The sequence below is a fragment of the uncultured Tenacibaculum sp. genome (assembly GCF_947499065.1).
Lineage (GTDB): Bacteria > Bacteroidota > Bacteroidia > Flavobacteriales > Flavobacteriaceae > Polaribacter.
Window position 1 is genome coordinate 1 of the sequence record NZ_CANMMT010000015.1, and the last position, 57,671, is coordinate 57,671.

Below are 57,671 nucleotides of genomic sequence, written 5' to 3' on the forward strand. Positions count from 1 at the left end.
TGAGCGAGAGACCGGGTTCGAACCGGCGACATTCAGCTTGGAAGGCTGACGCTCTACCAACTGAGCTACTCTCGCATAGGTAAAGACTTTTAACAATTTCTTGTTGTTCTTTAACTTTTAATAACAATTAAATTACTCGTTGTTAAAAGCGGTTGCAAATATAGTATAGTTTCTATTATTTACAATGAAAAAAAAGAAAAAATTAATAGAATTTTTGATCGTCTCTCATAACTTTCAGAAAATGAAAGCCATAGATTTCAAAACCTTCGTTATAGTAAAATTTATGAGACTTTCTATTACCAGTGTAGGTATTTAATTCCATAACTTCACAACCTTTAGATTTTGTATATTCATAAATCCAGTTAAAAAATTGTTTGCCAATATTTTTTCCTCGGTAGGTTTCATCAATAATTACATGATCAGGTTCAACACTTTTACCAGAGTAATGTCTTAAACTGTACCAAAGTCCAGAAATCCCAATCAATTTATCTTCATCAAAAACACCAACACATTCATAGGTGTCGTATTTTATCATTTCTGAAACACGTTTTTCTAAAATATCATGTGGAGTAGTTGTATTTACCTTTTTTAGAAGTGGAAGAATAGATAAAATGTTTTTTTTATCTATAGCTTTAAAGCTTAAATTCATATGTAGTTAATTTTTGTAAATATAAAAAAAGGCTTGCATAAAAGGTGTTAAAAAAAGAAAAGAGGTTATCACCTCCAGACACCTCTTTTCTAAGATAACATTAAATTCTTGATAAAGTAATTTGTTATAACATTATTAATTTCATTGTATTAAACAGGTAAGTTTTAATTAACCCTAAAAAAAATATGTAAACAGCTTTTTTGGGTAAATTAATAAAAGAATTAAAAGAAAACCGTGGCTAATTTTAGTTTTTTTAGTCAAGTTTTGGAAATCAAATCCTTCTTAAGTCTAGGACTGAATTAGTTATAATACAGTTTTTAATTGGTTTGAAGGTTTGCTGTGTTATACAAGAAATTACAAAAAAATATGAATGAAAAGGAAACTGACTAGTTGTTTTATAAAATAATTTATAGAAATAAGTCTTTTTGTAGTGCATATATACTTAAAATGTAGCTAGAAATTAATTGCTACATGCACTAGGATAATAAGAAAGATAGTTCTTGTTATTTATTTAATAAAAAGTTTAGGATAATAAGGGTGAATCCAAAAGTAAACTTAAGTAAGTATAAGAATAATTTAATGATAAAAACCATAGCGTAAAATATTTACAGCAAAGTTAACTATAAAGTTATTGAGATAAAAATTTATAAACACTATTATGATATAATTATGAATTAAATGATTTTATAATCTTTAGAATTTTTTATAAGGCTATCATAGTATTCTTTATTTACTGTAATAGGAACTTCCAAATGAGAAAGTTTAATCTTAAAAAAGTATCCATCTGTTTTTAATAATTCTACGGTTATTGGTGCAGTTTTTTTCATGATATTTATTGTTTATATCATCAAATGTACTTGTGAAAAAGAGTAATTAACCTTGATTTTAGATTAGTAGAAAAAAGGATAAGATGAACGGCAAAAAATAAACGATAAAGCAAAACTATGTTCGTTGAATTGTAATTATAAATAAAAGGAGTGGATTTATCTATTGGTAAATAACTATTATTAAAAAATAAAATAGTAACTTACTGGTAGCAATTATAAAGGGAATATAATAATAAGTATATGGGGAAAATAAAACGAAAACTACGAAGAGTGGTATTGTCCTACTTGCTGTTTTTTTTGTGTTTTAATCTTTTAGGACAACGTAAAGAGGTTGAAATAACAGCTAAAAAAATAACGGACAATATTTATATGCTACAAGGGCAAGGTGGCAATATTGGTTTGTTTGTAGGTAATAAGAGTGTTTTTATGATTGATGATCAATTTGCACCATTAACCAATAAAATTTTAGCCAAGATTAAAGAAATATCCGATAAACCAATTAAATATTTGGTCAATACGCATTGGCATGGCGATCATACTGGTGGAAATGAAAACATGAGAAAACTTGATGTTTTAATTTTTTCACAAGAGAATGTTCGAAAAAGAATGAGTACTGATCAAAAGGTAAGAGGAAGACTAAAAAAGGCTTCACCTAAAGAGGCTTTGCCAGTAATAACTTATACTAACGATATGAATTTTCATATGGATGGTGAAGATGTGCTAGTTTCGCATGTACATAATGCTCACACAGATGGCGATTCTCATGTTTACTTTTTAAATAGTAATGTTATCCATATGGGGGATACGTATTTTCAAGGAAAATTTCCCTTTATAGATTTAGATAGTGGAGGAAGTATAAATGGATATATAGCTTCTATAGATAAAGTATTATTAATGTCTAATGACAAAACGGTTATTATACCAGGACATCGAAGTTTGTCAACTAAAGGAGAGCTTAAGGTGTATAAAGAAATGCTTGTGACTTTAAGAGATAGAGTTCAGAAGAGTATAGATAAAGGGAAAACATTAACTGAGGTTTCTAAAGATGAAGATATAACTAAGGAGTATAAGGAAGAATATGGAGGATGGTTTATATCAGCTAAAGAAATGAGAGAAACTATTTATAAGAGTTTGAAACAATGATTGAAGTAAAAAAAATAATAGCAGGAGAAACTTCGAAAATAAGATTAGAGGTTTTACGTAAAGGAATAGATTTACCATATAAATTTAAGGAAGATTTAGAAGAGGATACATTCCATTTAGGAGTTTTTTATAGAGAGAAGTTGGTAACTATAGCAACGTTTATAAGAAATAATTTAAAAGGTTTAGAAGGGGAACATTATCAATTAAGAGGAATGGCAACTTTGCCTGAGGTTAGAGGAAAAGGCTTTGGAAAAATAATTATAGAAGCAGCAGTGAAAGTTTTAAAAACTAGGGGTATAAAATATTTGTGGTGTAATGCTCGTAAAGAAGTAACAATGTTTTATGAAAAATTAAAATTTGTGAAGATAGGAGATGAGTTTATGGTAGAAAAAGTAGGGCCGCATTTTAAGATGTATACTAAAGTATAAAAAACAAAAAAACTCAAACCTTTTGAGTTTAAGTACAAAAGGTTTGAATGTTTTAAAATAAAGCTTGAAAGTTGGCTTTTTGATAAACTGATTATCCTAAAAAGTTGTAATTTTTATTTTACATGTATTGTTTTGCTTTTGGTAAAATAAAGAGATGTTTAACAGGTTATTTTGATTATTGTTGTCAATATTTTGAACAAATATGTTTTTTGAAATAGAAAAAAATAATTAAATGATTTTTCTTCACAATTTTTTTAATTCTCTATATGTTTTTTCTTTTTTTATTTGAGGAGTTCATAGAGAGGGGTGAAGTACCTCTCCTTTTAAGTAAGTTGTAAACTAGAGGAAATTATCCAATACCTCGAATGGATGTCTTAATATATTAAAATTTGTAGATTTTTTTGTTTTTTAAAAATAATTTTTAAATTAGCTGAGTATTAAGGAATTGCTATCTGAAAATTTCGCCCTGGAATTGCTGTCTGAAAATACTTCCACTCTCTATTTTACAAAATGAATTAAAAAAATCAAGAATATTTGTTGAATAACAAATAGGAGGAAGCTGAAAAGCCTCAAATAGAGTAAGTTGTTTTTAATATACAAAATTTTATGAAAAAACTATTTTGCATTGCATTATTTAGTATTGCAATAATGACAAATGCTACAGGGAAAAAAGAGATAATAACCAATCCTATAATTGGAAATGAAATCGTAAGAAATAGTTCCGAGAACATCATTATCAACAGTTTTAAAGAAATTGAAACTGAAAGTAATAAACGTACTAAAGAAACCTCTATAGATGATATGTTTTTTGGTTGTGGTAGTGAAGGAAATTCTTTATACAATATGTGGAGAAATGATGGAATGAGTCATAGAGATGCTAGGGCTTACAGAAGAGTTTTTGTAAGAAAATGTAGAGGAAATGGGCCTAATGGATGGCTAGGTATTACATTTCAATTACTACCTTCAGGAGTAACTTTGTAATTTTGATAAGGTTAAGTTGTAGAATGTTAATAAAGAGGTGTTTATGTTAATAAGAAGGGGGTGTGTAATTTCATCCTCTTTTATAATTTTAAAAAAAAATGCAAAAAAAAAGAATTTATTTACTTTTCCTGCTATCGTTTATAAATATTAGTTTTTATTCGCAAAAGAAGAAACAGTATGCGAAAGCTAAAGTTAGTTATATAGTTAAGACCAAATTAGATAAAAATAAAAAGAGTTATAAATTTTTATCACAAAGGATGCCGGATTTGGTGAAAAAAAGAGAAACCATTGCTTCAGAGTTAGATTTTTCTTTAATATTTAACGATTCGATTTCTATGTTCTATTTAGAAAAAAAGTTGTTTTCTGATAACGATGCAATTGTATTTGCAATTTTAGATGCGGGCTATTTTGGGAGAATTATGCAACGAGATAATGATTATATAACAGAAAATTTACAGGAAGATTTTGGTAGATTTTTGGTGTTACGTCCCTATCAAAAATGGGAGTTACATGAAGAAACTAAACAGATAGGAGATTATTTATGTTTTAAAGCTACAACATTTCATACTACCACTAACCCCAAAGGTAAGGTGTTTAAACATAATTTTACCGCATGGTACACGCCACAACTTCCTTATAAGTTTGGTCCTTTAGGTTATGGTAGTTTACCTGGTTTAATTATTGAACTACAAGGGGATAGATTTATATATGGTGTAAAAAGAATAGAATTTTACAAAGGCGGTGAAAAAAGCAAAAGAAATAAAATACCCAGATTAAAAAAAATAAAATTAATTACAGAAGAAAAGTTTGAAAAATTGGCGGCTAAAGATGAAGAGCGTTGGAGAAATAAGAGCTGATAATACTCCTTTCTATATTATAGCAAATGTATTTTAAAAAACTATTTTGCATTGCATTATTTAGTATTGTAATTATGACAAATGCTACAGGAAAAAAAGAGATAATAACCAATCTTACAAATGGAAATGAAATCGTAACAAATAGTTCCGAGAACATTATTATCAACAGTTTTAAAAAAATTGAAACTGAAAGTAATAAACGTATTAAAGAAACCTCTAAAGATGATTTATTTTTTGGTTGTGGTAGTCAAGGAAATTCTTACTACAATGAATTGATGGCAACTGGAAATTATACTCATAGAGATGCTAGAGCTTACCGAAGAGTTTTTGTAAGAGGTTGTAGAGGAAATGGACCTAATGGATGGCTAGGTATTACATTTCAATTACTATCTTCAGGAGTAACTTTGTAATATTGATAAGGTTAAATTGTAAAATGCTGATAAAAATATAGATATAATAAAGAGAGGGAGGGGTACTTAATTTAATTCTCTTTTATAATTTAAAGAAAATGCAAAAAAAAAGAATTTATTTACTTTTCCTACTATCATTCATAAATATTAATTTTTATTCGCAAAACAAAAAACAGTATGCGAAAGCTAAGGTTAGTTATGGCGTAAAATTACATGTTGATAAAAATCAAGAAATTTATAAGATTCATGAGAAGTACTTTCCAGGTATGGTGACTAAGGGAGAAGCTGTAAGTTCGGAAATTGATTTTTCTTTAGTTTTTAATGATTCTACTTCCGTATTTTATTTAGAAAAAAAGTTATTTTCAGATAATAGCGCTGTTAGTTTTGCAATTATTAGTATAGGTTATTTTGGGCGTGTTAAACAGTTGCCTAATAATTATATAACAGAGAATTTACAGGAGGATTTTGGTAGGTTTTTGGTGCTACGTCCCTATCAAAAATGGGAACTACATGAAGAAACTAAACAGATAGGAAATTATATATGTTTTAAAGCTACAACATTTCATACTACCACTAACCCTAAAGGTAAGGTGTTTAAGAATAATTTTACCGCATGGTATACTCCACAACTTCCTTATAAATTTGGTCCTTTAGGTTATGGTAGTTTGCCAGGCTTAATTGTTGAGCTACAAGGAGAGAGTGCTACATATGGTATAAAAAAAATAGAGTTTTACAAAGATGGAGAAAAAAGTAAGAAAAACAGAATGCCTAGATTAAGAAAGAAAAAGCTTATTACAGAAAAAGAGTTTGAAAAGCTAGCTACTAAAGATGAAAAGCGTTGGAGAAATAAGAACTGATAATACTCCTCTCTATATATAGCAAATGTATTTAAAAAAACTATTTCTTTACTGTTTTATATTGTTTTACGCTACAATTTTTGCACAGAATAATATAGTAAGTATATCTGGTGTAGTTACAGATAGCTTAAAAAACTCCATAGTAAATGCAACAATAATTGCTAAATCAAAAAAAGAGAATACTAAAATAAAATATGCTATATCCAATAGCAGTGGTTATTATAAACTTCAATTAATAAGGGGAGTAGCCTATGAGTTAAGTATTTCTCATTTAAGTTATAATCCAATAAAAAAGCAAGTTCTTTTTTTAGAAGATAATTCTAATTATCGTGTCAGATTAAATCTTAAAAATAAAAATCTTGATGAAGTAATTATCAATTACAAATACCAACCCATTAAAAAAAACAAGGATACTATTACTTATAGCTTAAACTCTTTTACCAATGGCAATGAGTTTAAAATGAAAGATGTTCTTAATAAGTTGCCAGGGATAAAAACAGTTGAAAACACCATTAAAGTACAAGGTAAAACAGTAACTAAATTACTGATAGAAGGCAAGCCGTTTTTTGACGGCAGTACCAAGTTAGCTATTGAAAATATTCCTGCTGATGTAATGGATAAAATTGAAATTATTTCTAACTATAAGGAATCCGAATTATTAAGAAACTTAGCAGATAACGAAGATTTGGCATTAAATGTAGTTTTAAAGGAGGATAAAAAAGATTTTGTATTTGGAGATATAGAAGCAGGTACTGGATTTGATAGATTTTATAGTTTTCATACAGCCTTATTTAAGTATAGTCTTAAATCTAATATTAACTTTATAGGAGATATTAATAATTTCAACAACAGTAGTATTAATTTTAGCGATTTATCTCGATTAGTGGGAGGTTCAAGTAATCTATTTGATAGGAGTAATTTTTCTAGCAATCTATTGAGTTTTGCATCTAATAATAAAAACAGATTTAAATCCCTTACACGCTTTTCTGCATTAAATTTTCAACATGAATTTAATGAAAACGTCAATATTACTGGTTATGTTATTTATTCAAATAATGATATTGTAAATAAATCATTATCTGCTAGGGAATACCTGATTGATGATGAACATATATTAGAAAAAAGAAACGACATTAGAGATACAAATAATAATTCAGGAATAGTTAATCTGAAGTTAGATTACAATCCTAGTGCTGGTCAAAAATGGATTTATAATTTCAATTATTTATTTAATAATTCAGGAGTTAATCAGGAATCTTTATCAACTCTAGAAAATACCAATCAATTTTTTACTGATGCAAATGGCCATAATAATAGTTTTTCACAGAACTTAGAAGGATATTTAAAGCTTAATGATAAACATACAATGGGTGTTGCTTTTCGTCATAGTGTTACAAACTCGAAATCAACAAATAATTGGTCCAGTAATAACTCTTTTTTAGAAGGTTTTTTACCTGTAATTCAAACAACAGATTATCATATACAGCAAAAAAATGATATTCAAGCTCAGAGATTAAATCTGATTGTTAAAGATTATTGGCTAACAAGTAGATATTATCACCTTTTTTATAGTGTTGGTTTGAATTATAAAAAAGCTAGAATAAAGAGTGATTTATATCAGCTTATACCAGATGATACTGTTATAAGCTTCTCCGAATTTAGTAATAATACCTCTTTAACACTCTCTGATTTGAATTTTGGATTAGGATTAAAATCTCAGCTAGGAAAAATTGAGTTAATATTTGAAGCTAAACCACATTATTTTAGCTTTAATAGAGGGCAAATTAATGACACAAATTTATTTATTGAACCAAAATTCAGACTTAATTATCAGATTGATGATGATATAGATTTAGATTTTGATTATAGTTTTAGGAATAGATATTTGAATGATTTAAGTTACCTTGAAAATATAAGAATTACAGGGTTTAACTCTGCTATACAAGGAAATCCAAACCTTTTAGATGAGCGATTTCATAACTGGGGTCTTTATTATAGTAATTATAAAAATATTGATAAATACTCCTTAGATGTGTCTTTAGATTACAGTATTAATAATCCTGTGAAAAATAATAGTATAAAACAAAATGGAATCAATCAATTAAATATACCTGTTATATTGAATTTACCTGAAGAAAGCTTAGGTTTTAATACAGATTTTGGTCTCATATTTAATAAATCTAGTTTGGATTTTCAAGTAACTTTAGATTGGCTTAAAACCAATCAAGTTATTAATGAAGAGGTAAATGTTACAAACTCTTTTGAGTATGATTTAAGTAGTAAGTGGTTGTTAAAATTGAATAAAAGAACTCAATTGAGTTTGAGATATAACCATTCGGGTTATCGAGTAAAATTTGATGAAGAATCTGTTTCGACGGAAGATAAAATATCTTTAAACTTTGATGCTAGGTTTTTAAAGAACTTTATTTTTAAAACTAATCTTTCTACCCACTTTGTTAATGATTTTAGTGATAATACTCAGAATTACACCTTACAGAATTTATCTTTAGGGTACTATAAGCCAAATAGTAAGTTTTCTTATGGTATCGAATTTAAAAATATTTTCAACAATGGTGTTGTTGTTAGAAATTCATTCAATAATAATTTATTGATGTCTAGACAGGTTTTTACTCTTCCTCGAATCTTTTTATTTGAACTGAAGTACAAATTTTAGTTTTACTATACTTTTTAAATAATGAAATTAGACTAGAATTTAGAGGTTTAGATTTACAGAGTAATGTTAGGTGCTAATTTTTTTATGGGGGCATAAATAGGAGGGATGAAAAAATGTAAATGTAGTATTTAGATTGTATTTATAATAGAAAAAAGACTTTCAGTTTTCTGACAGCCTTTTATTAAAAGCGTAGCGAAGAGCAGATTTGAAATTCTTGGATTTGATTTTCAGAAACAGTAGAACAACTAAAACAAATTGATGAAATGTTTAAGAGTTGTTTTTTTCAAATTAAATGAAGCTAAAATATCCCCTTTCAAAATTATAGACAAACAGTGATTAATCGGAGTGACTAAAATATCTGATAAAGTTCTTTGTCAATATTGTGGTTAGTAAAAAAGATGTAATTTTGAATTATTAAACACATTGTACTTCATTTCATGATAACTTTGTTTCAATTCTATTCATAACAATCTTTTGAAATAATTTAGGAAAAATAAAATATGGAAAATTTAATTACTTACAGCTTATCTGTATTTATGGGTTTTTTTGCTATTATGAACCCAATCGCCAACACACCTATTTTCTTAGGTCTCGTTGATGGTGAGGATAAAGAAAGAAAAAAGAAAATTGCTAAAACAGCTTCAATCACAGCATTTATAATAGTTGTTGCTTTTATTATTGCAGGAAAATATATTTTCGAATTATTTGGAATTACAATCCCTGCATTTAAGATAACAGGAGGAATTCTGATATTTTATGTCGGTTTTGAAATGCTAATGTCTAAGAAATCCAAAGTACATAACAATGCAAACACAGAAGATAAAAGTAATCTTGCAGTATCTCCTTTGGCTATTCCTATTCTTGCAGGACCAGGTACTATTGTAACAGCAATGAACTTTGTTACTGATGCGACTTACGTTCATATTGGAATTGTAATTTTTATTTTTGCCGTAATGATATTTTTAACTTATCTAGCTTTTTCTTTAAGTGATTTGATAGTGGAAAAAGTGGGAGCAAATTTAATCGCTGTAGTTGGAAAGCTAATGGGGTTAATCTTAGCGATAATTGGAACAGGAATGATTACAGAGGGAATTAAATTGACATTTAAATAGAAAAAGAAACAATACTGTGTGAAATTCATTACTAGTATAAACTTGCTTATAAAAATCCTCGTAGATTTTCTATTAGCTAATTTAGTAGTTAAAACACTCAACAAAATTATATACGAATAAGTTTAAAAAAAATAATATTTACCGCAAATCAACACTTGATAAGTGTTGATTTTTTTATGTCAAAAATTAAAGAAAAGGAGCTTTTATAGCTGAATAAATTTGTTGAAATTATTTTCTGAAAACGTAACTAATTTTATATCATTTCTTCGAAGCGTCCACAAATAATATAAAATGGTTAATTTACATTTGAGAAAATTATAATAAATGGATGTTCACATTGCCGATGATTCTCAAATAATTATTGAGGGTTTTAAATCTTTGTTACTTCAGTATAATATTAATATTGTGGGTACTTCTAATAATGGATTAGAGGTTATCGAATGGTTAAAAAATAATACTGCTGATGTTGTTATTCTTGATATTTCAATGCCACTAAAAAATGGAATTGAAGTAGTTGAATATTTGAATGAAAATAAAATAGATCAGAAAGTAATCATTGTTTCTGGTTTCCTTCAATTCGACTTTATTAGAAATACAGTTGGTAAAGGAGCTCAAGGTTTTGTATCAAAACAGTTTGCATCACTAAACATTATAGATGCTTTAAATGTAGTATATAACGGAGGAACTTATTTTTCTATTGATGTACAAGAATTATTAATAAAAGAATGTTTAAATTTTGATCAGAATTCTAATTCAGAGTTTGCTAGTTATATGCTAGGAAAGAGTTTATCTAAGCAAGAGATGAATATCTTATTACTACATGCTAAAAATTACAATTCTAGCGAAATTTCAGAGGAACTGAATATAAAAAAAAGCACAATTAGAACTTATACTGCAAGAATAAGAGATAAACTAAATTTAGACTCAAAAATTGGCTGGCAACAACGCTTAAAGCAGTTTAAAAATTTGATGATTTAATTTATAACAATAGTTTAAAAACAGTACATGAGAATGTGAAAAAAAGAGCGGATAATTTTTACTTAAATTTAACGGAAATTAAAACCGTAAAATTTAATAATTATGAAAAAACTATTGATGTTTTTGGTATTAGCTGCTTTTGTTTCTTTTACTTCGTGTACAGACTCAACAGATGAAGACTTACTTAGACAAGAAAAACAAGCAACTCAAAAAGACGATTCCTCAACATCAGACGGAGACGGAGGAGAGGATCCAGACGATACAGAAGGGTAAAAAGTTTTTACCATACATATTGGCCTTGTTTTTTGGTTTATTGTTTACTTCTCATAAATTTTTTGATACCTATAGTCAAGAATTTAAAGAAGCTAAAACAGCATATCAAAAGGATATAGATGAAGTAACTGCTGCTCTTAATGTTGTTAAAAAAGAAGCGGAAGGTACTCTTGCGTATCAAAATTACCTAAAAGCAAGAGATGTAAAAGAGGTTTCTAAGGAGGAATATTTTGCAATAAAAAAGGAAGAAAAAGTTTATGGATTTAAATCTTTTCATTTTTGGGTTGAACGATTTTCTATGTTTTTAGGATTCTTTATTTATGCTTTAATAAACTTGTTTAGAAGTTATTATTTTGAAAGGAATAATGTTGGAATGAAGTTTTTACATGGTTCTATTATAGCTGTTTGTATATTTTATTTCTTTTGGATATTTCAAAAGTATCAGGACTATTCTAATGTAACCTATTATTTAATTACAGTATTGTTTGCTGGAGGTATAGTACTTGCCGTTTCTCTTATAACAAAATACCAGAAACATTATATAAACACATTAAAGTTTAAGTATTTAAACCTGGTTAAGTTTACATTTATAAATACCAAACCAGAAAAAAAACAAGAAATGCTGGATTTATTGGAACAGAACGAGGTGAACTAATTTAATAGAAGTAGAAAAATACTTAAAACTAGTAGATTAAAGAGAAGAAAACAAAAAAGAAAAAGCTGAGTCTAAAAAGAAACCAAGCTTTAAAATATTGTATGGTATTAATTAAAATAAATTTTATTCAGAAGTTTAACTCGAATCTTAGCAGTTTCATCTTTAATTATTTCATTTCCAAAATCATTAAATAAATTAATAGAAGAATTAATCATGTTATTGCTTTTAGTTATACTGTCTAGTTTATTTATAAGTTGAATATTAGTTTAATTAGATAGGAAGATGTATAGGTTGTTTTCTTATTATGAAAAATAACTAATAGTAGATTAAGATTCTGTGTTTAAAACAAAAAAAACTCAAACTTATTAAGTTTGAGTTTTTGTAGCGAAGAGCAGATTTGAACTGCCGACCTCAGGGTTATGAATCCTGCGCTCTAACCAACTGAGCTACCTCGCCGTTTGCGGGTGCAAATATAGTACTTCTTTTTAATTGAACAATGAAAAAACGTGATTTTTTTTTAAAAAAATAAATATCTATATTGCCTACTTTAAGAAAAGACAAATGAGTAAAGTAAAATTCGAATTAGAGTTTCCTGTACATGCTTCTCCAAGTATGTTATATCAATGCTTAGCAACTCCTTCAGGATTAGAAGAATGGTTTGCTGATAGGGTGAATTCTCGAGGTAAAATAATGACTTTTATTTGGGATGGAGCTGAAGAAGAAGCCAAAATAGTAACCAAAAAAAATAATGAGTTAATAAAATTTAAGTGGACAGAAAGCGAAGGTGATGAAAGTTACTTCGAATTTAGAATACAAGTTGATGCTTTAACGAAAGACGTTGCGATTATTATTACCGATTTCGCAGACGATGAAGATGATGCTGAAGAAGCAAAATTGTTATGGGAAAATCAAATAGAAAATTTAAAGCATAACATTGGTGCTTAATATTTATATAGAACAATAAAAAAACTCGACATTTTGTCGAGTTTTTTTATGTGTAATAATTACCTAAGTCGTAATTTTGCAGTCAAATTTTTGAAGAATGATAAATTTTAACGGAGAAATAATTTCTGAAAACGAATTACAACTTTCAAGTGAGAATAGAGCATTTAAATATGGTGACGCTATTTTTGAAACGATAAAAGTATCAAAAGGAAAAGTAGTTTTCTTTGAAGATCATTATTTTAGGTTAATGGCTTCTATGAGGATGTTAAGAATGAAAATTCCGATGAAATTTACTTTAGAGTTTTTACAAGATGAAATCATAAAAACTATTGAAAACCTTGAAAGAATTAAAACCTATAGAGTTAGACTAACAGTATATAGGAAAGATGGAGGTTTATATACACCTAAGTCTAATGAGGTGGATTATTTAATAGAGGTAAAAGAGTTTGAGTATAAAGAAAAACCAGTTTATAAAGTTGACTTATTTAAAGACTTTTATAACTATTCTGGGTTACTTTCTACAGTAAAGACTACCAATAGAATGTTGAATACATTATCTGCTGTTTTTGCAGAGGAAAACGATTTGGATAATTGTATTCTATTAAATGAAAGAAAAGGGGTAGTAGAAGCAACTAATGGAAATATTTTTATTGTAAAAAATAAAGTAATTAAAACTCCTGCTTTAACAGAAGGATGTATAAAAGGTGTTCTTAGAAAAAAAATAATTGAGATTGTTGAAAAACATCCTGAATATACCATTGAAGAAACAACTATTTCTCCATTTGAAATTCAAAAGGCAGATGAAGTTTTTATAACCAACGCAATTATAGGAATTCAATCGGTAACTAATTACAGAAAAAAACAATTTGTTTCTGAGATAACAAATAAATTAAAAAGTAATCTTAATGTGTTAATGCTTACAGCGAGTTAGTTCATTTGAACATCGCTAGGAGCATTAGCCCAAATTTTATATTTACCGCCTTTTTGAAGTAATTGATCCTTCCAAAAGGTTTCGTTGTCAGTGGAAAGAATATTTCTATAATCATTTTCTGATACAAACCAAGAGTTTGAAAAAAGCTCGTCTTCTAATTGATTTACTCCCCAACCAGAATATCCTAAAAAGAAACGAATATCTGTTGGTTCTAAAAGATTGTTGTTAAGTAACTCTTTTAAAAGTTCAAAGTTCCCTCCCCAGAAGATACCATTTGCAACTTCAATACTATTTGGTATTAAATGTGGTACTTTATGTATAAAGTATAAATTATCCTGTTCTACAGGACCTCCTTGATACACTGTAAAATTACAATCTATTTCAGGTACTAAGTCGTTTAAAGAGTAGCTTAAAGGTCTATTCAATATAAATCCAACCGAACTGCTTTCAGTGTGTTCGGTAAGCAAAATAATAGCTCTCTTAAAAGAACTATCATTTAAAATAGCGGGTTCTGCAATTAATAATCTGCCCCTTTCAGGTTTTAGTGCAACCATATCTCATTCTAGTTTGTTTTACTAAAATAAATAAATTTTAATAAAAATTTAACAAAAAGATTAAAATACGTGTAATTTAAGGTAAATTCCTTTTAAGGATTGTTGTTTTTTGCTTCTTTTTATTGAAGATTAAATCCTTTCCAAAACTGCAATAACTTCGTTTTTTTTTCTAACAGAAACGGGAACCGTAGTTTTATTTTTTAAAACTAAATATCCTCCATCAGATTTTATAAATTCTTTAATGTATTGTAAATTAACTAAATGACTTTGGTGAACACGTAAGAAACCTAAATCTTTGAGCATGTCGGCATAATATTTTAATGTTTTGCCAACAAGTATTTTTTGACCATCACTCATAAAAAATTCAGTGTAATTATTGTCGGCTTTACATCTAATAATATCTATTAAATTAACAACAACAATTTTATCTGAAGTGTTTAAAGAAATCTTTTTTGGGTGTAAATTGGGTTGTTTTATGGATTGTTGTAGTACTGTTAATTGCTCCTTATCGGGTTTAATTTGATTTTTAGCTTTATTTATAGCGTTAGATAAATCTTCATTTGAATAAGGCTTTAGAACATAATCGATAGCAGCAAATTTAAAAGCTTTAATAGCATATTCGTCACTAGCGGTAACGAAGATTATTTTTGAAGATAAATCTGGATGAATTTCAAGAACATCAAAACCAGTTCCATCTCCTAACATTATATCTAAAAAAAGAATATCTGGTTGTTGTTTACGTAATAATTTAGAAGCTTCTACAACACTTTTTGCTGTTCCGATTATTTCTATTTCAGCATGTTGGTTATTAATGTCGTTTTGTAATAGTTCTAATGCAGAAGGCATATCGTCAACAATTATTGCAGTCAATTTTTCCATATTAAAAGTCAGTTTTTAAAGGTATTTTAAAAAATACTTTAGTTCCTCTAACTAAATTATTTTCAACAATTTCTTCAATGCTAAATTTACTTTTTTTCGACAAAGCTTTAATACGTTCTTCAGTTACTTTTATAGCGATTGAATTATGATTGGTATTTTTCTTGCTTTTTTTCGATTGATTAATTCCTATTCCATTGTCAATAATAGCACAAAGTAAAAAGTCTTTTTGAGTAGAAAAATTAATAGTAATAAGACCGTTTACTATGCTTTTAATTCCATGTTTAATACTGTTTTCTATAAATGGTTGAATAAGCATTGGCGGAATTAATATTTCTTCTGAATCAAATTCGAAATTTGTATTTATCTCATATTCAAAAGAGTTTGTGCTCATTTGTTGTTCTAACTCTATGTAGTTTTTTAGTATGGCAATTTCTTCTTTTAAATTAACTTCTTCTTGTCTTGAATTGTGTAATACACCACGCAAGAGAGTGGCAAATTTACTTATGGTTACATTGAGTTCAGTAGATTTTCCAGAATTTCCTAAAGCTTTTATTCCGTTTAAAACATTGAAAATAAAATGAGGATTCATTTGTAGTTGTAATGCTTTCTGTTCTAATGATAATAAATGATTTTTCAACTCTAGCTTTTCAACTTTAGCTTTATTTTTTCTCTTTATTTTTCTAATATAATTAATAACAATACTCGTTAGCACTATTAAAATTATAGCTGCACTAAGCTGTTGGAACCAGCTTTTTTGATAAAGAGGTTTATCAATATAAAAATGAAATTTTACAGGGTCACTTTCTAAGCCATTAACTTTTGACTGTATTGAAAAATTATAATCTCCAGAATTTAAATTAGCTAAGTTTATAGAAGAATTAAATGTCCATGGGCTAAATTTATCATTTAACTTATAGCGATACTTTACTTTTTTTGGAGCATTAATGTTTGCTGTTTTATAAGTAAAAGATATATGGTTCTGATTGGGTTTTAGCTGTAATGTTTTAGTGTAGTTGTTTATGTCAATAGAGTCAATGGGCTGGTAAACAACTTCGATATTTTGAAAAGCTATTTTGGGTTTTATTGGCAAACTATTATTGCTTGTAAATTTATAAATACCATCATTGTTGGTTGCAATCCAAATATTTTTTTGAATGTCTTGAAAAACAGTATTTATTTGATTTGTTTTTAAAGTGTTGTATTTATTTATACGTTTTATAAAAGAGTAATTTTCATCAAGAATTTCTATTCCTTCATCTTTAGAAACGACCCATAGTTCATTGTTTATTTTTACAATGTCATTTATTTTTTTAGGAGAGTTGCTAAGCGATTCAATTTTGTCGTTTTTTACAATTTTAAGACCATTTTTGTATGTGGAAACTATTATGTTTTTGTTATCTATAATTATAGATGTATAATTACCTAAGTCTATTCTTTTTAAAAGAGTAGGGTTAATTATTTTATCTAGTTTCCATAAACCTTTATTGGTAGCAATCCAGAAAAAAGTTCCATCAAATTTAAAATCATTAATACGATTCAAGTCTATTTGAAAGTTTGTTCGAATAGGAGATAAGAAGTCTTCACGTACTCTTAAAATTCCTTCATTAGTTCCTAAAAAAATATGTTCAGGTGTTTTTAAAATACAATTGATTTTTTGCCCTTCAAAGTTTATAAATTTGTTATAGTTTTTAATACTTAAGCCTTTGTTGGTGCCAATTAAAAGCGTATTGTTTTTTTTAGAAATAGTTTGTGTCTTGTTGGAGATTAAGTTGTCTTTAGTAGTGAAGTTTGTAAAATCGTTTCCGTCAAAACGAATAAGACCTTTATTTGAAGCAAACCACAAATAGCCAGTATTATCTTGTGTAATATCGTTAATTTTTAAACTAGGTAATCCGTCGTTTAAAGTATAATTTTTTAAAGTATTTAATTGAGCAACTACATTAGTTACTAGTAGGGAAAAAAGAATGAAAAGTGTTAATTTATAAAACTTCATAGAAACAAACTTACAGTAAAAAAGTAACTGCTCAAATTAAACAGTTACTTTTTAAGAATTATTAAACATTATTCAATTATTTCATAGCATATAAACGCTTATTATTGGTGTCAGGCTTTATGTGTTCTAAGTCACCATAAGGTTTGGTTAAAGGTTTTAATACACATAAAACTGAGGTTTTTCCTTTTATAATTAGCTTGTTATTTTTAACAGTATAAGTCCATCTAAATTTTTCAACAGGAATGTTTAATTTTTTTACATCTGTCATTAAATCTACATCACCAGCTATAAAATCCATTAATTCTTCTTGCATTACAAATGTTGGAACATCATCATCAGAATTTTCATAGTCTAATTCCCACATAATTGGAATACTAAACTGTTTTGTATATGGCTCGCCTATATAACGTTCTCTTTCGTTTGTTAAAGCACTAAACCAATCAATTTCTTTTTCATTAGGGTATTTTCTTGCAATTTCTTTTGATAAATCTACTTTTCCTGGTGAGTGTGCCGTAGGGTAAAATACATAGTATGGTTTTGCTAAAAAATGATTTGTGAATTCACCCCCAAAAACATTAAAGTAAGGAGAAGCTAATATTTGTGGCATCTCATCAGATTTAAATGATAACTTTAAAGTATTTAAAAGTTCTTCGTTGTTACCAATTCCATTTGAGTGAAACACAATTTTACTATTTGCATTTATCCCGTTTTTAATTTTAGGTAGCTTATTTTGATTGATGGCTCTTTGTAAAGCATCTGTTGTAACCTTTTCTCCATTAATAGTCGTTTCTAAACTTAGTCCTTTTAACGGATTGTTATAGTTTACAATATGAATTTCACCATAAGGACTTTCAGAGCCATTGGAATTCATCCAGCTTATAATTTCTTCTAAAGAATACATATCGTTTACAATTTGATACTTCTTTTCTTTAAAGTAGCTGCGAGCATTTTCGTAAAACTTATTTTGAAACTTGTCGTAACCTGTAATAAATACAATTGGATTTCTAGGTTTCTTATAAGTTTTTTTAATTGTTTCTTCTTTTTTTGCAATGTTTCCCAACTCTTGTTTTGTATTTGTTTTTTTCTTTTCACAACTAGTGAAAAATCCTGTAAGTAGTAGTAATCCTATTACTGTTCCTACTTTAAAAATGTTTTGTTTCATAGGTTCTTGTTTTTTAGGTTAATATGTTATTGCTGTAATATGATGGTTACATTTTTTTCTAAATTAAAATCGTTTGATAGTTTGTTTAAAATGTTAGGTAAGTTTCGATCGTTAATCCATCTACCGTTTTCTTGCTTTTCTATTGAAGCAATAAGTCCATCGTTGTTTACCTGTAATTTTAAACTGTTGTATTTATTTAAATACATTTTTAAGATTGATGAATAGCTACTGTTTGACCACATAATTTTTATTTTATATGAACAAATTTAGAAGAGAAAGAGGTGGTGATTTGAGGTTAATTAGAATTCGTTTGGAATAAATTAGAATTCGTAATTGTATTTTATTTTAAGCTTTAAAAGCATTGTAAAAACTAGGTTAGTATTGAAAATATATGAATTTTATATTATTTTTTTCCTAGTGGTTAAGTAGGGTATTTCTCTCTTTAGTTTTTATATTAATGTTAATTTTAAATAATTTGATATGAAATACGTTTTAAGAATGCTATCGTTTTTCGCCTTTGTTTTTGTGTTACAGTCTTGTAGTGAAGACGTAGGAATTGTTCTTAATAATGGTTTTGATTCGATATCCAAAGAGTGGAAGAAGTTAGATATTGGAACAACCGAAACCTTAAATAAAATTCATTTTATAAATAAGTCTGAAGGTTTTATTATTGGAAATAAAGGGAAGTTATTTAAAACAGAAAATGGAGGAATAGATTGGAAAGAAATTTCATCAGGTGTTACTCACGATTTGGTTTCTATTAGCTTTAATGGAAAAAATAAAGGAGTAATTAATGGTTTATCAACCATCGATGGTGGAAAGAATTGGAAAGTAGTCAATACTACTTCAAGTTACTATTGTTATTATGCTAGTGAAGATGTAATGATAGGAGGGAGTAACTCGTCTTTTGCAGGAACTGTTTATCGTTCAACTGATGATGGAGTAACATGGACAGACGTTTATAAGAACCCTCATACTGGATTTTATACATCAGCAGGATTTATGGGGGATACTGGTTATTTATCTTCTTGGTATTCTGGTAGAATTTTAAAAACAACCGATAAAGGTAAAACTTGGACTGTAGCTGTAGAAGGTACAGCTAAACCTACTGGAGGAAAAAATACATTTGATGACTTTTTTAATCTTACTGTGGTAAATGCAAAAACTTTATATGCAGTTTCTAATAGTTATTTGTCTAAAAGTAATGATGGAGGTGCTACTTTTAAAATAGTTTATGAAAAACCATCACCAACATCTGGATCCTTAAGAGGGTTATATGTAAACAATGAACAAATTGTATTAACAGATCTTACAGGAAATATTTTTGTGAGTAAAAATGGTGGAAAAGATTGGGGTATAAAACAGCCAAAAAAATCAGTAACCTTTAACGATGTTTATGTAGCCAATGGGATTGCTTATGCGGTAGGAACGAAAGGTGAATTATGGAGGAAAAATATTAAATAATATAAGTGAATAAAAAAAAGAAGTGTCCGCCATCGAAAAGACACTTCTTTGTAACTAACTAACCAAATAACTTATAATGAATTTCTAAATTATATGGTAAAGATAGTATGGAAAATCCTTGTAGAATTTAAAATTAGATAACTGGAAATAAAGTAAAGACGAACTGCTTTTTTTGTAAAATGAATTGAAATTGAGTAGAAAAGGAAAGTGATGAATTAAAAAAAGCAATGAGGAAGATAATTATTTATCTTACTTAAGGCGAACTCCTTTTCTTATTTCCCTTAAACAATAAGAAATTTATTTACCTATAAATATTTATATGAAGCTTAATTAAATCAATTCTTTGATTTCGATGGCAAAAATTAGATATAATAAAAACTTCAATACGTTATTTCAATCAGGGGACCGAATACTAATAATTTCGACCTCATTGCTTTATAAAAGTAAAGAAAAAAAAATAATTTTACAAAGTTTTTTTATTTGAAAATAAATTAGGCTTGGTTTTAAGTGTTTGTTATGTAGTGTTTTAGTAATTTGGCGTTTTTGAAAATTGACGTATTAATCTTTAGAGAATGCAAGAAATGAAGTATACTATAAAAAAAGGGTCAGGTAAGATGAGAATACTCATTTTGACAGGTTTTTTTCTTGTTATAGCCTTTAGTTATCAGTTATTAATCTTTTTACAAGTTCATGATTTTGTTTATCAGTTTCCTGGTGATTGGGATAAACCAATGGGAATTATAGTTGGACTGTTTTTGATATTTCGTTCCTTAAAATTTACGAAAGAGTCTAAAGATTTATTTATAGAAATAGATGAAGAATATTTAGTATATAGAACTAATGAATTAGAGGCTAAACATAAGATACCATTGATGAATATTGAAAGGATTTATAAAGAAAAAGGGAAAATATGTCTCGTTACTAAAGATTTAATTACTATGAATGTGGTTGATTTAGATGAGGTTAGGTTAGTAGATGAGACAAAAAATTTGATAAAGAAATCTTTGATGGACTTGAATACAAAATAATAATTATCAATGAGGAAAAAGATTATTTTTATATTTAAATGAAGTTAAAATTATTTTGGAAAAGTTAATAGATTATCTTGAGGTAATGATTAAGAAGTACTCTTCAGCAGCCCGATGGATTTATTTAATGATGCTTGTAGGTGGTATTGGAATTTACTTTCTTATGTACTTTGCTAGTGGTCATGAGTTTAACCCGCCAGTAGAAGATTATGTTTCGTTATTAGTTATGTTTTTAGCATTTGTGTCCATGGTGGCATACACAGATTTAAAATTTAAAAAAAGTAAAATATATTTTTTATTAAAAAGTTTTGTGTCTATAACATTATTGGTAACCAATTTTTTTGCTATAAAAATATTGATATTCCTTATAGGGTTTAAATTTGGAGAGGATGTAAGTGTTTTTGAAAGAGTATTAACTTTTTTATTGCCTATAGTTTTTATAATTGTTAGTATTATAAATGTTTTATCTCTTTTTGAAAAATATATCAAAATAAAAAAGCGAACCTAAGTTCGCTTTTAATTTTTTAATGACCTCCGCTCCAATCGCAAAGACAAGTATAAGGTAAATACTTTGGGCAGTAATTTGGACAATGAATTTCACTGTCTGGACCACCGCCTCCTTTAATAGATTTTTGTGATGATTTGTTAAGTACACTTCCTAAGTTAGAAATTGTTTTAAGCATGTTGATTAGTTTTAAGTTTCTCAAACATACTTAAAAAGATATTTATAAAGATTTGTAAAACCGTAATTAAAGTAAGGTTTTACCGTAAAAATAATTATTAATAACAATCGGTTTTTATCTGATGATTCTTTTGAAATTTTTCAATAGGAGTGTTCAATTCAGTTAAAGTTAGGTTTTTCAATACTTTTAATACAGCATTCATCATAGCAATAGAACCGCAAATCATAATAGTACCTTTATTTTTTAAAACAGAAATAATTAGTTCACTCTCTATAGAAATTAAATCTTGTACATAGTGTTTTTTACCTTCTTGAGAGTAAGCTGTGTACACATTTGTGTTTTGTAAGTATGGTTTATACATGGTTAAAGACTCAGAAGTTCTTCCTCCCCAAAATAAATGCGTTCTAGTATTATTGTTTAACATCCCAAGAAAAGGAGCAATACCAGTTCCATTAGCTATAAGTACAACTTCTTTATTCTTTTTAGGAAAATGAAAAGATTTATTTTGTTGAATAGAGGCCAAAATAGCTTCATTTTTATTTAAATTTAAAAGTAAATTAGAGCACACACCTAAATCATGTTTTTTAATACTTAATAAAACATCATTTTCAACTTTTCCTATGGAATATAATCTTTCAACATTATCTACACTAGGAGTTATAGAAAGCAAATCACCAGAAACAAAATTCAATTTTTTACTAGGTTTTAACCTTATAAGAAAAGAATTGTCTTTATTGAGTTCTGTTTTATCAACAGTTGTAAAGTCTAGTTGTTTTTTTAGCTTTTTTGCTTCTTGTTTTAAATTAAGATTTACTTTTGTACTAGCACTCCACTGTAGTCCCCAAGTTTTAAAATCTGAAAAATTCTGATTGTTTATTTTATATAAAGGGGTAATAGCTTTAAAATTAGGAAGCTCTTTTAGTGTACTTTCAATATCAATTGCAAACTGACAATAATTAGGGTAGGCTAAAGAACCAAAACCAACAATAGCATAATCAATTAAATTTTTCTGCTTAACTTTTTGTACCAACTTTAAAAAGGAACTTGCATTGATAGGCGGAGTACCTTCTCCATAAGTAGAGGTTAAAATAATTAATTTTTTGGCGTTTTTATAAGTAGTATAGTTATTCAAGTAATCTACAAAAACAGTTTTTTCACTTGCTAGTAAAGCTTTATATATAGAAGTAGCAAAACTATAAGTGTTTCCTGTTTCAGAACCTACTAGTATGATAAATTCAGAGTTGTTTTTGTTGAATTTATTTTTAGGTAAAGAGCTTTTTGCTCTTCTTTTTAATGTAATAGCAAAACCTGAATAGATAAAGAATATTATAGCGATACATGAGAGTAATAAAATGATAGACCATAAGATAGTACCACGCCCTGTATGTAAGAATAAACTCCAGTTAGATAATATATGTGTTAAAGATGTTTTTTTGGTACTTATAATGTCTCCAGTATACTGATGTATGTATAGTTCTTTGTTATGTAGTTTTACTACAAAGTAATCTTCTTCGTCATCAGAAAAAGGAAACTCTATACTTTCTAACTCGCTTAGCTTGGTTTCTTTAAAAAGAGGAAAGTTTTCAATCGTAATTTTAGGACTGTCTTTTACTTCAGAAAAATCAATATTATGAGAAGTTTTAGATTTTGGAAGTAAAGAAAACTTCTCTAAGGATAAATATACTCCTGTAAGGGTAATAATTATAATAGGTATTAAAGCATATCTACTTAAAATAACATGATAATCTTGAGCAAAATTTTCTCGTATAACTTTAGTGAAAAAGTTTTTAACTCCCCCTTGTCTTTTAATAATAAGAATGCTTCCAGTAATAGTAATTAATAAGAGAAAAAAGGAAAAAAGGGCGACTAAAAAACGACCTGTAGATTTTAGAAAAAGAGATCTATGTAAGTTAGTAGTCCATTTATAAATTGTAGCTCTTTTTACAATATTATTAATTTTTTTACCTGTAACTGGATTGATATAAAAAGTGCTATTATCACCATTTTTAGTAACTACAGATGCAATTATAAAATTATTATCGTCAATTTTTAAATCAACAATTTCATCATACTCTTTTTTTAAAGAGTTAATAGTTTGTGCAATTGTAATCTCATGAGTGTTTTGTATAGCATAAGGTTTTAACTGATTCGAAATAGGTTCGAAAGCTAAAATTATACCTGTTAATGAAGCTATAACTATAAAAGCAAAAGAAGATATAGCCAAAGTTAGATGGCTATATCTCCAAATTGAAGTAATCATTTTGTTGTACTATTATTGTGGTATCATACGAACGTAACGTATAAAACCATTACCTTCAATTTTACTTTTAATATTTTCTGAATTTAGATCAAATTCTACATCGTCTTTATAGTATTCTTGATCTTCTACAGCAGATTCAAAACGAATTTTATATCCTTTGTTAATCTTATCATTTGGAATTTCAATTATACTAATAGCTCTATTTCCTCCGCTTATTGTTGCACCAGTTATAGCATCAATATTTGAACGTACTTTACCATGAAAACTCCACCATTCTGTAATATCGTGATACCATTCTTGATCATCTCCTTGAACATATAACGTTTTTTCATATTCTCCTTTAGGATTTAATAATGAAATGACAATATATGCTCCTTCACCGTCATAATTTTTCATTTGAATCATGCATTTATACTTACTGCTATCTGGGGTAGTAAATGCCATTATTCCAAATGCTACTATAAAAAGTATTGAAAGTTTTTTTATCATTTTTTAATTCAATTGTTTATTTCAAAAAGCTAATATCGATATTTTTTAACGCTTCGTTTTCTTTTGCTAAATCATATAAGGTTTCATCAAAATCTGTTTTTACAGATTTATTTGCGCCTAACGATACTAAGTGTTTGATTATCTTATCGTTTTTAGCTGTCATAACCGCTTTTTGTAACGCAGTTAAGCCTTTGTTATTTTTTGCATTAATATTAATTTTATATTCTTTAATAAAATCTAACATTGGAATGCTTTGCTTATCTACAGCTAAATGATATAAAGTATTTCCGTCTTTCTGAGTTTTTTCAATATCTAATCCTTTAGATTTTAAAGTGTTTAGTTTTTTAGAAAACTCTTCTTTATTTTTAGGATTAAATGTTTTGAATAAATAGTAGCTTAAGTTATTACCTTTTTTATCAACTATAGCAACATCTGAACCTTTTGATATAAAATAATCAACTATTTCAGGTTTATTTCTTAAAGCGTAAGTTAAAGCAGATTTACCGTCTTTATTAGCATGATTAATATCTTTCGTTTTGTCAGCTAATAATTTTATAATCTCTATAGAGTTTCTGCTAGAAGCATTTAATAAAGGAGTGTTTCCTTCTTTATTAGCTTGATTTATATCTACACCTTTATCAATAAAATACTCGTAAGTTGCGATGTCTTTATTTCTGTATGATAAGTTGTGTAAAGGAGTAGTACCTTCTTTATTAGTAATGTTTGGATTGATTCCTAAACCTTCTAAATATTTAAAATATTCTAATGAGTTATATCCTCTTCTTGAACCTCTAGTTGCAAACAGCATAGCGTTTCCACCTTTTTTATTCAATGTTTTATATGGTAACCCTTTTTTAATTAATAGCTCTAGCATTTTTTTATTACCAGACTGTGCTGTGTAATTAAAAGCACCATTACCATCTTTATCAGTAGAGTTAATATTTAACCCTTTTTCAGTAAAATAGTCTACCAATTGAAAGTTTTCTAATTTTGGAGTAATTAATAATAAAGCATTAGCTCCCTTAGGAGTTTTATCTTTTAAAACATTAGCTCCTTTACTTATTAAAAGGTCATACAATTTTGTGTTTGTTACACCAGCAACAGCAACAAAGTTTAGTAATGAATATCCCTTATCGTCAATGACATCTGTTTTAGCGCCATTGTCTAGTAGATAGTTTACAATTGGCATATTGTTTTTGTAGGCTGCCCAAAAGATGTAAGTCCTACCATCGTGAGTTAATTTATTAACGTCATTTCCTTTTTTGCCAAGTAAGTGTTTAATTACATTTTCATCTGCATTTTCTAGCAAAGCATATACAACAGCATCAAAACCATATCTGTTTAGTTTTGTGGCACTGTTACCTTCTTTAATTTTTTGCTCAACTTGTTCAATAGAAGGTTTAGTTTTCCAAAAATCTCTTTTTAAAAAGATATTTGTGTTTTGAGCAAAAACTACCGAGCTTATTAAGAATAAGCTCAGTAGTAATTTAATATTTAATGATTTCATTTAGATTATTTTTTTACAAAAGACTCTATAATGTTATTCATTTCATCTTCTTTAAGCTTTTCAGAATAAAGGTGTTTGAATAACGCTTTATTATCAACTTTAGCTTTCAAAGATAAATCTTTATTTCTTCCGTAAACCTCAGACCATTTGTTTCTAACCGATTGCCATTTAGCTTGGTTCTTTTTCCACCAATCTTGAGCAGCTTGACAACGAGAGTCTGGAACTCTTACGTAAGTATTGTATCCTTTTTCTTTTGCAATAACAAAATCTTTTTCTCCAGCTTTACGTACTACTTTTTTGTTGTCTTGATCGTGAACCCAACCATAATCAGTTATTTCATGGCGATTACCTCTTTCAGTAACATTGTAGTCAGCTCTTTGAGTGTACTCTCTTCTTGGTAATGGGGCATCGGTAATGTTTTCCCAATAGCTTTTTCCATCTACGTGTACCCAAGTACCAGATCCTTCATAACGTGGACTATCATCTACTTGATATACTTTTTGTGTCCATTGTTTTTTAACGTCAGATTTTGGTTTGTTTACATATAACCAATTATTATCGCCATTAAACATATAGAAATCACGGTTTTGGTACACCCAATCTTGTCTCCAGTGCTTAACTATATATGGTTTGTTTGGACTACCTACTTGTAGTAAGTGTTGAATAGAGATTTTGTTTTTTTCATCTTCCACTAACTGAGCCCATTCTAAACCTTTAGCGATTTTAGTTTTTGATGGCTTGTATAATGAATCTTTACTATAGTTAAATGTCTCAGTAAAGTTAAAAGTCACTTCAAAACAACCACACATTTTCTTAATGGCTTTTAAGTCTTTACTTTTTTTGCTTTGTGCATTTACAGTAAATACTGCAAACGTTATTAGAGTTACTACGAATAAGTTTCTCATTGTTTGTTTTATTATGTTTTTAAAAATTTTTTACAAAAATATAAAATTTATTTAGATTGGTTAAAAATAACTACATATATTTGCCGGAAATTATTAAGAATGTTTCTAAATAAAATTTTAACTTTTCTACTTGTGTTTACAGGAATCGTTGTTTTCTCTCAGGGAGAACAGAGTAGAGATAGTATAAAACATAATGACTTAGATGAAGTTGTGGTTACTGCAACTAGGACGAAAAGACAATTGTCTTCTGTACCAATGCCAGTGACATTGATTTCTAAAAAACAATTACAGCAATCAGGGTCTGTAAGGTTAAGAGATATATTACTAGAACAAACAGGAATTGTAATGGTTTCTGATTTTGGAAATTCAGAAGGAGTTCAATTGCAAGGTGTAGCTGCTGATTATACTTTAATATTAATTGATGGAGTGCCAGTTGTTGGTAGAACAGCAGGAAATATAGATTTACGTAGACTTACTGTAAATAATATTAAACAAATAGAAATAGTAAAAGGCCCATCGTCTTCTTTATATGGTTCAGAGGCAATTGGTGGAGTTATAAATATTATAACAGAGCAACCAAAAGAAGGTCAGTTTAAAGGAGATTTACAATTTTTAGCAAGAGGAGGAGCAAGAAATGAACTGGATATCAATACGAATATAGTTGCTAAAAAAGATAAATTTGGAGTTGTTGCAGGTCTTAACTTAAATTCAAGTGGCGGATTTGATTTAACCCCAGAAAGCCCTAATAATAAGACTGCATATCCTCATCAGAACTTTACAGGAAATTTACAGCTAACATATGATTTTTCTGATAAATTAAAAGCTTTAGTATCTGGTCGTTTTTATACACAGGAACAGAATACAACCAACTCAGATAATACACAAACAGATTGGAATTTTAATGGAAAAATTTCTCATAAACTTTCTGATTCTTGGGATGTAGATTATATTTTTTATGGAACTCGTTTTAAAACAGAAAGTCTTTTTAATGGAAGTTTAGACTTGTTTAATAGAAGTTTATTTAGACCAGAGGTAAAAACAACAGTTTTACTAGGAGATAAAAGTACCATTGTAGCTGGAGTAGGGGCAAATTACGATGCACTAGAGAGAAGTGCTTTTGATGGAAGAAAAAAATATGAGGCTCAATATGTTTTTGGTCAATATGATTTTAATCCAATAGAAAACTTAAACATTGTAGCTGGTGCTCGATTTGATAATCATAATGAATATAAATCTGCGTTCTCACCAAAACTTTCTGCTAGTTATAAAATAAACAGTTGGGTTACAGCTAAAGGATCAGTAGGTTATGGGTTTAAAGCTCCGGATTTCCGCCAATTGTATTTTAATTTTAGAAATTCATCAGGTGGTTATGTAGTTCTAGGAACTCAAACATTGCATGATTTGTATCCAAACGTTAGTGGAATAAACAATATAGAAAGAGATTTAAAGCCAGAAAATTCAATAGGGTATAACTTAGGTTTTCAATTACAGCCATTATCTAACTTAAAGATTGGAGTTAACCTATTTAGAAATGATATTCAAGATTTGATTGATACTTTCGATACTACATTGGATCCTACATTGTTAGGATTACCTCTAGGAACTCGAACATTTTCTTATCGAAACATTAGTGAAGTTTATACTCAAGGAATAGAGGTTGATATAAATTATAGAATCTCAGATAATTTCAGACTAATAGGAGGGTATCAGTTTTTAGATACTGGTGATAAAGAGCAAGAACGTTTGATAAAAGAAGGGAAAGTATTTTTTAGAAGGACACCTTCGTCTCCATCAGAACAATTAACACAATCTAAGTATTTCGGATTACCAAACAGATCAAAACATACTGCAAACTTAAAGCTGTTTTATGAAAACTTCGAACATGATTTTACAGCAAATATTAGAGCGGTTTACAGAAGTAAGTATGCATTAAGAGATACTAATAATAGTAAAGGGATTATTGATAACTATGATAAGTTTGTGGCTTCTCAAATGCGAGTAAATGTAGCGGTAGATAAAACCTTCTTTAACTTAATGACATTGCAATTAGGAGTTGATAATGTTTTTAATGAACAAGGAGAAAGTAATAAGGATACTTTTTTCTCTGTAGTGAATGGTCAGAGAATCCCAGATGATAACACATTATTATTAGGAAGAACAGTATATAGTAGAATAACTTTTAAATTTTAGAATAAACCTTAAATATTATAAATCAATTAAAAATGAAACAATTAAAAACACTTTTAGTTTTAGCAATTATATCTTTTGTAGCTACTTCTTGTAGTGATAGTGATACTCCTGTAGTTAAGTCTGTTGAGGCTAAAACGATATCAAACTTATATGCTCCTCAAAATGGAGGTTTTGGTCAAGGACCAATATCTGGGGAATTTACAAAGTTTAGTTTTAAGGAAGGAAAAAAAGTAACTGGAAATAATTGGGATGTTGCTTTTAGAGGCCTAAGAGTAATTGTAAACGGTGGAAGTAAATACGGATTAACAGATGAGCCAGAAAGAACTGGTAATGCATCGTTAGCTGTTGTAAATAGTGAGTTTTCAAAAGTTTTAGAAGCGCCAGCTGATAGTGAGTTTAAGCAAGATGCAAAAGGAGTATATGCATTACCTGTAAGTGGAGCAGGTTGGTATACTTATGGTAATGGTGTTGTTACTGCTAATGCTGGTACAATTATAGTTGTTAAAACTATTGAAGGAAACTATGCTAAGATGGAAATAAAGAGCTATTATAAAGATTTAACATCTAAAGAAGCAAGATATTACACATTTGATTATGTATACAATCCAAATGTTGGAGATAAATCTCTAAAATAAAGAAAAACTTCAGTAATGTAATTATTGAATTTTGTTAGTTTTTGTTACGTTAACCTGTTTAGTTTTTAGGAACTGAACAGGTTTTTTAATTATATTTTTTCCAATAAATACTTTGAAGTATAAGATTCTTTATTTTTAGCTAATTCTTCTGGGGTACCTGTAAAGATTAATTGACCTCCTTTTTTTCCACCTTCTAAACCTAAATCAATAATATAATCGGCACATTTAATAAGTTCTATATTATGCTCAATTACAATTATTGAATGCCCTCTTTCTATTAATGCATTGAATGAAGCTAATAATTTCTTAATATCATGGAAATGTAAACCAGTTGTTGGTTCATCAAAAATAAATAAGGCTTTATCTTTAGTGTTTCCTTTTACTAAAAAAGAGGCTAGTTTTATACGCTGGGCTTCACCACCTGAAAGGGTAGAGGAAGATTGTCCTAGTTGTACATAACCTAATCCAACATCGTGTAAAGGTTTTAATTTCTTTGCAATTTTAGGTTGATTGTGTTCTGTAAAAAAGGCAACAGCATCATCTATGGTAAGATTTAAAATATCGTCAATAGATTTTCCTTCAAAAGTAACTTCTAAAACTTCCTTTTTAAAGCGTTTTCCATTACAAGCTTCACATTCTAAATGAACATCAGCCATAAATTGCATTTCAATAGTAACTTCACCTTCTCCTTTACAAACCTCACAGCGTCCGCCTTCTACGTTAAAGGAAAAATGCTTTGGCTGGTAGTTACGTATTTTTGATAGCTTTTGAGTTGATAATAATTTACGAATATCATCATAAGCTTTAATGTAGGTAACTGGATTAGATCTTGATGAACGCCCTATCGGGTTTTGATCTATGAATTCAACATGCTTTAAATTATCATAGCTTCCTTTGATTTCTGTATACTGACCTATTTTATTTCCATATCCAATTAATTCTTTTTGCATTGCTGGATATAGAATTTTCTTTACTAAAGTACTTTTTCCACTACCTGATACTCCTGTAATAACCGTTAGATTGTTTAGGGGAAAAGAAACATTAATGTTTTTTAAATTATTTTCACGAGCTCCAATAATATCAATAGTGTTTTTAGAAGTTCTTCGTTGCACAGGAACTTCTATTTTTAGCTTTTCTGATAAATATTGAGCAGTTAATGATTCTGATTTTAATATTTCTTTAAAGGTACCTTCTGCTACTACATTACCACCATAAGTACCTGCTTCTGGACCTATATCAATAACATAATCGGCTTCTTTCATAATATCTTCGTCATGTTCTACAACAATAACGGTATTACCTAAGTCGCGTAGGTTTTTTAAAACTCCAATTAATCTTTCTGTATCTTTTGGATGCAATCCAATGCTAGGTTCATCTAAAATATACATTGAACCTACTAAAGAACTTCCTAATGAAGTAGCTAAGTTTATACGTTGACTTTCTCCTCCCGAAAGTGTGTTTGAAGTTCTATTCAAAGTTAAATAATTTAATCCAACATCTTGTAAAAACTGTAAACGATTATTAATTTCAGTAAGTAATCGTTTTCCTATTTTTTCTTCGTATTTGTTAAGTTGTATACTTTTGAAAAAAGCAGCAAGTTCATCTAGTGGTAAGCTAACTAAATCAGAAATTACCTTACCGTATACTTGTACATAGTTAGCTTCTTTTCGTAAACGTTTACCAGTACAATCAGTACAAGTAGTTTTACCTCTATATCGAGAAAGCATTACCCGATTTTGAATTTTATAACTTTTTTCTTCTAATTTTTTGAATAGACTATTAATTCCATCAAACTTTTTAGTTCCATTCCAAACTAATAGTTTTTGCTCTTCAGTAAGCTCAAACCAAGGTTTATGAATTGGAATATCAAAATCTGAAGCGTTTAAAATTAAATTGTCTTTATATTCTCGATAACTTTCTGTTTTGAAAGGAAAAATTGCATCTTCATAAATAGAAAGTCCTGTATTAGGAATTACTAATTCTTCATCAATTCCTATCACACTTCCATAACCTTCACAAGTTGGACAAGCTCCATAGGGATTGTTAAAACTAAAAAGGTGTGTGTTGGGTTCTAAGAAAGAAATTCCATCTAATTCAAATTTATTACTAAATTCAGTAAGCTTATTATCGGCTAAGTTTTCAATAAAACAAATTCCTTTCCCTTCAAAAAAAGCAGTTTGTACAGCATCTCCTAAACGATTATAAAAATCTTCTTCATTTTTTACAACAATTCGATCTACAACTAAAAGTAATTCGTTGCCTTTAAAATCAGCAATAGGGAATTCATCAATTCTATATACAGTATCGTTATATTTTATACGAGCATAGCCTTGTTGGGTTAATACCTGAATTACTGTTTTAATATCTCTTTTTTCGTTGATTGTGATAGGAGCTAATAACAATAATTTAGTGCGTTCTTCAAATTGCTTTACAAAATTTAAAACGTCGGAAACCGTATGTTTCTTTACTTCATCACCAGAAATAGGAGAAAAGGTTTTTCCGATACGAGCATATAATAGTTTGATATAATCGTAAATTTCTGTTGAGGTACCTACGGTTGATCTAGGGTTGGTAGAGTTTACCTTTTGCTCTATGGCAATTGCTGGAGCAATTCCTTTAATATAATCTACTTTTGGTTTGTGTAATTTACCTAAGAATTGACGTGCGTAAGACGATAAGCTTTCTACGTAGCGTCTTTGACCTTCTGCATACAAAGTATCAAAAGCTAAGGATGATTTCCCTGAACCAGAAAGTCCAGTAATAACAACTAATTTATTACGAGGAATAACAACATCAATATTTTTTAAGTTATGGAGACTTGCTCCTTTTATAATGATGTTTTCTTTAGGATTTATAGTAGAAATATCTGTCTTCATTTACACACAAAAATAAACGATAAAAGTACGGTTTATTTTTTAGGTAAGAAACAGATATTGAAGTGTAATTTAAATTAAAACCACACTACCAAGTAGTGTGGTTTATTTGGGTTTTATAAACTTGTTTCCAAGTTTTGTTCTTTTACAAAAGAAGAAAGTTTATCTACATTCAATTCGTCAGATAATTCAACAAGTTCAACTTTTTGATAATCAACATCCACCCATTTTCCATCACGTAAAAATGAGTATGTTGCTGTACCAGATTTCCAATCGTCTTCTAATGACATTCTCAACTTTACATTTTGTATTGGTTGAGGAGCTCCTAATATTAAAGGAGAATAAGGAGATACTCCTTCTGCTACTACTAAAATGTTGCATGAATTCATTGTACACATATATGAATAATCACCGCTTAAAATAGTAGGAATATTTAAAGGAGGGTTTACAGCTTGTGTAATATTTCCTTTTCCAATAATCTTTTTTGTGTTAGTATCAACTATTAATGATACATTAAAAGAAATTCCACCAGCAAGATTATTGCTAATTCTGTAATTTAAATTAAAATAATGTCTGATTTCGTTGTTTTGATTTTCCATGAGGGACGTTTTAAGTTTAATATTTTTTCCTACTCATAAGGCTTTTCGGATTACGCCTCGTTTTTATTGTAGTTTCTGAACTCTACATTTTAATTAAACCTATCAATAGTTTGATTTGGTGTAATAATTAAAAACAGCTATAATTTTACTTTATAGCTGTTTTATATTATTGATTATTATACTGTTTGAAGGCTTTCATAATAAACTGCATCCATAACTATTTTAAAGATAGGGTCAGCTTTAACATATTTTAAAATTTTTGGATTAGATGGAGATGATAAATCTAACAGCAATAATTTTATATGATAATTGATTTGGTCGTTAAACTGAGGTTCTGCTTTTACGTTAGTTTCAGGAACACCAATTTCAGCTGTACTACCTTTTAAAAAGTTATTACTTGGTTGTTGTGGGTTCATAAATCCATTGGTAAGTTGAGCGAAATAAATTTCTAAATTTCTTGAATCAGGTTTAGTAAAAGATTTATCCCAATTACTACCAGATTCAAAACCATACATAACTACTCCAAATTGATTATCATTTGTTGGGTTACTTGGGTTTACAATCCACTGAATAGTATCATGAGGCTTAACTTCTAAAGAAAAATTTCTATCGTTTCCTGTAACTACTTTTCCATCAGTGTTTCTTGTAGCCACATAATATATATTATCATTGAAATATTGACCACCACCAATTGGGTTTTCCCAGCTATTTGATCCTTCAAGTTTACTCAAATATTGTGTATTTACAATTGCATTAATTGTCCAAACTGTTTTGCTCATTTTAATAAATTTTATAATTCCTACTCATAAGGCTTTTCGGGGGACGCCTCGTTTTTTTTAGTAGTTTCTGTCTCTACTTTAGTTAGTTTAAAAGAATTAATATTAGCGCTATATTTTCTTTCATTTATAAAGTTACTTTTTATACTTAGAAGGGTTTTTAAATAATGTTGTGAGCTCTTTTTTTTATGTTGCGAATGCAGTTATATGCGTTGTGAAATAGGTTTTTAAGTATGTATATTTGGATTTTATTATGTTGAAATATAACATCTTGGATTGTATTATTTAACCGTTATTTAACTTCGGAAAAGAAGTAGTTTGTATGAAAAAAACAACTTATTTTAAATAAACCGAATTTCTAGTATTCAATTAAAAATTCGGTTTTGATATTTCTATATTTTAAGAAAATAAAGTATATGATTTATATACTGATGTTTACCTTGGAGTTTTGTAAAGTTTTTGACATTGCTAATCCCCATTCTCCATTTATATCGCTATCTACTTTCCATCCCATTATACCTCCAAATTCTATTTTATTATCGATGGCTTTACTTAATATAGCTTCAAGCTTTTCAGTAGGAATATATCCTGTGTTATTTACATCTTCCGGTGTAATAGGTTTTCCTAGAATTAGTTTATGAGAAGGTACATTCTGTTTAGTAATACTTAAAATAGAGGTAGGGTTTAGTACAGCATTATATTGAGTCTCAAATAAAGAATTATAGTTTTCATAAGATTGATATTCCCAATTTCCTTGATTATAATATTGAATATTATAATAATCAATTATCCCATTAGTTTTTCTTTCTATTTCGCTATAACCTCCATTAAACATAAAGTATGGTGCTTGTGGTGCATGGGAAATTTGTAATGGATAGTTCTTTTCCATACTAGTTTTATTTACTGCTATTGTTACATCAACTAACCATTGAATTGTTTGAGAGTCCATTATAATATTCTCTATGTCTAAATCAACTCCATTAAATTGATGCTGTATAGCAAAATTAGCAAGGTTATAACCATAAATTTTGGGGTCAAAATTTAGTGGATTCAAGTATTCGCCTCCTGCAGCAAGAATACATTTTTTATTTTTACTTTTTAAAAAACTAATAATTTCAGGATTGTTTACTACTGCTTCTGCTGCCCCAATTACTCCTTTTTTAGGGTCTTGCCAGAATGAAAATAAGAGATCTGTATATCCTTCGTATTTACTTTCTATATCAGCTAATGTAATCCAGTTGCTAAAATAGCCTACTACTTTTTTTTTCATAATGTTTTATGTTTAGATGTATTGTATTTATTAAATAATAGTTTTACGAGTTCTGAAATGATTATATGGGTCTTTAGATTCGTTTTCTTTTATTTCTATTAATCGTTTGTAGCTTTTATCAAAATATGTTTTGGTAGGGATTGAACTATCTTTAAAACTAATAAAAGCACCAGAGGTATTAGGAATATCAAAATCTCTACTAGCTTCAATCCAATCTAAAGCACGATTTGTTCTGTCATATACAAAGTTGTCTTGAAACTCTTCTTTTTCTTCAACTTCTGTATTCCACCAACATTGATATTGTATGGTATATAGCTTGTCTTTGTATGGGAATGCGCTATTTGTTTCTTCACCTTTTTGTTTATAGAAATCTCCCACTATGGCTCCCAAAGTAACATAGTTAAATAATCCTAAAGCTCTATTGCCATCTAATATTAAACTTGATGTTAAACTTTTTAAAAGTTGTTGATATCCATTTTTATTATTGTAGTCCAATCCATTTTTATCAACTAAACGAGAAGTGATTTTATGTGGAGCAGGTAAATCTTCATCAGGTTGTAAAGGAGTTCCCTGAAGTAAGTTTAGTTTGCTTAAAATTTTAGAATGAGATTCTCTGTCCCAATTACTCATCAAATTTTTACCATAATTATTTTTATGATGAAAATCTGCACCCGTAGCTGGCTCAATAGTAAATTCATAGTTTCCCAGAACTCCTGTGAAATTATCATTTATGGCATCAGTTAAATTAGCTTCATCGCCTTCCCAATATCCATAAAACACACAATTATGTGCTATAGTTTCAGTATCGATTGGTGTGTTATTATCCCAAGGTCTTCCGTTTATTTTTAAATTAGTACCAGTTAGTCTAGGAGTATTTTCTGAAGTAATTAATTCTTCCCATTTTTTCAATACTTGAATAGTAGGAACATTTTCTTCTATTAAATCAGGATTTTGATCAGAATATGGATTCCATTCAATTTCAAAACGATGTAAAATTTTTGGTAATGGAAATGTTTGAATACGTAGTTCAGTAACAATACCATAACTCATACCACCACCTCCTCTAAGTGCCCAAAGTAAGTCTGGTATAGAACCTGTTTCTGGGTTTGCGTTTAGGTTTACTAATTTACCATTTCCAAGTAGGATAGTAGCTCCAACTAAATGTTCGCAACACATTCCCATTTTTCGAGTCCATGGACCCCAACCACCTCCCATGGTAAATCCGGCAATTCCTACAGTTGCACAAGTTCCATGCGGTATCATAACATTATTATCGGCTAATATTGAAGTAAGTGATTCAAATCGAATACCAGGTCCTATTTTAGCTATTTTACTGTCTGGATCTATAGAAACACGGTTCATTTTTGAAACATCAATTAATACAACGTTGGTTCCGTTGCATTCTCCTTCATGATCGTGTCCACCGGCTCTAACTTTTATAGGAAGTTTGTTTTTGATAGCTGTATTGTATGTAGCTTCAACATCAGAAGCTGTTTCACAGTACACTATAACAAAAGGGTTGAATTGTAAACGCCTATTAAAAATTTGACTTTTTATATTGTGTTCATATACATTTTGTAAGTCTCCCCAATTGGTAGAAATAGTTACATTTGAAGGAATGATTTTATTTAGTTCTTTTAAAAAAGAATCAATTTGTTCTTTTAACTGTATTGTAATTATTGGTTGCATCATATTGATTAGCAGTTAGTTAAGTTTTATAAAAACACTTTATCGGGTTTGATAAAATGTTTTTACATGTATGAAATAGTATGTTTTATTGTTTTTCTTCAGTAACATAGAATATAGGATAGCGAGGGTCTTCAGAAACAAACATTGATGTACCTTCTTTAGTGCCTCTAACAGGGATAGCAATTTTCTTTCCAGCAAGAGCAAATAATGATTCGTCTTTTTCTCTCCAAATAGCAATGTCAAATTCGAAAAAGTTATGACTTTCAGCAAATAATTCTCCATTACCGAACCCTATATGGTAATCCAACCAACGTTTTTTGTATTTACCATTTTTAATTTCATAGGTATTATATCCATCTTGAGCATATTTAGTTTTTTTTACCTCAAATATGGTAGCTTCTTCCTTGCTTAAATCGCAAACAAAATTTTTACCGCTTTTTTTTGTTATTCCCATATAACCTCTATCAGTAACTTTTCCAAGAGCATTTTTCATGCTTAGTTTAAGTTTAATTTTGGTTCCTATTTCTGCAGTAAGATTTTCCTTGATAGCTTTATCTATTGTTTTTAAAGTTTCTTTTTGTACAGTTTCCATATTGTAAATTGTTTTAATTATAATGTAAGATTAGTTTGATTTTAGTTTGAAATTCGTTCTATTTAGTGTTTTAAATATTGATGCTTAATTTAGAAACAGATACTTTTAATAATTGTATTTGTTTATTATTGGCAGCAATTATTTTCTGAAATGAAGTTACTTTTTTAATAAGTTGAATTTTACAGATATGTTGTGAACACATTTTTTTATGTAGTGACACAAAAAAAATGACGTATAAAAATTATACGTCATTTAGGATTGGTTAGTTGAGTTTATGAGTCAAAACTTATTTTAAAATGGCAAATGATTTGATGGTTTCTTTGTACTTATCACTAAAGTAAACTACATGTCTACCTTTTAACAATAAAGAATTTTCTTTAAACCTTATTTGGTCAATTGCATTGATATTTACAATGTATTTTCTATGTACTTGTTTAAATAAAGAATTATTTAAATAATCATTCATTTTTCCTAAAGAAATTTGAATTATAAATTTTTCATCTTCTGTAATGATGTTACAATACCTATTATCAACTTCAATATAAATGATGTTGGAAAGTATTACTTTCTTTAAAGAATCTCTTTTCTTAATAAATAAGTAATCATCACTAATTACAGTATTTTGATTAGTACTAGCGAAAATATTTGTTTGGTCATAAAACTTTTCAATAGCCATTTCTATGGCATATAAAATTTCTAATTCATTAAAAGGTTTTAATAAGAAACGAAAAGGTTTGGTTAATTTAGCTCTTTCAAATATGTGTCGATCTTTAGAGCCTGTTAAGAAAATAAATGGTTTTAACGATTTAGGAACTGTAGAGATAGTTTCAGCAAAAGTAATTCCTTCGGGATTGGCGCCTAAAAAGACATCAATAATTACTAGGTCGACAGTAAGTTTGTAAAAGAGCGTTAAAGCTTCTTGGTAACTATGTCCAATACCAACTACATTATATCCATTTTTTTCTAAAATAGCTTTTAGCTCCATTGCTATAATGCTATTGTCTTCAACAATTAATATGTTTATTTTATCCATATTTAGTTCGATTTTGGAAAACTGATAATCATTTTTGTACCCATATCTTTAATACTTTCAATTTTAAATTGTGCGTTGTTTTTTTCGATTAATGTTTTACAGAGGTGGATACCTAATCCAGTACCAATTTCCTCTTGATTTCTTTTTTTGTTGAGTAATGTTGTGTCTTTTAGAAGATCTTTGACAGTTTCTTCACTCATTCCAATTCCAGTGTCTTCTATTACTAGTGATTCTAAGTTATTTTTAGTTGAGAAATTATAAATAATTATAGTGTCGTTTTCATTAGAAAACTTAATAGCGTTGTCTAATAAATTTCGAATAATTATTTTAAGAGAATCTATATCAGCATTAATAAAAACTCCTGAAGCTATTTTATTTGTAAAAGTTATTTTCTTTGCGTCAAACAATGGTTGGTAATTAAAAGAAACTTGCTGGATTATAGAGAATAAATCAACAGATTCTATATGAAAATAAAGTTGTTTTGTTTGCATTGTCGACCAGTTTAACAAGTTGTCTAGTAAGTTGTAAGAACTATTAGCAATAGCTGCATTTTTATTTACAATATCACCTAATGTGTTGTAATTACGATTTTTAATTTCTGTTAAGAGATGAGAGTTACTCTTTTTTAATAAATCAACAGAAGATCTTAAATCATGACTTACTATGGAAAATAGTTTGTCTTTTGTTTTATTTAATTGATTGAGTTCGTCTTTTTGGGTTGTAATTATTTTATTGGCTTTGCTTTTTTGAGAATACAAGAAAAATCCACTTGTAAGTAGAAGGATAAGTAAAATAGAAGAAATGAAAAATCCATTTCGTTGTGATACTTTTAATTTATTTTCAGCCTCTAATAAATTTATTTGTTTTTGTTTTTGAGCTACAGCAAGTTTCTTTTCTACTTGAGCTACAGCCCAGATTTTATTTTGGTTATTAAGAGAATCTTTCCATTTTTCAAATTCTTTTCTATAAACAAGAGCTTTAACTAAATCTTTTCTGTTTTCTTCAACCACAGCCATATTTAAAGCAGCTTTTCTTTTTATCTTAAAATTTGACGTTTTTTTTGAAAGTTCATATGCTTTAACAAAAAAAGGAATGGCTTCATTATCCATGTATTGTTCGTAATACACATTAGCAACATTTATATACGAGTAGATTAAACGCAGTGTATCTTTACTTTTTTCAAGTAGAGAGTTGCTATCTAACAAGTATTTTTCAGATTTTTTAAATTTTGATAAATGGAAATAGCAAAGTCCTATATTTTCATAAATAGCGCTTTCTTCTGGTTTGTATTTTATATTGGTGTAATTTTTTTCTAAATCAAGAAAAATATTTAGGGCTTTTTTGTATTTATTTTGAAGCAAAAATATTTCACCAATAGCTCCTCTTACATAGTAATAGAACGGGAAATCAGATAAAATTGATTGATATTCTTCTAAAGATTGATCAAGGACATTTTTCTTTTTGAAACTCCGAGCTCTTAGATAATAAATATAATTTAACAACTTTTCCTCTTTAGTTTTTTTTAATAAATTATAAGAATGAACTAAAGTAGAGTCCCATTGTTTTTGTTTAAAAAAAGTATTTATCTTTTTTAAATTTACTCTATTACTATGCTGATTAATTATTTTTTCAAACTCTAATGATAAGTCGTTTTTATTTTGAGAAAATACTTGGATACTGAATAATAATAATATAGTTCTTAGAATATGCATTTGTTACGGGGGGTAAAAATTATATAAAAGAAACAGGCTCAACTATTGAGCCTTTATATTTATTATTACAGAACTAATCTGGTGTAGTATCTTGAACTGCAGTTTCTGTTCCTCTAGAAGTTCTTGGGTCAATGTCCCAAACAAATGTTTGTACTACTTTGATGTCATATAAAGTTAAGCCTTCTGGAAAATTTGTTTCTTCGTTAGTAGTAAACTCAATTGTATAAGCTTGGTATTCATTTGAAGTTTTCTGTTTATTGATGTCCAGCATACCTTCTACAGTAGAATGTATAAAAAATTGTAATTTATAGTTACCAAAATTACTTACAGAAAATAGTTGAGATATTTTTATGGCTGAAGCTGATAATGGGGTAGAAGAATTTACAAAAATAAGTGCTTTTACATTTATAGAACCATTTAAGTTTCTGGTTGATTCTACAATTGAAGGTAGGGGCTGCTTAGATTTATTTTCAAAATAGATGCTTCCAGACGTTTTAATTGTTACTTCTGATGAAATTACTTTCCCTGGAGGAAAGATGATTGAGGGTGTGGTATTAGTAGTCATAGTTTTCGGAGGATTAATTAAATATATAAACTAAGTTTATTGTAAATATATGAAAAACATAACCTAGAAACTAGGAAATTAAATGATTAAAATGAAAAAAAAGTTCTGATTTTCAGTTTGGTAAAGAGGCTAAAGAAATAGGCTGTAAATACTGAATTTGTTAAGATTTTTATAAAAATAATAAATTATTTTTGGTTTTTTATATAAAAAAAGCAATATTTGTAACTAGTTATTAATCAATAAATAAACGCCTATAGCTAAATAATTACTTTTAATAAACATACCCCTTAACCAAAGAAACTCTGTGAAAGACTTCTTTAAAAAAAAGTAATTATGATGCATAAAAACGATGTAAGTGATAGTGTATTAGTTAAAAACTACATTAACGGAAAAGAGTTAGCAATAGAATTATTGATTAAACGTCACCAACAACGCTTGTATAGCTTTATATATAGCAAAATACAAGATAGAGATACTACAGAAGATATTTTTCAAGATACTTTTATTAAAGTAATAAGAACACTAAAAAAAGGAAGCTATAACGAAGAAGGAAAGTTTTTACCTTGGGTTATGAGGATAGCTCATAATTTAATTATAGATTACTTTAGAAAGAGTAATAGGATGCCAACATTTAATAATACAGATGATTTTGATATTTTTTCTGTATTAAGTGACGGAACGTTAAATGCAGAAAATCAGATAATAAAAGAACAAATACTATCTGATGTTAAAGATTTAGTTGAGGAGTTACCTGAAGAACAAAAAGAAGTTTTAAAAATGCGTATTTACAACGATATGAGTTTTAATGAAATATCTGAAAATACGGGAGTTAGTATTAATACAGCTTTAGGTAGAATGAGGTATGCATTAATTAATTTAAGGAAGATTGTAGAGAAAAATAAAATTATTTTGGTGAATTAGACAATAAAAGTAAAAAAGCATCGTTAAATAATTGAAAATAAATAAATAAGGGAATTTTTATGATGCAACTTTACTCTGAAAGATCTTCGGATTTTAAAATGAAACCTAAACAAGAAACAATTCAATTTTTGATTAATTTTTCTAAATCGTTAAAAGTAGTTAAAACAAAATCAAACTATCTCATTGAATTGAATTTGAATTAAGAGTGGAAAAAGCTTCAACAAAAGTTGGAGCTTTTTTTATGTTCTGTTTTTATAATATTCATCAAGAACAGTTTTTCTGCCTATTGTTTTTGTAATAATATCATTTTCTAAATTCCATCCACGAGCAGGAGAATACTCTCTACCATACCATATAATTTGTAAATGTAAATCGTTCCAATGCTCTCTAGGAAATAATCGTTTGGCATCTTTTTCTGTTTGAGTTACACTTTTTCCGTTAGAAAGATTCCAGCGGAACATTAATCTATGTATATGAGTATCAACAGGAAAAGCAGGTACGCCAAAAGCTTGACTCATTACAACACTGGCTGTTTTATGACCAACTGCTGGTAGTTCTTCTAAATACTCAAAACTTTCTGGTACTTCACCATTATGTTTTTCAATCAATATTTTTGATAAACCATGTATGCCTTTAGACTTCATTGGAGATAACCCGCAAGGTCTGATAATTTCTTTAATTTCTTCAACAGACATTTTTACCATATCATAAGGATTATCTGCCTTAGCAAAAAGTAAAGGAGTAATTTGATTTACTCTAACATCTGTACATTGAGCAGATAATAAAACTGCTACAAGTAAAGTGTAAGGGTCTTTATGATCTAGAGGAACAGGAATTTCAGGATATAGCTCTTTTAATGTATTAATAACAAATTGTACTTTGTCTGCTTTGGTCATTTTCAATATCTTTATATTCGCAAAAATACAAATTATGACTACATTAAAAATAGGAGATAAAGCACCAAATTTCGAATCAGTTGATGAAAAAGGAAATGTTGTTAAACTTTCTGATTATAAAGGAAAAAAATTAGTATTATTTTTCTACCCAAAAGCAAGTACACCAGGATGTACAGCAGAAGCTTGTGATTTGAGAGATAATTATCAAACTTTTTTATCTAAAGGGTATGAAATCTTAGGAGCTAGTGCCGATTCAGCAAAACGCCAGCAAAATTGGATAAATAAACATGAGCTACCATTTCCTTTATTAGCAGATGAAAGTAAAGAAGTAATCAATGCTTTCGGAGTTTGGGGGCCAAAGAAATTTATGGGACGTGAATATGATGGAATCCACCGTACAACATTTGTAATTGATGAAAATGGAGTAATTGAAGATGTTATTTTGAAAGTAAAAACAAAAGAACATGCCAATCAAATTTTAGGATAAACAAAAAAACCGAGTATTGTACTCGGTTTTTTATTATTTACTATTTTCGAATAACTCTTTCTGAAGTTGTTTACTTGTTTTAGAACTTCCATCATGACTCCAGCCTGGTGGCATAAAAACATATTTCAAACGAGTACCTAACGGTAAATGCTTTTTACGGCTAAAGAAATCTTTAAAAATTTCTTTCCACTCATGGAAAATGATATTAACAGGTCCTTTATCTTCTAAAGGTTTAGTTAATCCGAATTTAAGTTTTTCGTAGTCTTCTTCATCTTCTTCTGCCTGAAATGTACCAAAAATTCTATCCCAAATTATAAGTGTCATTCCCATGTTTTTATCTAAATATTTGTAGTTAGAAGCATGATGAACTCTATGATGTGATGGTGTTACAAAAATGTATTCCCATATATTTAAAAAGAAACCAAGAACACCTTTACGTTTATTTCTTTTAATAAAATTTGTATGACATAAGGTTCCATAGTTTTGATTCATTGCATAAGCAAACATGATATGCAGTGGAGCTATACCAACAAGAATCAATGGAATTAAAAACATAAACCTATAAAAAGGTTGGAATACAGGGGAACGGAATCCAGTTGAAATGTTATAGTATTCAGAATTATGATGCGTAACATGAACTGCCCAGAAAAAGCGCGAATGATGATCTACATAATGGTGGATATAATATAGAAAGTCTTGTCCTATAAAAGCGATTAACCAATATAAAACGCCTGTGCTTTCCCAGTTAATTAATCTATAGCTGTAAAAAAAGTTCATTACTATAAATGAAACTCCATACATAAGGCCATCTAAAAAAACATTGGTTATGGCAAAGTAGACATTTGTTGAAACATCTTTGAACTCATAATTTTTAGCTTTTCTTTTGTAGCTAAAGTACATCTCAATAAAAATTGCTAATGCACAAATAGGTACGAACCATTTGTAAGCATTTTGATGAGTAAAAATATCCATTAATTAAATTTTGTGTAAAGTTAAAAACATTATTTTAATCGTTGCTCAATCCAATTCTTAAAACTGTAAAAATTTTGAGGAGCTACACCATGACCTACAGGATATTCAGAATAATCACTTTTTAAATTGTAATTTTCCAATAAACTAGGTGCTTTTCTAGCCCAATTAACTGGTAAAACCTGATCTACTGTACCATGAGAAATATAATAATCAGTTGTTATTTCAGTATTAACTTCAGCTGGTAACAAATCTTCATTAATATACCCACTTAAAGCTATTACATGTTGTACCATGTTTGGATTATTAAGGCTTAAAGCATAGCTTAATATTGCTCCTTGACTAAACCCTAAAAGAAACGTTTTATTTGGGTTTGTATTGTATTTCTCTTTAATTTCATTAATGAAAGAAGCAATTTTAGTCATTGATTCTCTTGCTTGGCCTAGATCAGAAAACTTTTCATTGTTAGCATCGAAGTTAATAGCATACCAAGCATATCCATCATATCCCATGCTATATGGAGCTTGGGCGCTTACGATTAATAATTCATCAGGTAGTTCTTCAGAAAATGAAAATAAATCTCTTTCGTTACTACCATATCCATGTAATAAAATTAATAGTGGGGGATTGGTAGAAGCCTTTTTAGGCTCTCGTATAATATAGTGTAAACTCATGTAATAAATTCCTTAAAGCAGTTTTGGTAAATGAAGTTAATTTACCAATAACTGATTATTGTATTGTTTTTGCCTAGAATTGTTGTTGTCTTTTTGGATTAAGCGTTTAGAATAAGCTGTCCTTTATTATATATACCATAAACACTACCTCTTAATTCTTTGTCTAAAAAGATGCTATTCTTAGAAGTAGAAATGATATGGTCTTTAGAAAAAATAAAATTTCCATCAGGATTAAATATAGACAGACAAGCTTTTTGGTTTTCTTCTATAGAGTTCTGCTCAATACCAAAACGATTTTTAGGATTATGAGATAAGCATTTTACAATTGTTTCAATATCCAATACAGTGTTTAAAGCACCAAAAGCACTCTCTAAACCAATAGTTCCATCTTTAGCAGTTGAATATTCTACTTTTTTATGTTCTATATCAATAGGATTATGGTCAGATGTAATAATGTCTATGGTACCGTCTTTTAAACCTTCTACTAAAGCCTCGGTATCAGTTGATGTTCTTAAAGGTGGATTAACCTTTTTGTTACCATCAAAACCATGTAGTTCATCATCTGTTAAAACCAAATTATGAATGGTAACACTACATGTAACATCTAATCCTTTCTTTTTAGCCTCTCTAATTAGTTCTACAGATTTTTTTGTAGAAATAGTTGGGATATGTAATTTTCCTCCTGTGTATTCTAATAAGAATAAGTCTCGAGAAATTTGAATTTCTTCTGCTAAGGCAGGAATTCCTTTTAACCCAAGTAAAGTGCTGTTTTTTCCTTCATTAGCAACTCCTTCACCTGCAATAGAGTTGTTTTTTGGGAAGCTTAAAGTTAAACCATCAAAATTTTGAGTATATAATAAAGCTATTTTTAATAAATTATCATTGATAGATTTTTTATAATCGCCAAAAGCTATTGCACCTGATTGTTTCATGTCAAACAACTCGGCCATTTCAATTCCTTTACTTTGTTGTGTTAACGTACCAATAGGAAATAAATTAGTTGCATCGCCATTAGCTTTATTTATTAAAAATTCTACAGCAGATTTATTATCAATAACAGGATTTGTATTTGGATTTACTGCAACATCAGTAAATCCACTTTTTGAAGCAGTAAGTAAACCATTTTTGATAGTTTCTCGTTCTTCATAACCAGGCTCACCAAAAGAAACACTCGTATCAAACCATCCAGTAGAAATATGTAAGTTTTCAAGTGTTACAATTTCACACCCTTTAGGAGCAGAAATAGCATCCTCAATTTTGGTAATAATACCGTCGGTAATTAAAATATCTTTAGTTTGTTTGTGGTAAGAGCTGGTGGCATCAATAATTGTTGCCGATTTTAGCAGCGTTGTCATGTTTTAAAAAATTTTAATATCAAAATTTCTAAAAGCAAAGATACGATGGCTAGCGCTAAAAACCACTTCCAAAGCCATTGAATTTTAGTTTCACTATTTATATCCTGTAAAGTGTTTTTTACTGAAGTAGAGATGTCTTTGTTTGTAGTTGATGAAATATCTAAAAATTGTAATGAACTTTCACTTTTAGGATAATTATAAGCTATGTTTTTTAAAAGACTTTCTTGTTGTTTTACCTGATAAAAACCAGCTTTTAAAGGTTGGTCTTTAGTAGTAATTCTAACCTTATTTTGAAAGGTTTGTTGTAAAGGTATAAATGAATTTTCATTATTTGAAATAGTCAAAATTTCATCTTTTCCTAATTGCTTATTAATATCAATCGTATTGTCTTCTCCAATAGTGTAATACAATTCTGATAATTGTAAACTATGTTTTCCTATGTTATAAAATATAGGAACAATTAGTGGAGAATTAGTAAAATTACTATTTTCTTTTTCTAAAGGTGCAGCCACCCAATACAAGTTAGCATTTGATAAATTTACTTGTTTAATAAAGCCATCTTTGTTTTCAAAAGAAACTAAATTACTCTCGTTATTTAATATAGACGTGAATGATTCTTTAACAAAAGGATATTGAAAATTTTGAACTTTTTTTTCAAAAACATTTTTTAATAGAGGATGATTATAGTTAATACTCGTAATTTTTAGACTATCATTTTTCTTAGCAACTATTTTACCAGCATTAAAACTAGTAAGTAATTCGTTATATGATGAGATAGAAGTATTTTTATTAGGTATTACTATAATATTACCTCCTTTTTTGGTATAATCTACTAAAGAATTAATAAGTGTTTGAGGAATTCTACCAAGTTCATTTAAAATAATTAAACTTTGCTTAGGGATTAGATTGTAGTTTATGTTTTTACTACTAAATATAGTTAAGTTAAATTCGTCTTTGGTATAAATTCTATTTATAAAATCAGAAGGCTTTCCTATAGCTAGCACATTAATTTTGGTGCTAGTATCAATTGTAAAGTAAAAGGAATTATCGAAACTGTAAGTGTCACTGAAATTGAGGCTTATTTTTCCTAAGAATTCAGGAGGTTTAACAATAGAAAAAACAATTTTTTTTACTTGATTTTCTTCAATAGAAAAGGTTTGTTTATTTATTAATTTATTATCGTTAGAAAGAGAGATAGGAATGTTTTTTTGAGCTTTTCCTTGATTGCTTACAAGAATATTAAGATTAAAGTTAGAAGAACCATTGTCGTCTAAAAAAACACTGTCAATAGCTATGTTATTTTTTAATTCAGGAATAAGATTAACTAATGAGATAGGAGTATTTACATCATCAAAATCATTTTTGGTATAGTTTTGAAAGTCAGAAATAAAAATGTTTTTTGATAAAGAGTTTTGCGCCTTGTTTTCTGTAGAAACTTTCAATAAAACATCTTTAAGGCTTCTGTCTTTAGAAGTATTAGAAACTTTAAGTAATATTTTTTTTAAATCACTTGTTGTTTTATTTCTGTAAAAGTTATCATTTGTTAATAATGAATAGGTAATATTATCTGAAAGATTTTCGATAATTTCCTGAGAGGCAATTTGTAATAAATTTCCTTTTTCTCCTTTAGTATTAGTACTTAAAGAATTATCTAAATAAATAAAAAAGTTTTTCTTTTTATCAATTGTGTGATTGCTAAAATAGGGTTGCGCAAAAGCAAAAATAATAGCGGTTAAAAGTAATAATCGAGTTGTAAGAATTAACCATTTTTTTATTTGTGAACTTTTACGTGTTTGTAAAACTAGTTTTTGTAAAAAAGCAACATTGGTAAACGGAACTTTAACAAAACGTTGTAACTGAAATAAATGAACTAAAACAGGAATTATTAAAAGCCCTAAGAAGTATAGAATTTCAGGATGTTTAAAATGCATAGATATTTTTTTACTAGATGTAAAAATAGCTAAAATGATGATTAAAAAAAGAATGTAGTTAAAAAACTGTTAGAATCTAATTTTGTTATTAAAGAAGTATCAAATTTTACTATTTTTGGGCTATGACTACAAAAGAGAGTGATTGTAAGGTTCCAGAAGAAAATACTTTAAAAGAACATTGGAACACAGCTTATACTAAAAATACTACAGAGAAATTAGGTTGGTATGAAGAAAGCTCAAAAGAAACAATAGATTTAATAAAACTATCTAAAGCTCCTAAGGATGCTAAGATTTTAAATGTAGGAGTTGGATCTTCTATGTTAATAGATGAATTGTTAGCTGATGGATATACAAATTTGATAGCAAATGATTTGTCAGAAAAAGCTATTGAAGATGTAAAAAACAGGTTAGGAGATAAATCATCAGAGATAAATTTTATTGTAGATGATTTAATAAAGCCATCAAAGCTTAATCAACTTTCAGATATTGACATTTGGAATGATAGAGCTGTATTGCATTTCTTTTTGAAAGAAGAAGAAAAAGAATTGTATTTTAAATTATTAAAACAACTTGTAAAGAATAATGGTTTTGTAATCATAGCTGTTTTTGCTCTTGATGGAGCAGAAAAATGTTGTGGGCTTGAGTTACAAAAATATAATGCAGAAATGTTGCAAGAGAGACTTGGAGAAGATTTTGAATTGGTTAAGAAATTCAATTACACTTTTACCAATCCTTATGGAGGAGAACGACCATATATTTATACATTATTCCAAAGAAAAAATAAGTAATGAGTGTAATTCAAATACCTTTTAAAAAAACTGGTTTCTTCTCTAAAACTATGATAGATTATTTAGAAGAGTCAGAGAAAATAAAGCCTTTTTACAATAATTTTTCGAATATTGAAGGTTTAAAAAAACAAGTAGAAGCTAAGGATGTATCTTTTAAACCGGAAAAAAGAACCGTTTTAGTTAATGCATTAAAAAAGCAATATAGTAAGCTAAATGCTACAGAGGAAACAATACAAAACATAGATAGTTTACTTTTAGAAAATACATATACTATAACTACAGGTCATCAATTAAACTTATTTACTGGACCGCTATATTTTTTATATAAAATATTTTCAACAATTAATTTATGTGAAGAATTAAATAGTAAAATTGAAAATCAAAATTTTGTTCCAGTATATTGGATGGCAACAGAAGATCATGATTTTGACGAAATAAACTATTTTAATTTTAAAGGAAAAAAAGTTCAGTGGAACTCAGAACAAACTGGGGGAGTTGGACGCTTTTCTACAGATGGATTACAAGAAGTTTTAGAGACTTTTTCATTACATATAGGAAACTCTAAAAATGCACAGTATTTAGTGAAACTATTTGAAGAAGGATACTTAAAACATAACAATTTGGCAGATGCTACTAGGTATATTGCTAATGAGTTATTTGGGGCCTATGGATTGGTAATTATTGATGCAGATGATACTGATTTAAAAAGAGAGTTTATTCCTTATGTAACAAGAGAATTAACAGAAGAAATCTCTTATAAAAAAGTAACAGAAACAATAAAAGTTTTAGGAGAAGAATATAAAGTACAAGTAAATCCAAGAGAAATAAATTTATTTTATTTAACTGATGAGATTCGTGAGCGCATTATTTTCGAAGAAGGTATATATAAGGTAAATAATACAAATGTTTCTTGGACTAAAGAAGAGATATTAACTCATCTAGAAAGTAATCCAGAAAAATTTTCTCCAAACGTAATAATGCGACCATTATATCAGGAAGTAATTTTACCAAACTTATGTTACATAGGTGGGGGAGGAGAATTGGCGTATTGGTTACAGTTGAAAAGTTATTTTGAAGCTGTAGAAGTTCCATTTCCTGTTTTATTGTTGAGAAATTCAGTACAAGTTTTATCGGAAAAGCAAGAAAGAAAATTAGAGAAATTAACAATATCTAAAGAAGAATTATTCAGTAAGCAAAATACATTACTAAAGAATAAAGTTTTAAATTCATCAGAAGTAAAAGTTGATTTTACAAATCAGAAAAGCTTTTTACAACAGCAATTCAATGAATTAAGAGAAGTAGCTCAAAAAACAGATGTTTCTTTTATTGGAGCTGTAAATGCTCAAGAGAAAAAACAATTAAAAGGATTAGAAAATCTTGAGAAAAGATGGTTAAGAGCGGAGAAAAGAAAACAAAAAGAATTGGTGGATAGAATTACATTGCTTCAAAATGAAATATTACCAAATCAAAGTTTAGAAGAACGTCAACGTAATTTCTCAGAATATTATCTAGAATATGGAGTTAACTTTTTAGATAAGTTAAAAAAGAGTTTAAATCCTTTAGATTTAGAGTTTACAATAATTACACTTTAATGGAGAAAAAAGCATTACATAAAAATAATATCCATAATAAAGGATACGATTTTAAAGTACTTCAAGAAAAGTATCCTAAAATAAAAGAGTTTGTAATAGAGAAGTACGGTAAAGAAACTATAGATTTCTCAAATCCAAAAGCAGTAAAAGAATTCAATAAAGCTTTACTGTCGGCTTATTACAATATTAAAACATGGGAGTTTTCAGACGATAATTTATGTCCGCCAATTCCAGGAAGAGTAGATTATATTCATTATTTAGCAGATTTAATAGGGAAAGAAAAAGAGGTAACTGTATTAGATATTGGTACAGGAGCAACTTGTATATATCCGTTATTAGGAAATGCAGTGTATAATTGGAATTTTGTAGCATCTGATATTGATTTAGACTCGTTAGATTCTGCTCAAGATATTATAGATGATAATAATTTAGATGCTAAAATAAAATTAAGACAACAATTTAAAGAAGAGCATGTTTTAAAAGGAATTCTTGAAAAGGAAGATTCTTTTACAGTAACTATGTGCAATCCTCCTTTTTATAAATCGGCAGAAGAGGCTAGAGGAGCTAATAGGAGAAAATCGAGAAACTTAGGAAATAATGCTGTTCGTAATTTTTCAGGAAATAGTAACGAACTTTGGTATATAGGAGGAGAAAAAGCTTTTTTGCATACATATTTATATGAGAGTTCACAATATCCAACAGTTAGTAAGTGGTTTACAAGCTTAGTTTCTAAAAAAGAAAATGTAGAAAGTTTACAGAAATCGGGTAAAAAACTAGGAGTAAAAGAATTTAAAGTAATTCCAATGACACAAGGAAATAAAGTAACTAGAATTGTTTGTTGGAGATTTTAAATTGAAAATATAAAAAGTAAAAACTCACAATATAAATTGTGAGTTTTTTTATTCGCTTATTTTTTTAAAATCGTAGTTATATCAGTTTCTCCATTATCATATTTAACTTTCAAAAGATAAACTCCAGCTTCAGCTTTAAAATATAGATTCTTAATATATTTTTTGTTAGGAATTTCACCAGTTTTAATTACTTGTCCTACAGTGTTAATTATTTTAAAAGAACCTTTAGAGTTTTTATTATTGATAAAAGTGAAGTTTCCGCGATTAGGATTAGGATAAACAATATGTTGATTGAGCATATTTTTTTCTGTTTCTTGTTTAACAGCTCTACTAGCATAACCATTTACATAAAACGTTTTACTAGTTCCGCTATATGGACTTATTTTTCCTGTCCAACCATTTTTCCATTTACCTGTGTGTACAATTCTGTAATAGCCACTTTCTACTTCTGGGGTGATTTTAAAATGAATAGTAATTTTTGAATTTGCTACACCGTCTCTTTTCCAAATCATAAGAGTATTGGTATCTCTATCTTGAAACTTAGTAACCCAAGAATTTCCAACTTTTTTCTGAATAGTAAAATAAGTACTATTTGTTTTAGTGTCATGATTAGGGTGAGCACCCCAAAAAGTAACTTTAGCAGTATTACCAGTATTGTATGAGCTATTTGTATCAGAATACACACTTCCAAAGCTTTTAAATAAGGGTTTGTCATCAAAAAGAATATGTACCGTTTTATCAAGTCCAATGTATGTTTTTTGAGGAGGAGTTGGTGCTAGAGTTGGCCAAGGGTTTGAGTTAGGAGAAACTAATAAAGTAGCTAATCTTTCAAATTCTTGTCGATAAGCAGCTAGGGTCCATGGACCAAATTGCGTACTGGCTCCTTCGTATTGTTGAGAGGCATATTCTTCTCTAGTAGTTACATAACCACAGTAAGCATCAGAATAACCAGCTAAAACACTATGTTGTATTCCAGTAGCACTATTTTCTGCAACTGTAGCTTTTACACGTCTTCCAGCCATGATAGTAAATTCAGCGGGAGCAGCAAAAATTCCAAATTGACCTATTTTTAAAATACTAGTTGGGAGTATTTTAGGAGTTCTTGGGTTGTTACTGTTTCGCCCTACAAAAAATAAAGGGTCAATAGGTTTTTCCATATGGCATTGATCGACAGCTGGACCTGAATTAGGATTGGACCTTGTCTCACCTTCTCGTCCAATACCACTTCTACCATCTTCTGCACCAGCTCTAAAAGAAATACCAAGAGCAGCTTTACAAGTATGGCGTATAACACCATCGGTAAATTTTGAAGCAACTTCGATGTTAGAAAAATCACTATATCTCGATACTGCTTTTACTGAGCCGATAAGTTGTTCATTAGCATTATTGTATAATTCTAATGCTTTTTGATATTGTCTATCTCCAATAATTTCAGAACTTTCTACTTCATTACTGCCAGGTCCAGTAGCATCTGTATATAAATCATTTGAAGCTGGTTGATTTAAGTTAGGAGACATATCTCCAGGATTTGTATTAGGAAAAGCAGCAACAAAAGTAAAATTTCCATTTCCGTATGAAGACTGTTTCATACGTTCAAACTTTAATGAAGCATAACCTTTACTGTCACCACTAGCATATTTATAGTTCTTAGATAAACTTGTTGGATGAACTCCAAACCAAGAAATCATTCCAACCTCAGTATCACCTTGTACAAATTTTAAAATGGTCATTTGATCATCAATATTCATATAGTCATTAGCATCACTATTTAAATTATAAGCTACTAAAGATCTATTAATACTGGCATTTGTCAAACTTCCCGAATTGTAATAAATTCTACCAGGAGTTAAGTTGTTGTGAGCTTGTTTAATAGCATTAAAAATACCATCAACTAAAATATTGAAGTTCTTTTTATAAAAACCACCAGTAGAAGTATTGTAAAGCTCGTAATGAGAATATCCACCAGGTGAAACGTGGGTGTGAGTAGCACTAATGACGAGGTTAGTATCAGTATAAGTACTACCATAATAATTTTCAAGCTTTTCTAGAACAGCTAAATTAACTGATTGAAACATGGCGCCTTTGTCTATACAAACAAATACAGCAGGTGAGCCATTGGGTTCTTTAATAATATAAGCTCTAGCATATTGTCTGTCTTTAATACCACTATTTTTAAAGAAAGGGTTTCCATAACCAAAAAAGGCGCTTTCAGCAATTTCTCCAGTAATGTCTGAAATACCTACACCGATGTCGTAGTTATTGTTTTGAGATTGTATTAATTGTATTGTAAGTAAAGAAAGTACAATTAATAGGGGGACTTTAATTTTATACATAAATTAGTTTGATTAAGTTAATTACTTACTAATCTATGTTTTAAATATGGTTAATTTAATTTTTTGTGATAAATTTTATTTATGTATGAATAAATTAACTAAATGAGTTATTTTTAAATAAAAAAAAACTCGTAACTAATATATAGCTACGAGTTTTAATTAAATATGTGAGTTTATTACATTTTAGCTAAAAACTCTTTGTTCATTTTAACGTAATCAGCGTTACCAGCTTTTTCAGCTCCAGCTAATGAAGCTTTAGCAGCAGCAATAGCTCCTTTTTTATCTCCAGCTTTAGCTAAGATTAATGACTGTTGACGTAAATACCAAAAACGTGGACGGTCTTTAGTCATATCTACAGCTTTGTTAATCCATTCTTTAGCTTTTTGGATGTCTTTACCTTCATCTAAATAATATTTAGCAGAAGAAAAATAATCACCAGCAGAAGGTCCGCTCATTATTTTTGCAATACTAGCTTCAACACCTTTATCAGTAGGTGTGTTAAACTTTACTCCAACATAAGCATTTTCCCATAACATACCTAAAACAGCAGAACTGTTTTTGATATCATCAATAGTTAAAGTAAAAGTCTCAATTTTCATAGGCATTTTTTCAACTTTAGCAGTTGTAGATAATGCTACTTTACTGTCGTCCCATTTTCTAGGAGTTCCCCAGTTGTTTGCATCAGAATAAAAAATAACTTCCCATGAGTCTTTATTCGGTTTTGTGTACAAGGCATAGGTACCTTTTTTTAATTCTTTTCCATCAATTGTAACATCGTCGCTAAATGTAACTTTAGTGTTTTGATTAGCTCCGGTTCTCCATACTTTTCCATAAGGCACTAAATCTCCAAAAATAGTTCTACCTCTCATTCCAGGTCTAGAGTATTCTACAGTAACGTCAGTTAAACCTACTTGTTGCTCTAATTTAGAAGATGGGCTTGGTGCTGGAGTTTTTACTTGTGCATTAACATTTGCTGATATAGCAACAACAAATAAGCTTAAAAGTAATTTTTTCATGATGATTAATTTGTTTATAGTTTGTTCTGATAAAATTACGAGGAATTATATGGATTAATGTTAACGAAAACTTAAAATAAATATTAACTATTTAATTGATATTTGCCACTATGAAAAAATACATTTCTGAATTAATAGGAACTTTTGCGCTAATTTTTTGTGGTACAGGGGCTATGACGATTAATGAAATAACTGGAGGGGTAGATTTAACTCACATAGGAGTGGCTATTACTTGGGGATTAATAGTAATGGCAATGATATATTCTTTTGGAGAAATTTCGGGTGCACACTTTAATCCAGCAGTTACCATTGCTTTTGCTTATGCCAAAAAGTTTTCATGGAAAGAGGTTCCAAAATATATAATAGCCCAATTATTAGGTGCACTATTAGCAAGTAGTGTACTGTGGATTTTATTTCCTGAAAGTGAATTTTATGGAGCTACGATACCTAGTATTGAACCTTGGCGAGCTTTTATATTAGAATTATTACTGACTTTCTTTTTAATGGTTACAATTATTAATGTTTCAACTGGAAGTAAAGAAGTTGGGGTAATGGCAGGTATTGCTATTGGAGGAGTTGTTTTGTTAGAAGCAATGTTTGCTGGTCCAATGACAAAAGCTTCTATGAATCCAGTACGTTCAATAGCGCCAGCATTAGTGTCAGGACACTTAGAACATTTGTGGTTGTATTTATTAGCGCCAATTATAGGTGCATTATTAGCGGTAGTTTCGTGTAAATTGGTAAAAGATGACAATTGTTGTGATGAGGGATGTTAGTATTTTAGGGTGTGGTTGGTTAGGACTTCCATTAGCAGAATACTTATTGAAGAAAGGGTGTAATGTGAAAGGGTCTACTACTTCAAAAAATAAATTAAGTATTTTTAAGGAAAAAGGAATTGCTCCTTTTTTAATAGATATTGATGCAAGTTTCAATAAAGAAATAGAATCGTTTTTAAGTTCAGCTATATTAATTGTAGCAATTACATCTAAGAATATTGTAAGCTACGAAAACTTAATAAATGAAATAGAGAAATCAACAGTCAAAAAAGTAATTTTTATAAGTTCTACTTCAGTTTATCCTAGTTTAAACAAAGTAATAAATGAGGAAGAAACATTGATATCTTCACCTTTAGTAGAAATAGAAAATCTTTTTAAAGAAAATAAAAATTTTAAAACTACTATTATTCGTTTTGCAGGATTGTTAGGTAAGGATAGGAACCCAGGAAATTGGTTTGAAAATAGAAAAATACCGCATCCGAAAGGTTTTGTAAATATGATACATCAGGATGATTGTATTCAAATTATTTATCAAATAATTAAACAAAACGTATGGGGAGAAGTATTTAACGCTTGTTCAAATCACCACCCAACAAGAAAAGAATTTTATATCAATGCAAAGGTTAAAATGAAAAAAGAACCACCAGTTTTTGATGATTCTTTAGATTTGAAGTATAAAATAATCAGTTCAGATAAATTACAGAAACAATTGAATTATACTTTTATTTATGATGATTTATTAGTTATTTAAGAATATCTTTTTCTTCTTAAGTAATTAAAACCAAAACCAAACAAGGCAAGTAAAATTAAAGGAACACCAATATTTATAAATTGCCAAAAACGTTTTTCAGTATAAGCTTTTTGTTTGTTTAGAAGGTTTATCTTAACTGTTTTATTACGTAGTTGAATTAAACCAGAATCGTCTAATAAATAATCAATAGCATTCATCAAGAAATCTTTGTTACCAAATATTTCTCCAGTCCATTTGTCTAAAGATAAATCATGAGGTTTTCCTTTTAAAATTTGATTTTTTCCAACATCACCATCTGCAATAACAATCATTTTATTAGAGTTGCTTTCAGGTTTGAAAAGAGGAGTGTTAAATGGTTTGATTCTACTTTTATAAGCAGATTTAAAATCACCTTCTAATAAAACAGATAATAACTGTGGACCATTTGAGTAATCTTTTTGTTGAGGTTCTTTAGAAATACTCTGGAGTTCAACAATTTTAGGAGTTCCTATTTTTTTAGTTAAAACAGAAGTAACTAATAAAGGTGTTTTTTTAATATTTCCTTTCAATGTATCTATCTGTGTTGTAAAACGAAAACGAACTGGCGATACGTTTTTAGTAATAGGATGGTTTGGATTTCCATTCACTAAAGGATGATAAAACCAATTTAAATGTTGAAACTGTGCTTGGTTTCCTAAATTTCCTGTAGCTAAAGGAATCTTAGCAGAATATAAATCTTGAATAAGTTTATTATTTACACGTACTTGATAACTAAAAAGTAAATCGGTTAAATTTAAATCGCGAGGAAAAGCTAACATTCTTCCTTCATTATATAAACTGTCTGTGTCCGAATAATTATTATCAATCATCCAAAGAGTTTTACCTCCATTTGTAATAAACTGATCAACTGTAAATTTTTCTTTTTCGGTAAATCTTTTAGTAGGTTTAGCAACAATAGCTAAATCATACTTGGTTAAATCTTTTAATGTTTTTTGAGGATTGTTTTCAACACTATCTAAAGTGAATTTAGCTAAGTGATATTTTTTTCCTACTTCACTTAATAAACTATAAACATATATATCGTCTAATTCACCATTACCTGATAAAACTGCTATTTTTTTTCTTTTGGTTTTGGTTATGTTATGAATTGCATTAGCAAAAGAATATTCAAGTTTTTCAATAGCGTTTTGTAATTGGTCTTCTTGTGTTTTGGCAATAGAATTAGGTAAAAGAGAAACAAGCTCAGTTTTTTTACCGTAATTAATTTCAGCCCAAGGAAAAATAATGGCTTCAGATAATTTTCCATCTTCCTCGACAGTTAATTGACTAGGAAGCATTCCTTTTTTTATAAGACGTTCACGAATATTATCAGGATTAACAAAACGAAATCTAACATTAGAATTTTCAGCCTTTAGTTCTTCTAAAAACTGACGAGTTTCTATTTGCAAGCGTTTGAACTCAGCTGGAAAATCACCTTCTAAGTATACATTTATTAAAATGTTTTTATCTATTTTATTCAGTAGTTTCGTACTAACGTTAGAAATTGTGTAACGTTTGTCTTGAGTTAAGTCAAAACGTTTAAATACAAAATTAGAAAGATAATTTACTAATAAGATTCCTACGAAAGCATAAGCTATATGTTGTATTTTCTTATTCATTTTTTAATTGTTGTTTAGTAATGAATAAAAAGAAAAAAGTAACGCTAATAAAGTAAACTACATCTCTAGTGTCAATAACACCTCGACTAATACTTTTAAAGTGTTCATTAATTCCA

Annotated in this window: 55 protein-coding genes and 2 tRNA genes (1 of these 57 running past the window's edge); 25 read left to right on the forward strand and 32 right to left on the reverse strand. The window is 28.6% G+C overall.

Annotated features, from left to right (window positions below):
• Positions 1-2 precede the first annotated feature (2 nt).
• The 3 genes from Q0958_RS18000 to Q0958_RS18010 form a co-directional block, all read right to left on the reverse strand.
• Positions 3-75 (reverse strand) — tRNA-Gly (locus Q0958_RS18000).
• A gap of 127 nt (positions 76-202) precedes the next feature.
• Positions 203-649, reverse strand: coding sequence for a GNAT family N-acetyltransferase (locus Q0958_RS18005; RefSeq protein ID WP_299125731.1), 447 nt, complete (start codon positions 647-649; stop codon positions 203-205).
• Between the two features lie 674 nt (positions 650-1,323).
• Positions 1,324-1,476 (reverse strand): hypothetical protein, encoded by a 153-nt coding sequence (locus tag Q0958_RS18010; RefSeq protein ID WP_235272836.1) that lies wholly within the window; start codon positions 1,474-1,476, stop codon positions 1,324-1,326.
• A gap of 240 nt (positions 1,477-1,716) precedes the next feature.
• Between Q0958_RS18010 and Q0958_RS18015 the strand changes: the two genes are divergently transcribed.
• The 11 genes from Q0958_RS18015 to Q0958_RS18065 all read left to right on the forward strand — a co-directional run bounded on the left by Q0958_RS18015 (position 1,717) and on the right by Q0958_RS18065 (position 11,844).
• Positions 1,717-2,619 carry an MBL fold metallo-hydrolase gene (locus tag Q0958_RS18015; protein WP_299125732.1) on the forward strand — a complete coding sequence of 301 codons (903 nt, stop codon included), beginning with the start codon at positions 1,717-1,719 and terminating at the stop codon, positions 2,617-2,619.
• Positions 2,616-3,047, forward strand: coding sequence for a GNAT family N-acetyltransferase (locus Q0958_RS18020; RefSeq protein ID WP_299125734.1), 432 nt, complete (start codon positions 2,616-2,618; stop codon positions 3,045-3,047). The genes Q0958_RS18015 and Q0958_RS18020 overlap by 4 nt, the downstream gene beginning before the upstream one ends.
• A 606-nt stretch (positions 3,048-3,653) precedes the next feature.
• Positions 3,654-4,028 (forward strand): hypothetical protein, encoded by a 375-nt coding sequence (locus Q0958_RS18025; RefSeq protein WP_299125736.1) that lies wholly within the window; start codon positions 3,654-3,656, stop codon positions 4,026-4,028.
• 98 nt (positions 4,029-4,126) lie between these two features.
• Complete coding sequence (locus Q0958_RS18030) at positions 4,127-4,885, forward strand: GLPGLI family protein (protein WP_299125738.1); 759 nt, start codon at positions 4,127-4,129, stop codon at positions 4,883-4,885.
• 26 nt (positions 4,886-4,911) lie between these two features.
• Positions 4,912-5,295, forward strand: coding sequence for a hypothetical protein (locus Q0958_RS18035; protein WP_299125740.1), 384 nt, complete (start codon positions 4,912-4,914; stop codon positions 5,293-5,295).
• Positions 5,296-5,393: 98 nt separating this feature from the next.
• Positions 5,394-6,152: a GLPGLI family protein gene (locus Q0958_RS18040; protein ID WP_299125742.1), complete on the forward strand. Its 759-nt coding sequence runs from the start codon at positions 5,394-5,396 to the stop codon at positions 6,150-6,152.
• Between the two features lie 61 nt (positions 6,153-6,213).
• The gene (locus Q0958_RS18045; protein ID WP_299125744.1) at positions 6,214-8,826 is read left to right on the forward strand and encodes a carboxypeptidase regulatory-like domain-containing protein; all 2,613 of its coding nucleotides are present in this window, start codon (positions 6,214-6,216) and stop codon (positions 8,824-8,826) included.
• A 500-nt stretch (positions 8,827-9,326) separates the two neighbouring features.
• On the forward strand, positions 9,327-9,938 hold the full coding sequence (locus Q0958_RS18050; RefSeq protein ID WP_299125746.1) for a MarC family protein: 612 nt from the start codon (positions 9,327-9,329) through the stop codon (positions 9,936-9,938).
• Positions 9,939-10,262: 324 nt separating this feature from the next.
• Positions 10,263-10,916 carry a response regulator transcription factor gene (locus Q0958_RS18055; RefSeq protein ID WP_299125748.1) on the forward strand — a complete coding sequence of 218 codons (654 nt, stop codon included), beginning with the start codon at positions 10,263-10,265 and terminating at the stop codon, positions 10,914-10,916.
• Positions 10,917-11,018: 102 nt separating this feature from the next.
• Positions 11,019-11,189, forward strand: coding sequence for a hypothetical protein (locus Q0958_RS18060; protein WP_299125750.1), 171 nt, complete (start codon positions 11,019-11,021; stop codon positions 11,187-11,189).
• Positions 11,190-11,208: 19 nt separating this feature from the next.
• Positions 11,209-11,844 carry a hypothetical protein gene (locus Q0958_RS18065; RefSeq protein ID WP_299125752.1) on the forward strand — a complete coding sequence of 212 codons (636 nt, stop codon included), beginning with the start codon at positions 11,209-11,211 and terminating at the stop codon, positions 11,842-11,844.
• A gap of 382 nt (positions 11,845-12,226) precedes the next feature.
• On the opposite strand, the gene Q0958_RS18070 is transcribed toward Q0958_RS18065, so the two are convergent.
• A tRNA-Met gene (locus tag Q0958_RS18070) sits at positions 12,227-12,300 on the reverse strand.
• Positions 12,301-12,405: 105 nt separating this feature from the next.
• Between Q0958_RS18070 and Q0958_RS18075 the strand changes: the two genes are divergently transcribed.
• A complete protein-coding gene (locus tag Q0958_RS18075) occupies positions 12,406-12,789 on the forward strand; it encodes an START-like domain-containing protein (RefSeq protein ID WP_299125753.1) in 384 nt (127 codons plus the stop codon).
• 97 nt (positions 12,790-12,886) lie between these two features.
• The gene (locus Q0958_RS18080; protein WP_299125755.1) at positions 12,887-13,720 is read left to right on the forward strand and encodes an aminotransferase class IV; all 834 of its coding nucleotides are present in this window, start codon (positions 12,887-12,889) and stop codon (positions 13,718-13,720) included.
• Here Q0958_RS18080 and Q0958_RS18085 read toward each other — a convergent pair.
• From Q0958_RS18085 to Q0958_RS18105, 5 genes are all read right to left on the reverse strand, one after another.
• Entirely contained in the window at positions 13,717-14,274 is a 558-nt protein-coding gene (locus tag Q0958_RS18085; RefSeq protein WP_299125757.1) for a YqgE/AlgH family protein, read from the reverse strand. The two genes, Q0958_RS18080 and Q0958_RS18085, sit on opposite strands and share 4 nt — an antisense overlap.
• A 129-nt stretch (positions 14,275-14,403) precedes the next feature.
• Positions 14,404-15,153 carry a LytTR family DNA-binding domain-containing protein gene (locus Q0958_RS18090; protein ID WP_299125759.1) on the reverse strand — a complete coding sequence of 250 codons (750 nt, stop codon included), beginning with the start codon at positions 15,151-15,153 and terminating at the stop codon, positions 14,404-14,406.
• 1 nt (position 15,154) lies between these two features.
• A complete protein-coding gene (locus Q0958_RS18095; protein WP_299125761.1) occupies positions 15,155-17,146 on the reverse strand; it encodes a histidine kinase in 1,992 nt (663 codons plus the stop codon).
• Between the two features lie 76 nt (positions 17,147-17,222).
• Positions 17,223-18,308, reverse strand: a complete 1,086-nt coding sequence (locus Q0958_RS18100) for a hypothetical protein (RefSeq protein ID WP_299125763.1) — start codon at positions 18,306-18,308, stop codon at positions 17,223-17,225.
• Positions 18,309-18,334: 26 nt separating this feature from the next.
• Positions 18,335-18,550, reverse strand: a complete 216-nt coding sequence (locus tag Q0958_RS18105) for a hypothetical protein (protein ID WP_299125765.1) — start codon at positions 18,548-18,550, stop codon at positions 18,335-18,337.
• 238 nt (positions 18,551-18,788) lie between these two features.
• Between Q0958_RS18105 and Q0958_RS18110 the strand changes: the two genes are divergently transcribed.
• From Q0958_RS18110 to Q0958_RS18120, 3 genes are all read left to right on the forward strand, one after another.
• The gene (locus Q0958_RS18110; protein WP_299125767.1) at positions 18,789-19,772 is read left to right on the forward strand and encodes a YCF48-related protein; all 984 of its coding nucleotides are present in this window, start codon (positions 18,789-18,791) and stop codon (positions 19,770-19,772) included.
• A gap of 614 nt (positions 19,773-20,386) precedes the next feature.
• Positions 20,387-20,800, forward strand: a complete 414-nt coding sequence (locus Q0958_RS18115; protein ID WP_299125769.1) for a hypothetical protein — start codon at positions 20,387-20,389, stop codon at positions 20,798-20,800.
• Positions 20,801-20,855: 55 nt separating this feature from the next.
• Entirely contained in the window at positions 20,856-21,308 is a 453-nt protein-coding gene (locus tag Q0958_RS18120; protein WP_299125771.1) for a hypothetical protein, read from the forward strand.
• Between the two features lie 16 nt (positions 21,309-21,324).
• Here the strand turns inward: Q0958_RS18120 and Q0958_RS18125 are convergent, their stop codons facing one another.
• From Q0958_RS18125 to Q0958_RS18145, 5 genes are all read right to left on the reverse strand, one after another.
• Positions 21,325-21,483: a hypothetical protein gene (locus Q0958_RS18125; protein ID WP_299125773.1), complete on the reverse strand. Its 159-nt coding sequence runs from the start codon at positions 21,481-21,483 to the stop codon at positions 21,325-21,327.
• Positions 21,484-21,580: 97 nt separating this feature from the next.
• Positions 21,581-23,743: a PepSY domain-containing protein gene (locus tag Q0958_RS18130; RefSeq protein ID WP_299125774.1), complete on the reverse strand. Its 2,163-nt coding sequence runs from the start codon at positions 23,741-23,743 to the stop codon at positions 21,581-21,583.
• A gap of 12 nt (positions 23,744-23,755) precedes the next feature.
• Entirely contained in the window at positions 23,756-24,232 is a 477-nt protein-coding gene (locus Q0958_RS18135; protein ID WP_299125776.1) for a DUF2271 domain-containing protein, read from the reverse strand.
• Positions 24,233-24,248: 16 nt separating this feature from the next.
• The gene (locus Q0958_RS18140; protein WP_299125778.1) at positions 24,249-25,739 is read right to left on the reverse strand and encodes an ankyrin repeat domain-containing protein; all 1,491 of its coding nucleotides are present in this window, start codon (positions 25,737-25,739) and stop codon (positions 24,249-24,251) included.
• 5 nt (positions 25,740-25,744) lie between these two features.
• Positions 25,745-26,644, reverse strand: a complete 900-nt coding sequence (locus Q0958_RS18145; RefSeq protein ID WP_299125780.1) for a DUF6607 family protein — start codon at positions 26,642-26,644, stop codon at positions 25,745-25,747.
• A 132-nt stretch (positions 26,645-26,776) separates the two neighbouring features.
• Here Q0958_RS18145 and Q0958_RS18150 point away from each other — a divergent pair, with 132 nt between their 5' ends.
• Both Q0958_RS18150 and Q0958_RS18155 read left to right on the forward strand, forming a co-directional pair.
• A complete protein-coding gene (locus tag Q0958_RS18150; protein WP_299125781.1) occupies positions 26,777-28,834 on the forward strand; it encodes a TonB-dependent receptor in 2,058 nt (685 codons plus the stop codon).
• Between the two features lie 32 nt (positions 28,835-28,866).
• Positions 28,867-29,469: an HmuY family protein gene (locus Q0958_RS18155; RefSeq protein ID WP_299125783.1), complete on the forward strand. Its 603-nt coding sequence runs from the start codon at positions 28,867-28,869 to the stop codon at positions 29,467-29,469.
• Positions 29,470-29,558: 89 nt separating this feature from the next.
• Here the strand turns inward: Q0958_RS18155 and uvrA are convergent, their stop codons facing one another.
• From uvrA to Q0958_RS18200, 9 genes are all read right to left on the reverse strand, one after another.
• A complete protein-coding gene (gene uvrA / locus Q0958_RS18160; protein WP_299125785.1) occupies positions 29,559-32,345 on the reverse strand; it encodes an excinuclease ABC subunit UvrA in 2,787 nt (928 codons plus the stop codon).
• Positions 32,346-32,458: 113 nt separating this feature from the next.
• Positions 32,459-32,941, reverse strand: a complete 483-nt coding sequence (locus tag Q0958_RS18165; protein ID WP_299125788.1) for a DUF1842 domain-containing protein — start codon at positions 32,939-32,941, stop codon at positions 32,459-32,461.
• Between the two features lie 176 nt (positions 32,942-33,117).
• Entirely contained in the window at positions 33,118-33,720 is a 603-nt protein-coding gene (locus Q0958_RS18170) for a hypothetical protein (protein ID WP_299125790.1), read from the reverse strand.
• Positions 33,721-34,138: 418 nt separating this feature from the next.
• Positions 34,139-34,987, reverse strand: a complete 849-nt coding sequence (locus tag Q0958_RS18175) for a glycosyl hydrolase family 18 protein (RefSeq protein ID WP_299125792.1) — start codon at positions 34,985-34,987, stop codon at positions 34,139-34,141.
• Between the two features lie 30 nt (positions 34,988-35,017).
• Positions 35,018-36,679: an FAD-dependent oxidoreductase gene (locus tag Q0958_RS18180; RefSeq protein WP_299125795.1), complete on the reverse strand. Its 1,662-nt coding sequence runs from the start codon at positions 36,677-36,679 to the stop codon at positions 35,018-35,020.
• Positions 36,680-36,761: 82 nt separating this feature from the next.
• Positions 36,762-37,268 carry a hypothetical protein gene (locus Q0958_RS18185; protein WP_299125798.1) on the reverse strand — a complete coding sequence of 169 codons (507 nt, stop codon included), beginning with the start codon at positions 37,266-37,268 and terminating at the stop codon, positions 36,762-36,764.
• Between the two features lie 286 nt (positions 37,269-37,554).
• Complete coding sequence (locus tag Q0958_RS18190) at positions 37,555-38,301, reverse strand: response regulator transcription factor (RefSeq protein ID WP_299125799.1); 747 nt, start codon at positions 38,299-38,301, stop codon at positions 37,555-37,557.
• Positions 38,302-38,303: 2 nt separating this feature from the next.
• The gene (locus Q0958_RS18195) at positions 38,304-40,013 is read right to left on the reverse strand and encodes a tetratricopeptide repeat-containing sensor histidine kinase (protein ID WP_299125801.1); all 1,710 of its coding nucleotides are present in this window, start codon (positions 40,011-40,013) and stop codon (positions 38,304-38,306) included.
• Between the two features lie 73 nt (positions 40,014-40,086).
• Entirely contained in the window at positions 40,087-40,578 is a 492-nt protein-coding gene (locus tag Q0958_RS18200; RefSeq protein ID WP_299125803.1) for a hypothetical protein, read from the reverse strand.
• A gap of 336 nt (positions 40,579-40,914) precedes the next feature.
• Here Q0958_RS18200 and Q0958_RS18205 point away from each other — a divergent pair, with 336 nt between their 5' ends.
• A complete protein-coding gene (locus Q0958_RS18205; RefSeq protein ID WP_175578701.1) occupies positions 40,915-41,499 on the forward strand; it encodes a sigma-70 family RNA polymerase sigma factor in 585 nt (194 codons plus the stop codon).
• A 239-nt stretch (positions 41,500-41,738) separates the two neighbouring features.
• On the opposite strand, the gene nth is transcribed toward Q0958_RS18205, so the two are convergent.
• Complete coding sequence (nth, locus tag Q0958_RS18210) at positions 41,739-42,395, reverse strand: endonuclease III (RefSeq protein ID WP_299125805.1); 657 nt, start codon at positions 42,393-42,395, stop codon at positions 41,739-41,741.
• A gap of 34 nt (positions 42,396-42,429) precedes the next feature.
• Here nth and bcp point away from each other — a divergent pair, with 34 nt between their 5' ends.
• A complete protein-coding gene (bcp, locus tag Q0958_RS18215) occupies positions 42,430-42,882 on the forward strand; it encodes a thioredoxin-dependent thiol peroxidase (protein ID WP_299125807.1) in 453 nt (150 codons plus the stop codon).
• Between the two features lie 33 nt (positions 42,883-42,915).
• On the opposite strand, the gene Q0958_RS18220 is transcribed toward bcp, so the two are convergent.
• From Q0958_RS18220 to Q0958_RS18235, 4 genes are all read right to left on the reverse strand, one after another.
• The gene (locus Q0958_RS18220; RefSeq protein ID WP_299125809.1) at positions 42,916-43,854 is read right to left on the reverse strand and encodes a sterol desaturase family protein; all 939 of its coding nucleotides are present in this window, start codon (positions 43,852-43,854) and stop codon (positions 42,916-42,918) included.
• Between the two features lie 29 nt (positions 43,855-43,883).
• Complete coding sequence (locus Q0958_RS18225; RefSeq protein WP_299125812.1) at positions 43,884-44,525, reverse strand: alpha/beta hydrolase-fold protein; 642 nt, start codon at positions 44,523-44,525, stop codon at positions 43,884-43,886.
• A gap of 98 nt (positions 44,526-44,623) precedes the next feature.
• Positions 44,624-45,880, reverse strand: coding sequence for a dihydroorotase (locus Q0958_RS18230; RefSeq protein ID WP_299125814.1), 1,257 nt, complete (start codon positions 45,878-45,880; stop codon positions 44,624-44,626).
• Positions 45,877-47,811 (reverse strand): BatA domain-containing protein, encoded by a 1,935-nt coding sequence (locus tag Q0958_RS18235; RefSeq protein ID WP_299125815.1) that lies wholly within the window; start codon positions 47,809-47,811, stop codon positions 45,877-45,879. The genes Q0958_RS18230 and Q0958_RS18235 overlap by 4 nt, the downstream gene beginning before the upstream one ends.
• A 122-nt stretch (positions 47,812-47,933) precedes the next feature.
• Here Q0958_RS18235 and Q0958_RS18240 point away from each other — a divergent pair, with 122 nt between their 5' ends.
• Genes Q0958_RS18240 through rlmF form a run of 3 tightly spaced genes read left to right on the forward strand, consistent with a single transcriptional unit; the run spans position 47,934 to position 51,042 of the window.
• Complete coding sequence (locus Q0958_RS18240) at positions 47,934-48,599, forward strand: class I SAM-dependent methyltransferase (RefSeq protein WP_299125818.1); 666 nt, start codon at positions 47,934-47,936, stop codon at positions 48,597-48,599.
• Positions 48,599-50,191 (forward strand): bacillithiol biosynthesis cysteine-adding enzyme BshC, encoded by a 1,593-nt coding sequence (bshC, locus tag Q0958_RS18245; RefSeq protein WP_299125821.1) that lies wholly within the window; start codon positions 48,599-48,601, stop codon positions 50,189-50,191. The genes Q0958_RS18240 and bshC overlap by 1 nt, the downstream gene beginning before the upstream one ends.
• On the forward strand, positions 50,191-51,042 hold the full coding sequence (gene rlmF / locus Q0958_RS18250; protein WP_299125824.1) for a 23S rRNA (adenine(1618)-N(6))-methyltransferase RlmF: 852 nt from the start codon (positions 50,191-50,193) through the stop codon (positions 51,040-51,042). Before bshC ends, rlmF begins: the two co-directional genes overlap by 1 nt.
• Positions 51,043-51,098: 56 nt before the next feature.
• Here rlmF and Q0958_RS18255 read toward each other — a convergent pair whose 3' ends face one another.
• Entirely contained in the window at positions 51,099-53,375 is a 2,277-nt protein-coding gene (locus Q0958_RS18255) for a neutral/alkaline non-lysosomal ceramidase N-terminal domain-containing protein (RefSeq protein WP_299125827.1), read from the reverse strand.
• 176 nt (positions 53,376-53,551) lie between these two features.
• The gene (locus tag Q0958_RS18260; protein WP_299125829.1) at positions 53,552-54,391 is read right to left on the reverse strand and encodes a DUF2911 domain-containing protein; all 840 of its coding nucleotides are present in this window, start codon (positions 54,389-54,391) and stop codon (positions 53,552-53,554) included.
• Positions 54,392-54,501: 110 nt separating this feature from the next.
• Between Q0958_RS18260 and Q0958_RS18265 the strand changes: the two genes are divergently transcribed.
• Both Q0958_RS18265 and Q0958_RS18270 read left to right on the forward strand, forming a co-directional pair.
• Positions 54,502-55,167 (forward strand): aquaporin, encoded by a 666-nt coding sequence (locus Q0958_RS18265; protein WP_299125831.1) that lies wholly within the window; start codon positions 54,502-54,504, stop codon positions 55,165-55,167.
• Positions 55,139-55,918 (forward strand): NAD-dependent epimerase/dehydratase family protein, encoded by a 780-nt coding sequence (locus tag Q0958_RS18270; RefSeq protein ID WP_299125834.1) that lies wholly within the window; start codon positions 55,139-55,141, stop codon positions 55,916-55,918. The genes Q0958_RS18265 and Q0958_RS18270 overlap by 29 nt, the downstream gene beginning before the upstream one ends.
• Here Q0958_RS18270 and gldG read toward each other — a convergent pair.
• Positions 55,915-57,555 (reverse strand): gliding motility-associated ABC transporter substrate-binding protein GldG, encoded by a 1,641-nt coding sequence (gene gldG, locus Q0958_RS18275; RefSeq protein WP_299125837.1) that lies wholly within the window; start codon positions 57,553-57,555, stop codon positions 55,915-55,917. The genes Q0958_RS18270 and gldG overlap by 4 nt on opposite strands.
• A protein-coding gene (gene gldF, locus Q0958_RS18280; RefSeq protein WP_272151759.1) for a gliding motility-associated ABC transporter permease subunit GldF crosses the window boundary here: on the reverse strand, positions 57,548-57,671 show its 3' portion. The gene runs 596 nt beyond the window's last position; the window shows 124 of its 720 coding nt (coding positions 597-720); its start codon lies off the right edge, out of view — the gene reads right to left on this strand; the stop codon is at positions 57,548-57,550. The genes gldG and gldF overlap by 8 nt, the downstream gene beginning before the upstream one ends.

Excerpts from the sequence above, each read along its gene's own strand:
- Q0958_RS18190 (WP_299125799.1), bottom strand. The coding sequence starts at position 38,301 with ATGGATAAAATAAACATATTAATTGTTGAAGACAATAGCATTATAGCA.
- Q0958_RS18115 (WP_299125769.1), top strand. The coding sequence starts at position 20,387 with ATGAGAATACTCATTTTGACAGGTTTTTTTCTTGTTATAGCCTTTAGT.
- Q0958_RS18200 (WP_299125803.1), bottom strand. The coding sequence starts at position 40,578 with ATGACTACTAATACCACACCCTCAATCATCTTTCCTCCAGGGAAAGTA.
- Q0958_RS18175 (WP_299125792.1), bottom strand. The coding sequence starts at position 34,987 with ATGAAAAAAAAAGTAGTAGGCTATTTTAGCAACTGGATTACATTAGCT.
- Q0958_RS18265 (WP_299125831.1), top strand. The coding sequence starts at position 54,502 with ATGAAAAAATACATTTCTGAATTAATAGGAACTTTTGCGCTAATTTTT.
- Q0958_RS18240 (WP_299125818.1), top strand. The coding sequence starts at position 47,934 with ATGACTACAAAAGAGAGTGATTGTAAGGTTCCAGAAGAAAATACTTTA.
- Q0958_RS18030 (WP_299125738.1), top strand. The coding sequence starts at position 4,127 with ATGCAAAAAAAAAGAATTTATTTACTTTTCCTGCTATCGTTTATAAAT.
- Q0958_RS18110 (WP_299125767.1), top strand. The coding sequence starts at position 18,789 with ATGAAATACGTTTTAAGAATGCTATCGTTTTTCGCCTTTGTTTTTGTG.
- Q0958_RS18220 (WP_299125809.1), bottom strand. The coding sequence starts at position 43,854 with ATGGATATTTTTACTCATCAAAATGCTTACAAATGGTTCGTACCTATT.
- Q0958_RS18055 (WP_299125748.1), top strand. The coding sequence starts at position 10,263 with ATGGATGTTCACATTGCCGATGATTCTCAAATAATTATTGAGGGTTTT.
- bcp (WP_299125807.1), top strand. The coding sequence starts at position 42,430 with ATGACTACATTAAAAATAGGAGATAAAGCACCAAATTTCGAATCAGTT.
- Q0958_RS18095 (WP_299125761.1), bottom strand. The coding sequence starts at position 17,146 with ATGAAGTTTTATAAATTAACACTTTTCATTCTTTTTTCCCTACTAGTA.
- Q0958_RS18125 (WP_299125773.1), bottom strand. The coding sequence starts at position 21,483 with ATGCTTAAAACAATTTCTAACTTAGGAAGTGTACTTAACAAATCATCA.
- Q0958_RS18025 (WP_299125736.1), top strand. The coding sequence starts at position 3,654 with ATGAAAAAACTATTTTGCATTGCATTATTTAGTATTGCAATAATGACA.
- Q0958_RS18035 (WP_299125740.1), top strand. The coding sequence starts at position 4,912 with ATGTATTTTAAAAAACTATTTTGCATTGCATTATTTAGTATTGTAATT.
- Q0958_RS18130 (WP_299125774.1), bottom strand. The coding sequence starts at position 23,743 with ATGATTACTTCAATTTGGAGATATAGCCATCTAACTTTGGCTATATCT.
- Q0958_RS18050 (WP_299125746.1), top strand. The coding sequence starts at position 9,327 with ATGGAAAATTTAATTACTTACAGCTTATCTGTATTTATGGGTTTTTTT.
- Q0958_RS18040 (WP_299125742.1), top strand. The coding sequence starts at position 5,394 with ATGCAAAAAAAAAGAATTTATTTACTTTTCCTACTATCATTCATAAAT.
- Q0958_RS18170 (WP_299125790.1), bottom strand. The coding sequence starts at position 33,720 with ATGAGCAAAACAGTTTGGACAATTAATGCAATTGTAAATACACAATAT.
- bshC (WP_299125821.1), top strand. The coding sequence starts at position 48,599 with ATGAGTGTAATTCAAATACCTTTTAAAAAAACTGGTTTCTTCTCTAAA.
- Q0958_RS18185 (WP_299125798.1), bottom strand. The coding sequence starts at position 37,268 with ATGGAAACTGTACAAAAAGAAACTTTAAAAACAATAGATAAAGCTATC.
- Q0958_RS18225 (WP_299125812.1), bottom strand. The coding sequence starts at position 44,525 with ATGAGTTTACACTATATTATACGAGAGCCTAAAAAGGCTTCTACCAAT.
- Q0958_RS18155 (WP_299125783.1), top strand. The coding sequence starts at position 28,867 with ATGAAACAATTAAAAACACTTTTAGTTTTAGCAATTATATCTTTTGTA.
- Q0958_RS18205 (WP_175578701.1), top strand. The coding sequence starts at position 40,915 with ATGCATAAAAACGATGTAAGTGATAGTGTATTAGTTAAAAACTACATT.
- Q0958_RS18010 (WP_235272836.1), bottom strand. The coding sequence starts at position 1,476 with ATGAAAAAAACTGCACCAATAACCGTAGAATTATTAAAAACAGATGGA.
- Q0958_RS18020 (WP_299125734.1), top strand. The coding sequence starts at position 2,616 with ATGATTGAAGTAAAAAAAATAATAGCAGGAGAAACTTCGAAAATAAGA.
- Q0958_RS18090 (WP_299125759.1), bottom strand. The coding sequence starts at position 15,153 with ATGGAAAAATTGACTGCAATAATTGTTGACGATATGCCTTCTGCATTA.
- Q0958_RS18100 (WP_299125763.1), bottom strand. The coding sequence starts at position 18,308 with ATGAAACAAAACATTTTTAAAGTAGGAACAGTAATAGGATTACTACTA.
- Q0958_RS18085 (WP_299125757.1), bottom strand. The coding sequence starts at position 14,274 with ATGGTTGCACTAAAACCTGAAAGGGGCAGATTATTAATTGCAGAACCC.
- Q0958_RS18005 (WP_299125731.1), bottom strand. The coding sequence starts at position 649 with ATGAATTTAAGCTTTAAAGCTATAGATAAAAAAAACATTTTATCTATT.
- Q0958_RS18145 (WP_299125780.1), bottom strand. The coding sequence starts at position 26,644 with ATGAGAAACTTATTCGTAGTAACTCTAATAACGTTTGCAGTATTTACT.
- Q0958_RS18075 (WP_299125753.1), top strand. The coding sequence starts at position 12,406 with ATGAGTAAAGTAAAATTCGAATTAGAGTTTCCTGTACATGCTTCTCCA.
- Q0958_RS18165 (WP_299125788.1), bottom strand. The coding sequence starts at position 32,941 with ATGGAAAATCAAAACAACGAAATCAGACATTATTTTAATTTAAATTAC.
- Q0958_RS18260 (WP_299125829.1), bottom strand. The coding sequence starts at position 54,391 with ATGAAAAAATTACTTTTAAGCTTATTTGTTGTTGCTATATCAGCAAAT.
- nth (WP_299125805.1), bottom strand. The coding sequence starts at position 42,395 with ATGACCAAAGCAGACAAAGTACAATTTGTTATTAATACATTAAAAGAG.
- rlmF (WP_299125824.1), top strand. The coding sequence starts at position 50,191 with ATGGAGAAAAAAGCATTACATAAAAATAATATCCATAATAAAGGATAC.
- Q0958_RS18230 (WP_299125814.1), bottom strand. The coding sequence starts at position 45,880 with ATGACAACGCTGCTAAAATCGGCAACAATTATTGATGCCACCAGCTCT.
- Q0958_RS18180 (WP_299125795.1), bottom strand. The coding sequence starts at position 36,679 with ATGATGCAACCAATAATTACAATACAGTTAAAAGAACAAATTGATTCT.
- Q0958_RS18195 (WP_299125801.1), bottom strand. The coding sequence starts at position 40,013 with ATGCATATTCTAAGAACTATATTATTATTATTCAGTATCCAAGTATTT.
- Q0958_RS18140 (WP_299125778.1), bottom strand. The coding sequence starts at position 25,739 with ATGAAATCATTAAATATTAAATTACTACTGAGCTTATTCTTAATAAGC.
- gldG (WP_299125837.1), bottom strand. The coding sequence starts at position 57,555 with ATGAATAAGAAAATACAACATATAGCTTATGCTTTCGTAGGAATCTTA.
- Q0958_RS18135 (WP_299125776.1), bottom strand. The coding sequence starts at position 24,232 with ATGATAAAAAAACTTTCAATACTTTTTATAGTAGCATTTGGAATAATG.
- Q0958_RS18060 (WP_299125750.1), top strand. The coding sequence starts at position 11,019 with ATGAAAAAACTATTGATGTTTTTGGTATTAGCTGCTTTTGTTTCTTTT.
- Q0958_RS18015 (WP_299125732.1), top strand. The coding sequence starts at position 1,717 with ATGGGGAAAATAAAACGAAAACTACGAAGAGTGGTATTGTCCTACTTG.
- Q0958_RS18080 (WP_299125755.1), top strand. The coding sequence starts at position 12,887 with ATGATAAATTTTAACGGAGAAATAATTTCTGAAAACGAATTACAACTT.
- Q0958_RS18105 (WP_299125765.1), bottom strand. The coding sequence starts at position 18,550 with ATGTGGTCAAACAGTAGCTATTCATCAATCTTAAAAATGTATTTAAAT.
- Q0958_RS18255 (WP_299125827.1), bottom strand. The coding sequence starts at position 53,375 with ATGTATAAAATTAAAGTCCCCCTATTAATTGTACTTTCTTTACTTACA.
- Q0958_RS18270 (WP_299125834.1), top strand. The coding sequence starts at position 55,139 with ATGACAATTGTTGTGATGAGGGATGTTAGTATTTTAGGGTGTGGTTGG.
- Q0958_RS18235 (WP_299125815.1), bottom strand. The coding sequence starts at position 47,811 with ATGCATTTTAAACATCCTGAAATTCTATACTTCTTAGGGCTTTTAATA.
- uvrA (WP_299125785.1), bottom strand. The coding sequence starts at position 32,345 with ATGAAGACAGATATTTCTACTATAAATCCTAAAGAAAACATCATTATA.